The sequence below is a fragment of the Leifsonia sp. TF02-11 genome, from assembly GCF_017565305.1.
In the GTDB taxonomy this organism is placed as follows: Bacteria; Actinomycetota; Actinomycetes; order Actinomycetales; family Microbacteriaceae; genus Leifsonia.
Genome location: NZ_JAGEKP010000024.1, coordinates 170,617 through 226,532, shown reverse-complemented (window position 1 = coordinate 226,532; position 55,916 = coordinate 170,617). Strand labels below are relative to the sequence as shown.

Annotated in this window: 53 protein-coding genes and 1 riboswitch (2 of these 54 only partly in view); of the genes, 28 read left to right on the top strand and 25 right to left on the bottom strand. The window is 70.9% G+C overall.

The genetic code is table 11. From position 1 onward, the window contains the following. Together JNB50_RS22020 and JNB50_RS22015 are read left to right on the top strand one after the other, a co-directional pair. Positions 1-298, top strand: partial view of a putative N-acetylmannosamine-6-phosphate 2-epimerase gene (locus tag JNB50_RS22020; RefSeq protein WP_307794838.1) — the end only. The gene continues 440 nt to the left of window position 1, outside the view; the window shows 298 of its 738 coding nt (coding positions 441-738); its start codon lies beyond the left edge, outside the window; the stop codon is at positions 296-298. Next, positions 295-1,245 (top strand): ROK family protein, encoded by a 951-nt coding sequence (locus JNB50_RS22015; protein WP_208042271.1) that lies wholly within the window; start codon positions 295-297, stop codon positions 1,243-1,245. The genes JNB50_RS22020 and JNB50_RS22015 overlap by 4 nt, the downstream gene beginning before the upstream one ends. A 21-nt stretch (positions 1,246-1,266) precedes the next feature. On the opposite strand, the gene JNB50_RS22010 is transcribed toward JNB50_RS22015, so the two are convergent. From JNB50_RS22010 to JNB50_RS21960, 11 genes are all read right to left on the bottom strand, one after another. After that, complete coding sequence (locus JNB50_RS22010) at positions 1,267-2,760, bottom strand: FGGY-family carbohydrate kinase (protein WP_208042270.1); 1,494 nt, start codon at positions 2,758-2,760, stop codon at positions 1,267-1,269. Beyond that, the gene (locus tag JNB50_RS22005) at positions 2,757-4,397 is read right to left on the bottom strand and encodes a fucose isomerase (protein WP_208042269.1); all 1,641 of its coding nucleotides are present in this window, start codon (positions 4,395-4,397) and stop codon (positions 2,757-2,759) included. Before JNB50_RS22005 ends, JNB50_RS22010 begins: the two co-directional genes overlap by 4 nt. A gap of 61 nt (positions 4,398-4,458) precedes the next feature. Further along, positions 4,459-5,481, bottom strand: coding sequence for a LacI family DNA-binding transcriptional regulator (locus JNB50_RS22000; protein ID WP_208042268.1), 1,023 nt, complete (start codon positions 5,479-5,481; stop codon positions 4,459-4,461). A 14-nt stretch (positions 5,482-5,495) separates the two neighbouring features. After that, positions 5,496-7,694 (bottom strand): alpha-L-fucosidase, encoded by a 2,199-nt coding sequence (locus tag JNB50_RS21995; protein ID WP_208042267.1) that lies wholly within the window; start codon positions 7,692-7,694, stop codon positions 5,496-5,498. Beyond that, a complete protein-coding gene (locus JNB50_RS21990) occupies positions 7,691-8,632 on the bottom strand; it encodes an alpha/beta hydrolase fold domain-containing protein (protein ID WP_208042266.1) in 942 nt (313 codons plus the stop codon). Before JNB50_RS21990 ends, JNB50_RS21995 begins: the two co-directional genes overlap by 4 nt. Further along, entirely contained in the window at positions 8,629-9,270 is a 642-nt protein-coding gene (locus JNB50_RS21985; RefSeq protein WP_208042265.1) for a hypothetical protein, read from the bottom strand. The genes JNB50_RS21990 and JNB50_RS21985 overlap by 4 nt, the downstream gene beginning before the upstream one ends. Next, complete coding sequence (locus JNB50_RS21980) at positions 9,270-10,121, bottom strand: carbohydrate ABC transporter permease (RefSeq protein ID WP_208042264.1); 852 nt, start codon at positions 10,119-10,121, stop codon at positions 9,270-9,272. Before JNB50_RS21980 ends, JNB50_RS21985 begins: the two co-directional genes overlap by 1 nt. Further along, positions 10,118-11,077, bottom strand: coding sequence for a carbohydrate ABC transporter permease (locus JNB50_RS21975; protein ID WP_208042263.1), 960 nt, complete (start codon positions 11,075-11,077; stop codon positions 10,118-10,120). Before JNB50_RS21975 ends, JNB50_RS21980 begins: the two co-directional genes overlap by 4 nt. 1 nt (position 11,078) lies before the next feature. After that, the gene (locus JNB50_RS21970; protein ID WP_208042262.1) at positions 11,079-12,401 is read right to left on the bottom strand and encodes a sugar ABC transporter substrate-binding protein; all 1,323 of its coding nucleotides are present in this window, start codon (positions 12,399-12,401) and stop codon (positions 11,079-11,081) included. 129 nt (positions 12,402-12,530) lie between these two features. Then, positions 12,531-13,520 (bottom strand): LacI family DNA-binding transcriptional regulator, encoded by a 990-nt coding sequence (locus JNB50_RS21965; RefSeq protein WP_208042261.1) that lies wholly within the window; start codon positions 13,518-13,520, stop codon positions 12,531-12,533. A 57-nt stretch (positions 13,521-13,577) separates the two neighbouring features. Beyond that, complete coding sequence (locus tag JNB50_RS21960) at positions 13,578-16,391, bottom strand: FAD-binding and (Fe-S)-binding domain-containing protein (RefSeq protein WP_208042260.1); 2,814 nt, start codon at positions 16,389-16,391, stop codon at positions 13,578-13,580. 98 nt (positions 16,392-16,489) lie between these two features. Between JNB50_RS21960 and JNB50_RS21955 the strand changes: the two genes are divergently transcribed. Genes JNB50_RS21955 through JNB50_RS21935 form a run of 5 tightly spaced genes read left to right on the top strand, consistent with a single transcriptional unit; the run spans position 16,490 to position 20,316 of the window. After that, on the top strand, positions 16,490-16,825 hold the full coding sequence (locus JNB50_RS21955) for a helix-turn-helix domain-containing protein (protein WP_208042259.1): 336 nt from the start codon (positions 16,490-16,492) through the stop codon (positions 16,823-16,825). Then, positions 16,822-17,763, top strand: a complete 942-nt coding sequence (locus tag JNB50_RS21950; protein ID WP_208042258.1) for an SMP-30/gluconolactonase/LRE family protein — start codon at positions 16,822-16,824, stop codon at positions 17,761-17,763. The genes JNB50_RS21955 and JNB50_RS21950 overlap by 4 nt, the downstream gene beginning before the upstream one ends. Continuing rightward, positions 17,760-18,620: a fumarylacetoacetate hydrolase family protein gene (locus JNB50_RS21945; RefSeq protein ID WP_208042257.1), complete on the top strand. Its 861-nt coding sequence runs from the start codon at positions 17,760-17,762 to the stop codon at positions 18,618-18,620. The genes JNB50_RS21950 and JNB50_RS21945 overlap by 4 nt, the downstream gene beginning before the upstream one ends. After that, positions 18,617-19,645, top strand: coding sequence for a zinc-binding dehydrogenase (locus JNB50_RS21940; RefSeq protein ID WP_208042256.1), 1,029 nt, complete (start codon positions 18,617-18,619; stop codon positions 19,643-19,645). The genes JNB50_RS21945 and JNB50_RS21940 overlap by 4 nt, the downstream gene beginning before the upstream one ends. Then, the gene (locus JNB50_RS21935) at positions 19,642-20,316 is read left to right on the top strand and encodes an SDR family NAD(P)-dependent oxidoreductase (protein WP_208042255.1); all 675 of its coding nucleotides are present in this window, start codon (positions 19,642-19,644) and stop codon (positions 20,314-20,316) included. Before JNB50_RS21940 ends, JNB50_RS21935 begins: the two co-directional genes overlap by 4 nt. On the opposite strand, the gene JNB50_RS21930 is transcribed toward JNB50_RS21935, so the two are convergent. The 4 genes from JNB50_RS21930 to JNB50_RS21915 all read right to left on the bottom strand — a co-directional run bounded on the left by JNB50_RS21930 (position 20,310) and on the right by JNB50_RS21915 (position 25,424). Continuing rightward, positions 20,310-21,107 (bottom strand): IclR family transcriptional regulator, encoded by a 798-nt coding sequence (locus tag JNB50_RS21930; RefSeq protein WP_208042254.1) that lies wholly within the window; start codon positions 21,105-21,107, stop codon positions 20,310-20,312. The two genes, JNB50_RS21935 and JNB50_RS21930, sit on opposite strands and share 7 nt — an antisense overlap. 89 nt (positions 21,108-21,196) lie before the next feature. Continuing rightward, positions 21,197-23,275, bottom strand: coding sequence for a glycoside hydrolase family 36 protein (locus JNB50_RS21925; RefSeq protein ID WP_208042253.1), 2,079 nt, complete (start codon positions 23,273-23,275; stop codon positions 21,197-21,199). Further along, entirely contained in the window at positions 23,272-24,357 is a 1,086-nt protein-coding gene (locus JNB50_RS21920; protein WP_208042252.1) for a Gfo/Idh/MocA family protein, read from the bottom strand. The genes JNB50_RS21925 and JNB50_RS21920 overlap by 4 nt, the downstream gene beginning before the upstream one ends. Further along, positions 24,357-25,424, bottom strand: a complete 1,068-nt coding sequence (locus JNB50_RS21915; protein ID WP_208042251.1) for a Gfo/Idh/MocA family protein — start codon at positions 25,422-25,424, stop codon at positions 24,357-24,359. Before JNB50_RS21915 ends, JNB50_RS21920 begins: the two co-directional genes overlap by 1 nt. Before the next feature lie 151 nt (positions 25,425-25,575). On the opposite strand from JNB50_RS21915, the gene JNB50_RS21910 reads away from it, so the two are divergent. From JNB50_RS21910 to JNB50_RS21880, 7 genes are all read left to right on the top strand, one after another. Continuing rightward, positions 25,576-26,298, top strand: a complete 723-nt coding sequence (locus JNB50_RS21910) for a FadR/GntR family transcriptional regulator (protein WP_208042250.1) — start codon at positions 25,576-25,578, stop codon at positions 26,296-26,298. 141 nt (positions 26,299-26,439) lie between these two features. Further along, the gene (locus tag JNB50_RS21905) at positions 26,440-27,621 is read left to right on the top strand and encodes a mandelate racemase/muconate lactonizing enzyme family protein (protein WP_208042249.1); all 1,182 of its coding nucleotides are present in this window, start codon (positions 26,440-26,442) and stop codon (positions 27,619-27,621) included. Positions 27,622-27,680: 59 nt separating this feature from the next. After that, on the top strand, positions 27,681-28,988 hold the full coding sequence (locus tag JNB50_RS21900) for an ABC transporter substrate-binding protein (RefSeq protein ID WP_208042248.1): 1,308 nt from the start codon (positions 27,681-27,683) through the stop codon (positions 28,986-28,988). Between the two features lie 15 nt (positions 28,989-29,003). Further along, positions 29,004-29,963, top strand: coding sequence for a carbohydrate ABC transporter permease (locus JNB50_RS21895; RefSeq protein ID WP_208042247.1), 960 nt, complete (start codon positions 29,004-29,006; stop codon positions 29,961-29,963). Beyond that, complete coding sequence (locus JNB50_RS25875; protein WP_208042246.1) at positions 29,960-30,865, top strand: carbohydrate ABC transporter permease; 906 nt, start codon at positions 29,960-29,962, stop codon at positions 30,863-30,865. The genes JNB50_RS21895 and JNB50_RS25875 overlap by 4 nt, the downstream gene beginning before the upstream one ends. Beyond that, positions 30,862-31,788 carry an alpha/beta hydrolase gene (locus JNB50_RS21885; RefSeq protein ID WP_208042245.1) on the top strand — a complete coding sequence of 309 codons (927 nt, stop codon included), beginning with the start codon at positions 30,862-30,864 and terminating at the stop codon, positions 31,786-31,788. The genes JNB50_RS25875 and JNB50_RS21885 overlap by 4 nt, the downstream gene beginning before the upstream one ends. Positions 31,789-31,874: 86 nt before the next feature. Next, entirely contained in the window at positions 31,875-33,272 is a 1,398-nt protein-coding gene (locus JNB50_RS21880) for a glycosyl hydrolase family 28-related protein (RefSeq protein WP_208042244.1), read from the top strand. A 21-nt stretch (positions 33,273-33,293) separates the two neighbouring features. Here the strand turns inward: JNB50_RS21880 and JNB50_RS21875 are convergent, their stop codons facing one another. Next, positions 33,294-33,962 carry a FadR/GntR family transcriptional regulator gene (locus JNB50_RS21875; RefSeq protein ID WP_208042243.1) on the bottom strand — a complete coding sequence of 223 codons (669 nt, stop codon included), beginning with the start codon at positions 33,960-33,962 and terminating at the stop codon, positions 33,294-33,296. Between the two features lie 270 nt (positions 33,963-34,232). Here JNB50_RS21875 and JNB50_RS21870 point away from each other — a divergent pair, with 270 nt between their 5' ends. Next, on the top strand, positions 34,233-35,927 hold the full coding sequence (locus JNB50_RS21870; RefSeq protein ID WP_208042373.1) for a 2-isopropylmalate synthase: 1,695 nt from the start codon (positions 34,233-34,235) through the stop codon (positions 35,925-35,927). Positions 35,928-35,947: 20 nt separating this feature from the next. Here the strand turns inward: JNB50_RS21870 and JNB50_RS21865 are convergent, their stop codons facing one another. The 4 genes from JNB50_RS21865 to JNB50_RS21850 all read right to left on the bottom strand — a co-directional run bounded on the left by JNB50_RS21865 (position 35,948) and on the right by JNB50_RS21850 (position 39,600). Beyond that, positions 35,948-37,456, bottom strand: a complete 1,509-nt coding sequence (locus JNB50_RS21865) for a bifunctional hydroxymethylpyrimidine kinase/phosphomethylpyrimidine kinase (protein ID WP_307794837.1) — start codon at positions 37,454-37,456, stop codon at positions 35,948-35,950. Beyond that, positions 37,453-38,097, bottom strand: coding sequence for a thiamine phosphate synthase (gene thiE, locus JNB50_RS21860; protein WP_208042242.1), 645 nt, complete (start codon positions 38,095-38,097; stop codon positions 37,453-37,455). The genes JNB50_RS21865 and thiE overlap by 4 nt, the downstream gene beginning before the upstream one ends. Continuing rightward, positions 38,094-38,903 carry a hydroxyethylthiazole kinase gene (gene thiM / locus JNB50_RS21855; protein ID WP_208042241.1) on the bottom strand — a complete coding sequence of 270 codons (810 nt, stop codon included), beginning with the start codon at positions 38,901-38,903 and terminating at the stop codon, positions 38,094-38,096. The genes thiE and thiM overlap by 4 nt, the downstream gene beginning before the upstream one ends. Further along, positions 38,895-38,986, bottom strand: a riboswitch (TPP riboswitch). (Overlaps the previous gene by 9 nt.) An 11-nt stretch (positions 38,987-38,997) precedes the next feature. After that, a complete protein-coding gene (locus JNB50_RS21850; RefSeq protein WP_208042240.1) occupies positions 38,998-39,600 on the bottom strand; it encodes a TetR/AcrR family transcriptional regulator in 603 nt (200 codons plus the stop codon). A 104-nt stretch (positions 39,601-39,704) separates the two neighbouring features. On the opposite strand from JNB50_RS21850, the gene pdhA reads away from it, so the two are divergent. From pdhA to JNB50_RS21810, 8 genes are all read left to right on the top strand, one after another. Next, a complete protein-coding gene (gene pdhA / locus JNB50_RS21845; protein ID WP_208042239.1) occupies positions 39,705-40,853 on the top strand; it encodes a pyruvate dehydrogenase (acetyl-transferring) E1 component subunit alpha in 1,149 nt (382 codons plus the stop codon). Beyond that, positions 40,850-41,842 (top strand): alpha-ketoacid dehydrogenase subunit beta, encoded by a 993-nt coding sequence (locus JNB50_RS21840; RefSeq protein ID WP_208042238.1) that lies wholly within the window; start codon positions 40,850-40,852, stop codon positions 41,840-41,842. The genes pdhA and JNB50_RS21840 overlap by 4 nt, the downstream gene beginning before the upstream one ends. A gap of 15 nt (positions 41,843-41,857) precedes the next feature. Then, positions 41,858-43,096 (top strand): dihydrolipoamide acetyltransferase family protein, encoded by a 1,239-nt coding sequence (locus JNB50_RS21835; RefSeq protein ID WP_208042237.1) that lies wholly within the window; start codon positions 41,858-41,860, stop codon positions 43,094-43,096. A 43-nt stretch (positions 43,097-43,139) separates the two neighbouring features. After that, positions 43,140-43,475: a helix-turn-helix transcriptional regulator gene (locus JNB50_RS21830; RefSeq protein ID WP_208042236.1), complete on the top strand. Its 336-nt coding sequence runs from the start codon at positions 43,140-43,142 to the stop codon at positions 43,473-43,475. After that, positions 43,472-43,975, top strand: coding sequence for an SRPBCC domain-containing protein (locus tag JNB50_RS21825; protein WP_208042235.1), 504 nt, complete (start codon positions 43,472-43,474; stop codon positions 43,973-43,975). Before JNB50_RS21830 ends, JNB50_RS21825 begins: the two co-directional genes overlap by 4 nt. Positions 43,976-43,986: 11 nt before the next feature. Next, the gene (locus JNB50_RS21820; protein WP_208042234.1) at positions 43,987-44,379 is read left to right on the top strand and encodes a VOC family protein; all 393 of its coding nucleotides are present in this window, start codon (positions 43,987-43,989) and stop codon (positions 44,377-44,379) included. A 246-nt stretch (positions 44,380-44,625) separates the two neighbouring features. Beyond that, positions 44,626-45,570: a helix-turn-helix domain-containing protein gene (locus JNB50_RS21815; protein ID WP_208042233.1), complete on the top strand. Its 945-nt coding sequence runs from the start codon at positions 44,626-44,628 to the stop codon at positions 45,568-45,570. A 3-nt stretch (positions 45,571-45,573) separates the two neighbouring features. Next, positions 45,574-46,431: a hypothetical protein gene (locus tag JNB50_RS21810; protein ID WP_208042232.1), complete on the top strand. Its 858-nt coding sequence runs from the start codon at positions 45,574-45,576 to the stop codon at positions 46,429-46,431. Positions 46,432-46,580: 149 nt separating this feature from the next. Here JNB50_RS21810 and JNB50_RS21805 read toward each other — a convergent pair whose 3' ends face one another. After that, positions 46,581-47,525, bottom strand: a complete 945-nt coding sequence (locus JNB50_RS21805; RefSeq protein WP_208042231.1) for a LysR family transcriptional regulator — start codon at positions 47,523-47,525, stop codon at positions 46,581-46,583. 123 nt (positions 47,526-47,648) lie between these two features. On the opposite strand from JNB50_RS21805, the gene JNB50_RS21800 reads away from it, so the two are divergent. From JNB50_RS21800 to lysA, 4 genes are read left to right on the top strand one after another with little or no spacing between them, the layout of a single operon-like run. Next, the gene (locus tag JNB50_RS21800; RefSeq protein ID WP_208042230.1) at positions 47,649-49,205 is read left to right on the top strand and encodes an aminotransferase class I/II-fold pyridoxal phosphate-dependent enzyme; all 1,557 of its coding nucleotides are present in this window, start codon (positions 47,649-47,651) and stop codon (positions 49,203-49,205) included. Between the two features lie 59 nt (positions 49,206-49,264). Next, positions 49,265-50,761, top strand: a complete 1,497-nt coding sequence (locus JNB50_RS21795; RefSeq protein WP_208042229.1) for an amino acid permease — start codon at positions 49,265-49,267, stop codon at positions 50,759-50,761. Beyond that, positions 50,758-51,654: a universal stress protein gene (locus tag JNB50_RS21790; RefSeq protein WP_243768799.1), complete on the top strand. Its 897-nt coding sequence runs from the start codon at positions 50,758-50,760 to the stop codon at positions 51,652-51,654. The genes JNB50_RS21795 and JNB50_RS21790 overlap by 4 nt, the downstream gene beginning before the upstream one ends. Before the next feature lie 55 nt (positions 51,655-51,709). After that, positions 51,710-52,969 carry a diaminopimelate decarboxylase gene (gene lysA / locus JNB50_RS21785; protein WP_208042228.1) on the top strand — a complete coding sequence of 420 codons (1,260 nt, stop codon included), beginning with the start codon at positions 51,710-51,712 and terminating at the stop codon, positions 52,967-52,969. On the opposite strand, the gene JNB50_RS21780 is transcribed toward lysA, so the two are convergent. Then, positions 52,923-53,168: a helix-turn-helix transcriptional regulator gene (locus JNB50_RS21780; protein WP_307794836.1), complete on the bottom strand. Its 246-nt coding sequence runs from the start codon at positions 53,166-53,168 to the stop codon at positions 52,923-52,925. The genes lysA and JNB50_RS21780 overlap by 47 nt on opposite strands. 39 nt (positions 53,169-53,207) lie before the next feature. Next, complete coding sequence (locus JNB50_RS21775; RefSeq protein WP_208042226.1) at positions 53,208-54,185, bottom strand: YafY family protein; 978 nt, start codon at positions 54,183-54,185, stop codon at positions 53,208-53,210. 100 nt (positions 54,186-54,285) lie between these two features. Here JNB50_RS21775 and JNB50_RS21770 point away from each other — a divergent pair, with 100 nt between their 5' ends. Next, entirely contained in the window at positions 54,286-54,759 is a 474-nt protein-coding gene (locus tag JNB50_RS21770) for a VOC family protein (protein WP_208042225.1), read from the top strand. Positions 54,760-54,795: 36 nt separating this feature from the next. Here JNB50_RS21770 and JNB50_RS21765 read toward each other — a convergent pair whose 3' ends face one another. Together JNB50_RS21765 and JNB50_RS21760 are read right to left on the bottom strand one after the other, a co-directional pair. Continuing rightward, positions 54,796-55,119, bottom strand: coding sequence for a hypothetical protein (locus JNB50_RS21765; protein WP_208042224.1), 324 nt, complete (start codon positions 55,117-55,119; stop codon positions 54,796-54,798). A gap of 193 nt (positions 55,120-55,312) precedes the next feature. Next, a protein-coding gene (locus tag JNB50_RS21760) for a sigma-70 family RNA polymerase sigma factor (RefSeq protein WP_208042223.1) crosses the window boundary here: on the bottom strand, positions 55,313-55,916 show its 3' end. 1,190 nt of this gene lie beyond the right edge of the window; the window shows 604 of its 1,794 coding nt (coding positions 1,191-1,794); its start codon lies beyond the right edge, outside the window; the stop codon is at positions 55,313-55,315.

Genomic DNA, 55,916 nt, shown 5'->3' with positions numbered 1-55,916 from the left:
GGACGTCTCGACGCTCGACGAGGGCCTTCGGTCGTGGGAGGCGGGAGCGGCGATCGTGGGGACGACCCTCTCCGGCTACACGCCGTACTCGCGGATCGACCCGTCGCCGGACCTGGAGCTGGTCGGGCAGCTGGCCTCCCGCGGGGTGCGCGTGCTCGCAGAGGGGCGCTTCCAGACCCCGGCGGACGTGGCGCGCGCCTTCGACGCCGGAGCGTTCGCGGTCGTCGTCGGCGGCGCGATCACCGATCCTGTCGCGATCACGCGGCGGTTCGCGGCGGCGGCGCCGCGCTCCCGATGACGGCCGGCACGTCCGCCGGCGCCGGCGGCACCGTCGTCGGGGTCGACATCGGCGGAACGAAGACCGCCGCCGCCGTCGTGGGACAGGCCGGAACGCTCGCGCACCGCGTCGAGGCGCCGACACCCGCTCGGGCCGGCGCCGAAGCCGTCCTCGACACGGCGGCCCGTCTCGTCGCCGAGGCCGCGGCGCAAGCGGGAGCAGAGGCCGGTCCGGTAGCCGTCGGGGTCGGCAGCGCCGGCGCCTTCGACGACCACGGCGTCGTCGTGCACGCCACCGACCACCTCGCCGGCTGGCTCGGAACGGACGTGGCGCGCGGCCTGCGCGTCCGGCTGGGCGTCCCGGTCGCCGTCGAGAACGACGTACACGCCGCAGCGCTCGGCGAGCACTGGGCGGGCGGGGCTCCGGAGCGCTTCCTCTTCGTCGCCATCGGCACGGGTCTGGGCGGCGCGGTCGTCTCGGACGGGCGTGTGCTCCGGGGCGCCTCGGGCATGGCCGGGTCGGTCGGCCACGTGCGCATCCCCACGCTGCAGCATCGCGTCTGCTCCTGCGGGGGCGCCGACCACCTCGAGGCGTTCGCCAGCGGGCCGGGGATCGAGCGCAGCTACGCCGAGGCCGCCGGCGGACGTCTCGGGCTCCGCGAGATCGCGCGCCTGGCCACGGCCGGCGACGCCGTCGCGGCGCGCGTGATCCGCGAGGCGGCCGAGCTCGTCGGCGAGTCGCTGGCCGCCGCGGTCGTGACGACCGACCCCGGGCTCGTGCTGATCGGCGGGGGAGTCTCCGGGCTCGGCACAGCTCTCACCGCTCCGGTCTCCGAGCGGCTGCACGCCGACCTCCGCCCGCCGTTCGCCGGCGTCCGCGTCGAGCTGGCCCGCACGGGAGCGGATGCGGCCCTGCTGGGAGCGGGCCGGCTGGGACACGAGCTGCTGGAGTCGAGGCCGCGGGACTGAACGGGACCGGGCTCGCCCGGCTCATGCGCCCGTCGCTGCCTCCCGCTGCATCGCCGCCAGCCGGTGGCTGACCTCCGCCGTCGCGGGGTACAGCTCGCGGTACAGGGCGTACAGCCGATCGTAGGCGTCAGCTGTTCCCTGGTCGGGGACGACGACGGACGCGATCGGGTTCCAGTCCTCGATCTCGACGGCGACCTGCGACCGTGCCGCCAGGTACGCCGCGCCGTAGCTCGCCCCGATCGTCACCGACGGCACCTCCTGCGCGAGCCCCGTGACATCCGACACCACCTGTGCCCACAGCGCGCCCTTCGTCCCGCCGCCCACCGCGACGACCCGTTCGATCGGAACGCCCGCGTCGCGGAACGCCGCGACGTTGTGGCGTACCCCCATCGCCGTCGCCTCCAGTGCGGCGCGGTACAGGTCGCCGCGCGTGTGCTCGATCGTGAGACCGGCGATCAGCCCGCGTGCGTCCGGGTCGGCGAACGGCGTCCGCTCACCCGCGAAATAGGGCAGCATCAGCAGCCCGTGCGCGCCGACGCCCGAGCGGGACGCTTCGTCCAGGAGGTCCTCGTAGCCCGGGGACCCGAACAGCTCGCGCAACCACGACGTGATGGCGCCGGAGGTCGCCATCCCGCCCGCCAGGTTGTGCACGCCGGAGAACGCGCCGGCTGTGCCCCACAGGCCCGGCGCCGTGAGCGGCGTCGTGGTCGTGCCGATCAGGAACATGGTCGTCCCGTACATGAGCATCAGGTCGCCCGGGTTCTGCGCGTTCACGCTGACGGCCTCCGTCCAGGCGTCGATGGTCCCCGCGATCACCGGGACTCCGGCCGGCAGGCCGGTGGCCGCGCTCGCCGCGTCCGTCACCCGGCCGACCACGTCGCCGGGCCAGACCAGGGGCGGCGGGACGATGCCGGGGGCGATGTCCTGCCACCAGGGCTCGTACCAGGCCTGCGCCGTGCGGTCGTAGAGCGGGACGCTCTGGCTCGCGGAGTGATGGTCGAGGGCGTAGTTCCCCGTCAGGTTCCAGCCGAGCCAGGAGGCCGGCATGAACAGCAGCCGGGCCGCGGCCGCCCGGTCGTGCTCGTGCTCGGCGAGCCAGGCGAGCTTGGGGCCGACGGCCTGCGTGGACAGTTCCGACCCGCACCGCGCGCCGACGGCGTCGCGTCCATAGCGGGCGTCGAACGCGGCGATCTGCTCCTGCGCGCGGGTGTCGATGCCGTAGAGGATGGCGGGCCGCAGCGGCGAACCGTCGGCGTCGGCGATCAGGACGCACGGCCCCATCCCGCTGACCCCGACCGCCTCGATCGTCAGCCCGTCGACGGCCGCCACCAGCTCGGCGGACAGCGACACGAACTCGTCCCACCAGACCGCCGCGTCCATCTCGGCCCAGCCCGGCCGCGGGCGCGAGACGTCGTGGCTGCGCACGGCCGTCGCGAGGATGCGGCCGTCGAGGTCGACGACCACGCCCTTGCTGCTGGAGGTCCCGATGTCGACTCCCAGCACCGCGCCGGTCACGGCAGGGCCACCGTTCCGCAGAGGTGGACGGCCACGCCCAGTGCGTCGAACGCGGCGGCCTTGGCGATCAGGGCGTCGTCTGCCGCCTCCGCGGACGGCGCGTAGGCCACGTTCACGTGGTTGGCCTTGTGCCTCGCCATGAACTGGTCGCGGTCCACACCGTGCAGGACGGCGTGCATGATCGGCCACTCCGGGTTGGTGGCCTGCCACCGGCGTTCGGTCTCCTCTGCGGGGAGCTCGACCGCGGTCGCGCGCCCGATGTCCAGGTGGAGGCGCCCTCCGTCGATGTAGACGCGCGACCAGACGAGTTCCCCGGGCTTCGAGACGCCCTTGATCGTCGATCCGCCGAGCGGGAAGTAGACCGGGTTCTGCCGCCAGCCGACCGCGCCGGCGTACCCGCCGCTGAGGTGGGAAGGCGGAACCGAACCCGAGATCTCGAACACCCAGACGAACCGGCCGTCGTGGTCCTCGCCCCAGCGCACGTCGTGCAGCGTCGTGGCCGGGTCGAATCCCATCGCGGTCCACACCCGGTTGGTCACGATCGCGTCGATCGCGACGCCCTCGTCGGCTTCGTTCGCCAGCGGGAGGGCGAGGCCGTCCCACAGCACCCGCGACCCGTCGCGGCTCCGCACCGGCGGTCGGTGCGCGTTGTTGATCAGTCCCTCTGCGAGGTCGCTGGCGGGCGAGAGGTCCTTGAGGCCTTGCTGGTACTGGATGCCGAGCGCGTCGACACCGAAGTCGTCCGCGATGCGCAGGAGCGCGATGTACATCTTGTACTGCCACCGCAGCTGGGCCGCCGTGAGCTCCGTCGCCTCGTCGGTGCCGAGCGCGAAGGTCATGCCCTCGGCCAGGAGCCAGTCGCCGACCTCCTGCGCCTCGGCGTCGGTCACGGTCTGCATCTCGGCCCACAGGGCGCTCTGCGACAGCCGCTCCTTGTAGATGCCGAGCGGGTTCATCAACTCGTCGTCGATGATCGCGTTGTACATGCCCATCGTCCCCTCGTCGAAGACGCCGAGGATGGCCTTCTCGGTAGCGAGCTGCTGTGCCAGGGCCAGCCCGAGCGCCCGCTCGTCGCCGTCCGGCAGAGCGGGGAGGTCGCGCACGTGCGAAGCGTCGTGGGTGATGCGACCGGTCTCCACCCACTCCCGGATCCCGCCGCGGAACCAGTCGTCGGTGAAGTCGACGCTCCAGATCGTGGAGTAGGGGGTGCCCATCTTGGTCAGGCCCGCATTGAGTCCGAGGAGGCCGACGAGCCCCGGCCACTCGCCCGCGAAGTTCGCGACGGTCAGGATCGGGCCGCGGTGGGTCCGGAGGCCGGCCAGCACGTGATGGCTGTACTGCCACACGGCCTCGGCGACGATCAGGGGCGCGTCGGCCGGGATCGACCGGAACGCCTCCAGCCCGGCTCGCTGGCTGTCCAGGAAGCCGTGCTCCTTGGCCTCGTCGTACGGGTGGCCGCGGACGATCCGCCAGCCGAGCTCGCCGAAGGCGGCCTGGAGCGCCTCTTCGACCGCGGCCTGCGCCGGCCAACCGGCGCGGTTGGCGCTGAGCCTCAGATCGCCGCTGGCGATCAGGTACGCCGTCTTCGGCGCGGCGGACGGCAGCTCGTGCACGGGAGGGAGCGTGTAGCGGGTCATCGGTTCTCCTTGGGTGTCGGTCTCGGTCGTGTGCGGTCGATCGGTCGGTGGGGCGCTCCGGTCACGGGCCGGTGCGCAGGATGACGGTGCGTGCCGGCTGCCGGTCGCCCGCGATGCGTTCCAGCAGCAGGGTCGCGGCGGCCTCCCCGAGCCGGCGGGCGGGGATCGGGATCATCGTGATCCCCACGGGGCCGACGGGCGACAGCGGCAGGTCGCCGAAGACGGCCAGCCCGAACTCCGGGGGAGGTGTCCCGGCCGCTCGCAGCTCCTGCCACGCTCCGACGCCCATCAGGTTGTTGGCCGCGAAGACGGCGTCGGGCGGGTCGGGGAGCGCCAGGAGTTCCGACATCGCCCTCCGTCCGCCGTCGACCCGGTAATCGGCGTGGACCAGCAGCGCCTCATCCACCGGTCCGGCGCGACGCGCACGGTCCCGCCAGCCCTCGCTGCGCTGTTGCGCCGTCTCGATGTCGGCCGGACCCGTGATGCAGGCGACCCGCCGGAAGCCCTGGTCGAAGAGCGCGGAGGTGGCCGCGCGGCCACCGCCGCGGTTGTCGACCATGACGGCGTCGATCTCGAAGCCGTGCGGCCCGCGGTCCACCGACACCACCGGCCGGTCGCGGGCGATCAGCGGCCCGAGGTCGCTGTGGTCGGAGGCCGAGGCGAGGATCACCCCGGCCATGTGCTCCGACACCGCGATGTCGATGTAGCGCGCCTCCTTGGCCACGTCCTCGTCGCTGTTGCACAGCACCACCGAGTAGCCGGCCTCCTGCGCGCGGTCCTCGACCCCGCGGGCCAGCGCGGTGAAGAACGGGTTCTCGATGTCGGGGATGATCAGGGCGATCACCTCCGAGTGGCGTTTGCGCAGCGTGCGTGCCGTGCGGCTCGGCGTGTAGTCGAGGTCGGCCGCTGCGGCCTGCACGCGCCGGGCGAGGTCCGCCGACACCCGAGTGCCGTTGATCACGCGCGAGACGGTCGCGGCGGAGACGCCTGCCCGTGCCGCGACCTCGTGGATCGTCGCCGTCCGCTTCCCCCGCTCACCCCGGTCCGCCGTCCCGCTCTCCGTCTTGCCCGATTGAGAAGTCATGCCCGGTTGAGAACTCATGCGCCGTGGAGGAGGACGGTCTCCCAGTCGTCGGCGCCCGTCAGCGTGACGACTCCGTCGACGATGGCGAGCGGTCGCTCCCCGCCGTCCACGATCCGCGCCGCGCTCGTCGTCGTCGCAGGCACGCGCAGCCGCAGCTCCGCGATGCTCGCGACGTCTTCGATCGCGGCCGGCTGCCGTGCGCCGAACAGGTCGAGCGAGACGACGGGGGCGCCGGTGACCAGGTGTGCGACGAGGGTCGAGCCGAGCCGGGCGAGCACCAGCTCCGTTCCGCGGTGCCCGTCGAGCAGTTCGACCTCCGGCGCCTCTGCGGCCGCGCGGCGCACCAGGAGGCCGAGCAGATCGCGGTGGGCGCCGTAGCCGAGGCGGGAGCGGTTGTTGCCCAGCCGTGCCGCCGAGACGATCACCCGGCCGCGGCCGTACGGTCGCTCGACGATCACCGGGTCGTCGGTGTCGAACGCCGGAGCCGGCTGGTTGTTGTGCCAGTACGCGTCGTCGTCCGTCTCGAGCACCGGGTCGGTGCGGCGGGCGAGCACCGTGACGTCGTCGGCGGTCACCTCCAGCGCGCGCAGCCTCCCGTAGTGCGGGAGCGGCCAGCCGCCGGTCTCGGATGCGAGTTGCGCGCCGAGCCGAAGGTACGGGAACGTGAACGCGCCCAGCGGCCCGAACCGCACGCCGAGCAGCTGCGCCAGAGGGGACTCCGCGAGGACGCGGCCGTCCGTCCCGCGCACCGCGACCGGGCCGGTGACGACCAGGCCGCCGCCGTCGTGCACGAAGCGGGTGATCGCGTCCACCTCGGTCTCCGACAGGGCGAGCACGTCGGCGAGCACGAGGACACGGTGGCCGGCGAGTGTCTGCAGGCTCTGCGGCCGCTCGTCGATCATCGCGACGGGGAGGTGGGACTCGACGAGCGCGCGGTACGTCCCGGTCAGCGCCGCGACGAGGTCGCTCGCCGACGAGCGCGGCTCGCTCTGCGGGAACTGGGCGGACTGCTCCCCGACGGCCGGGTTCTCGTCGGCCTGCAGGAGGCTCTCGAGCTCGCGCGCGTTCTGGCTCGCGTAGAGCGCGGCATAGCGCACCGGCTCGGCGCCGCTCAGCCAGGGGGCGCGTTCGTCGATCCGGCCGAAGACCGGGGTCAGCCGGCGGTACACCTCCGGTTCGATCGCGCCGGTCGCGTACGGCTGGTCGTCGACCGACACCGTGGACCCCCGGGCGGCGACGCTGAACGCCTCGAACCGCAGCTGCGCGACCGAGCGCACCGTGAAGTCCCAGGTGTGCACGAAGCGGCTGACGAGCACCTCGGTCGGTCGGCCGTTCACCGCGGCCTGGATGTAGCTGGACGCGTAGCTGGGGAAGCCGAGGCCGTGCCAGTCGGTGTACCCCTCGCTCGACCCGATGTCGGCGTCATCGAGGTGCTCGGCGCTGAGCCCGATCACGGCGTCGACGAACGTCGTCGCGTAGAAGTTGGGGATGAGGGCCGCCTCCGGGCGCTCCTCCCGAAGAACAGCGCGCTGTTCGTCCAGATAGTCCTTGAGCACCTTCTGCGAGAAGTGCACCAGGTCGAGCCAGCCCTCGTCGTCGCGGTCGGCGGGGAGCGGCCGGCCGTAGATCCGGGTGAACTCGGCCTCGCAGCGTGGGCAGACGCACGGACCCGCTGTCAGGATGTCGCTCCACAGTCCGTCGATCGGGTACATGCGGGCGAGCTCGCGCACCTGGTCCAGGGCGAACCGCCGGTAGCCGCTGAGCAGGCAGAGCGCGGGCCAGCGGCCGGTGCTCCCGCGCGAGGCGAGGGGGACCATCCGCCACTCGGGGTGCGCACCCGCGGCCGCGGTGTCCCACATGTTCGAGAAGTACGCGATCACACGGATGCCGCGCGCGTGCGCGGCCGTGAGCTGCTCTCCGAACAGGTCGCGCCCGCCGAGGGCGGCGTGCCGGCGGCCCACCTCCGTCGGATAGTACGAGTTGCCGTACTGGCACTTGGCGAAGAGGACGACGGAGTCCACGCCGGCGTCCGCCATCAGCTGGAGGTCGCTCTCCGGTTGCACCGCGCTGAGCACGGGGAATAGCGGCTCCGGGACCTCGCCCCGCTGGTGCGGGTCGGTCCAGTCGGGTGTGTGGGAGTCGTAGAAGATGCGGTTCCTGGACGTCGACCACCACGCGGTGTCCGGTCCGGTGACAGGGGTCCGCGCGGTCACCGGGCGGCTCCACCGTCGAGGAGTCCGGCGAGGGCGGCGTGCTTGCGCTCGAGCGTCGCCCGGCTCCTGTCCGCGTCGGGCAGGATGAACTCGAAGCAGTGCGGAGCACCGGTCTCGACCGTCAGTGTCACGTCGACCCCCGCCGCCTCGAGGGCCGCGGCGAACGCGACGTCCTCGTGCACGAACAGGTCGAGGTCGCCCGCGTCGATCACCGTGGGCGGCAGCCCGGAGAGGTCGGCGGCGCGGCCGGGAGCCGCGTACTGGTCGGCGGGTGAGCCGCCGAGGTACGCCTCCCAGGCGAGTGCGTCGAGTCGTGCGTTCCACACGACGGTGTCGGCCAGTTCGGACGTGATCATGGGTGACTCCCGGTCGTCGAGCATGGGATAGGAGAGGTGCAGGCCGGCGATGGCGGGCCCCGAACGGTCGCGGGCGAGCAGGGCGAGCCCGGCGGCGAGGCCTCCGCCCGCACTGCCGCCGGCGACGACGACCCGCGGGTAGCGGTGGGCGAGCCAGACGAGCGCCGTGTAGCAGTCCTCCAGCGGGGCGGGATGGGGGTGCTCCGGCGCGAGCCGGTAGTCCACCGCGACGACGGTCGTGCCGAGGGCGGAGGAGAGGGAACGGCACAGGGCGTCGTCCTGGCGTGCGCTGCCGAGGAACATGCCGCCGCCGTGGATCCAGAGGATCGCGGCATCCGCCCGCTCCGTCTCGTGGAGGCGGAGCTCGAGAGCGCTGCCGTCGGTCCGTCCGATCCGGACGACGCGCGCCGTCTCGACCGGTTCCGACACCAACGAGGCGTCCACCCGCCGCACCAGCTCGACCGTCAGCGGCCCGGCGGGAAGCGCTGCGGGCAGAGTGAGCGGCACCACCCCGGTCAAGGCGGGGTCGAGCCGTTCGAGCACGGCCGCGTGCGTTGCGGCATTCGCTGCGGCGGCGCTCACCGGCTCATCCCGTCGATCGTCGCCAGCAGGTCGCCGACCACCGCGCAGGCGAAGACGGACAGGATGCAGGGCAGGACGACGGCCAGCGTTCCGGCGCTCGCCACCACCGCGAATCCGCCGATGCAGCAGAGCGCCAGGACGGTCAGGGCCGCGCCGGGCCGGAAAGCGACGAGGATCGCCGCTCCGCGCCACGCGATCAGTCCTCGGCGGCCGCGCACGGCGGCGTAGGCCAGCGCGTACGGCGCCAGGACGAGGGCGACGGCGGCGAGCACGGTCGCGGCGATCGCGACGGCGCCGCCGAGCGCGATCCCCTCCGTGAGCAGGGTCGCGATGGCGGACAGCGAGAGGCCGAGCACCGGGTCGAGCCGGAGCCCCACGCGAAGGGTCGGCTTCTCGCCGCGCGCGATGGCGGCCGCGTACGCGGAGAGCCCGGTCGCGAGCAACGCGACGGGCACCGACGCGACGCCCGAGATCCACGGCGGCGCCGCGGACAGGAGCGAGACCGCCAGCGGGACGGCCGCGGCCAGCGACAGGAGGCCGAGGGCGGCGACGCGGGGCAGCTCGTGCCAGGTGGCGACGGCCGCCGACTTGAGGAGCAGCGGCATCCCGGGAGTGGGGAGGGAGTGTGTGGTCGTCATCAGAGTTTCAGTCCGCTCGAGGCGATGGATTGGACGATGTAGCGCTGGGCCACCAGGAACACCAGCAGCACCGGGATGATCGCCATCGTGATGCCGGCGGCGATCGTGCCCAGCGACCCGGTCGAGAACCGGCCGGCGAGGAGGACCAGCCCCACTGGGAGGGTCTGGGTCTCGGTGTCGTTGATCATCACGAGCGGCAGCAGCAGGTCGTTCCACCAGTACGTGAAGGTCAGGATGCCGAGGGTGGCCAGGGCCGGGCCGGAGAGCGGCAGCATCACCTGGAAGAAGGTGCGGGCGGAGCCGGCGCCGTCGAGCTTCGCCGCTTCCTCCAGCTCGGCGGGGAGGCTGAGGAAGTGCTGCCGGAGCAGGAAGACGCCGAAGGCGCTGAACACACCGGGGAGGATGAGCGCCCACAGCGTGTTGGTCAGCCCGAGCTTCGACATCACCAGGAAGAGCGGCACGATCGTCACCTGCAGCGGGATCATCAGCGAGCCGATGACGAGCGCGAACGCGATGTTCTTGCCGGGGAAGCGCAGCCGGGCGAACGCGTAGCCGGCGGTCGAGCAGGTGATGAGCTGCGCGACCGTGATCGTTCCCGCGACGATGAGCGAGTTCAGGATGAAGTGGAAGTACGGCACCTGGGTCGTGACCTTGCCGAAGTTGGCGAGGGTCGCGCTCGACGGGAACAGGGTCGGCGGCAGCCGGTAGAGCTCGGCGTCGCTCGGCGAGATGGCGCCGCGGAAGATCCAGAGGAAGGGTGCGGCGATCGCCAGCGCGGCGATCCCGAGGACCGTGAAGGTGATGACCCGCTGGGCCACGTGGCCCGCGCCTCGTGTGTGTGTCGTCGTCATCCGTAGAACGTCCATCTGCGAGAGAGCCGGAACTGGATCGCGGTGAGCACGATCAGCACCAGCAGGAGGGTGATCCCGACCGCCGACGCATAGCCGAGGTCGAAGCTGCCGAACGCCGTGTCGTAGATGTACTGGACGATGGTGCGGCTGGCGTCGCCCGGGCCGCCCTGCGTGAGCACACGCGGCTCCGCGAAGATCTGGAAGGCGCTGATCGTGTTGATCACGAGCAGGAAGAAGACGGTGGGGGAGAGGAGCGGGAGGGTGATCCGCCAGAACCGCTGCCAGGCGTTCGCGCCGTCGACGATCGCCGCCTCCCGGATCTCGGCCGGGATGGACTGCAGTCCGGCGATGTAGATCAGGATGGAGAACCCGACCGTCTTCCACGACGCCACGAGGATGACCGAGATCGGGGCGAACGCGCTGGAGCCGAGCCAGTCGATCCTGTCGATGTGAAGCCAGCCGAGCCAGTAGTTCACCAGCCCGAGGTCCTTGTTCAGGAGGAAGCGCCAGATGAGGGCGACCGCCGACGAGGACACCACGAACGGGAACAGGAAGGACAGCCGGAAGAAGCCCCGGATCCAGCGCGGCATCCTCGTCTCGAGCAGGACGGCGAGCAGGAGGCCGACGATCACGTTGACGGCCAGGATCACGACGGCCATGTACGCCGTCGAGCCGTACACCTGGGCGAGGCGCGCGTCGGAGAACAGCCGCGTGAAGTTGCCGAGGCCGATGAAAGTTCCGTCGCTGAGCAGGTTCCAGTCGTAGAAGCTGAGCGCGATGACGCCGAGGGCCGGGGCCAGGACGAAGAGCGCAAAGCCGATCAGCGACGGGGTCAGGAAGCCGAGGGCGGCGAACGCCTCGCCCTTGCGGGCGGGGTCGGTGCGCCTCCTCCGGGCGCCAGGAACGGCAGCCTCCCGGCTGCCGTTCCCGACACCGCGTGCGGTGCTGGTGGTCATCTCAGTTGCAGCTCACGATCGGCTCGAGCGCCTTCTGCATGGCGGCGAGTCCGTCCTTGACGGAGTCCTCCCCGCCGAAGATGAGCTGGGTGTAGCGGAGGACGGTCGACTCGTACTCGCTGTACTTGGCCGGAGCCGGGTACGGGACGAGCTGCGGGTGCTTGTCGATGCTGTCGTAGAAGAGCTGCGAGTTCTTCGGCAGCGTGCCGACGGTCGTCATGGTGGCGGCGACCGAGCGGAGCGACGGGATCGAGTCGCCGGGAGCGTCCGGCGTTCCGACGACCTGCTTCTGCACGTCCTCGCTCACGGTGAACTTCTGGAACTTCCAGGCCAGATCGGGGTTCTTCGACGACTTCAGGATGGGGTAGCCGGCCCCGCCGAAGACGGTCTGGTAGGTGTCGCCCTTCGGGTAGAGCTGGATGTCGAAGGACTTGAAGCCGGCGGGGAGGAAGGTCCCGATCGGCCAGCGGCCCGCGCCGAACATCGCGATGGAGCCGTTCTGGAAGCGGGTGAAGACGTCGCTCATGGGCATCGGCGCCGGCGCGATCTTCTTCTGGATCATGTCCTCCAGGAACGTGACCGCCTTGGTCACCTGCGGGGTGTCGGCCGTCGCCTTGCAGACCGACTTGTCGGTGAGGTTGCCTCCGGCGTTCGCCACCCACGGCATGATGCCGGGGAAGATCTCGTTGCTGGCCCAGGTGAACCCGTAGCGATCGGGCGTGCCGTCGCCGTTGGTGTCCTTGGTGAGCTTGGCGGCGGTGGCCTCGAACTCGTCCCAGGTCCAGTCGGCGCTCGGGGCGGGGAGACCGGCCTCCTTGAAGACGTCGGTGTTGTAGTAGATGACCATGTCGTTCCAGCCGTTGGCCAGCGTGACGACCTTCTTGTCGACGGTGAAGCCGTTGATCAGACCGGGGGCGATGTCGGCCTGGATGGCCTTGGCCTCCGGGTCGTTCTTGAGGTAGTCGTTGATCGGGACGATCAGGTTGTTCTTGGTCACGAACTGCGCGCCCTCGCCCGAGATGAGCATGAGGTCGGGGTGCTTGCCGGCCGCCATCGTCGTCGCGACGTTGGCGTAGTAGGTGCCCCAGTTCTCGCCCGCGACCGGCGTGAGCGTGACGGTGGTCCCCGGGTACTTCTTCTCGAATCCGGACGCGAGCGCCTTGTTGTTGGCCTCCGCGCCCGGCCCGTAGTCCCAGTAGGCGACGTTGAGGGTCTTGCCGGCGGTCGAGTCGTTAGCCGTGCTGCTGCTGCAACTGCTGAGTGCTGTGGCCGCAAGCGCCGCGGTGATCGTCACGGCGGCGATGGATCTCATGGTGCGTTTCATCAGGGGATGGATCCTCTCCGTTGAGAAATGGCTGTCCCCTAGTAGAGCTTAAGTAATCGGTTTCGTCAATAGCCCCAGAAAAGTGTTCTCAAACTGGCTACCGGCCAGTGATTGACTGAAAGAAACCGATTACAGAGATTCGGCCTCCCCGTCGGAGGCGATGCGCGCGCGGAGGACGACGATCCTGGCCGGCTGCGTGTCCCCGGCGATCCGGTCCATCAGCATCGACGCGGCGGTCACCCCCAGGTGGCGGGCGGGCAGGTGCACCTGGGTGACGACGTCCGTCGAGAAGGTGGTGAACGGGAGGTCGCCGACGACCGCGACGCCGAACGCGGGCGGGGCGATGCCCGCCTCCGCGAGCACCTGCAGGGCGCCGACGCCCATCAGGTTGTTCGTCGTGACGACCGCGTCCGGCGGAGTCTCCAGCGCGAGCAGTGTGGCCATCGCGGCGCGACCGCCGTCGACGCGGTAGTTCGCGTGCTGCAGGAACTCGGGGGAGTCGGTCCCGTCCGAGCGCTTGGCGACCACCTGGCGCCAGCCGAGATACCGCTCCTCGGTCGACTCGATGCCCAGCGGTCCTGCGATGCAGGCCACCCGGCGGAACCCCGCGTCGAACAGCGCGGTCGTCGCCGCCGCGCCCGCGGCCCGGTTGTCGACCATCACGGCATCGATGTCGAACCCGGTGGAGCGGTCGACGGCGACCACCGGGCGGCCCTGCGCGACGATCTGCGCCAGGTCGCCGTCCGACGCCGCCGGTGCCAGGATGACCCCGGCCATCCCCTCGCTCATGGCGATCTCGAGATACCGGGTCTCCTTGGCGGGGTCGTCGTCGGTGTTGCAGAGCACCACCGAGTAGCCGGCCTCCTGCGCCCTGTCCTCCACGCCGCGCGCGAGAGCCGTGAAGAACGGGTTCTCGATGTCGGGGATGAGCAGCGCGATGAGCTCTGAGCTCTGGTTGCGCAGCCGCCGCGCGGTGCGATTCGGCGCGAACTTCAGCGTCGCTGCCGCCTCCTGCACGAGCCGCACCTTCTCGGGCGAGACGGTGTGGCCGTTGAAGACGCGGGAGACGGTCGCGGGCGAGACCCCGGCCAGGGCCGCGACCTCGTAGATGGTAGCCATGGGCTCCAACATAGAGCAGCGTGAATCGGTTTCATGGAGCGTGGGGCGAGGCGCGAGCTACGCCAGCGCCGCGTCGAGGATCTCCAGGATGTGCTCGTAGCTTGCGCCCGTCGCCCGGGTCATCCCGATCTCGCAGGTGCGGTTGAGCGAGGCGTGACGGGTCGATGCTGCCGCGCGGACCTCGGCGGCCTCGCGCGCGGTGGCGGCGGCGGTGAGCTCGGGATGAAGCATCCCGCGGTCGCCGGCGAAGGCGCAGCAGCCCCAGTCGTCAGGAACGACCACGACCTCGGCCGCCGCCTCGGCGACGGAGCGGAGCGCGGCATCGAGCCCGAGATGGCTGGACGAGCAGGTCGGGTGGAGCGTGACGGACGGCACTCGAGCGGCGGGCGGCAGCGCCGGGAGCACGCGGTCGGCGACGAAGGCCACGGCGTCGATCACCCGTACGCCGGCCTCCCCTGCCGCGTCGAGGAGCAGCTGGAGACCTTCCGTGCACGATGACGCGTCGCAGACCACCGGAAGCCGGCCGTCGTCGGTCGCGCGCCGCAGCGCCGTCGCGACCTTCGCGGTCATCGTGGCGTAGCCCTCGCTCAGACCTTTCGACTTCCACGGTGTGCCGCAGCAGAGCGAAGGCAGGTCGTCCGGCGTGGCGAGCCGCACGCCGGCGCGATCGCACAGCCGCAGGAAGGACTCGCTCACCCCCGCGCCGTCGGCCGCGCCGAACATCGTCGTCGTGCACGACGAGAAGAAGACGGCGTCCGCGTCCTCCACCGTGAGCACGCGGCGGGGCTCGCCGCCCGAGGGGAGGTCGCCCGAGTACAGCGGAACGCGGTCCGCGCCGAGCACGGCGCGTGCGGCGCGGGTGGCGAACGCGGGCAGCGGGGTCGGGATCGTGGCGGCGACATCGAGCGCGACGGCGCCGACACGGGTGACGGGACCCCAGTGGGAGGCCGCCGCCTTGCCCAGCGCTTTCGCCGGTGCCGGAGCCGATTCCGCCCGGAGACGGCGCACCAGGTCGCCCGTGTTGATCAGCACGGGACAGGCGGTCTGGCACATCCCGTCGACCGCGCACGTCTCGACGCCGTCGTACTCGTACTGCTGCTCCAGCTCGCGTGCGAGGGCGTCGTCGCCGCGGTCGCGGGCGGCCTGGAGCTCGCGGCGCAGCACGATCCGTTCGCGCGGCGTGAGGGTCAGGTCGCGGGACGGGCACACCGGTTCGCAGTAGCCGCACTCCACGCACCGATCCACCTCGCTCTCGACGGTGGGCGCGACCTTGAGATCGCGCACGTGGGCGTTCGGGTCCTCGGTGAGGAGCACCCCCGGATTGAGCTGCAGCTGCGGATCGATGAGGCGCTTGACCGCCCACATGATCCCGTACAGCTCGTCGCCGTACTGGCGGCGGACGTACGGCGCCATGATCCGGCCGGTGCCGTGCTCGGCCTTCAGGGTTCCGCCCGCCGACAGGACGGCGTCGACCATGTCCTCGGTGAAGGCCTCGTACCGTGCCAGGCTCCGCGGGTCGTCGAACCGTTCGTTGATCAGGAAGTGGATATTGCCGTCCTTGGCGTGGCCGAAGATGACGCTGTCGGTGTAGCCGTGGCGCTCGAACAGCGCGATGAGCCGGGAGCAGGTCTCGCCCAGCAGCTCGACGGGAACGGCGACATCCTCGAGCAGCGCCGTGGTGCCAGACGGACGGGCGCCGGCGACGGCCGTGTACAGCCCCTTGCGGATGTGCCACAGGCGGGAGCGGGTGGAGGCGTCGGTCGTCAGTGCGCCCGGCGCGGCGAGCGGCAGCGCGGCGAACACGGCTGGCGCCTCGGCCAGCCGGTCCGCGAGCTCGTCGGCGGTCGCGCACTGGAACTCCACGAGCAGGGCGGCGTGCTCGACGATGTCGAGCGCCCGGAGCTCGTCGGGCGCCTGCGGGTCGCGCTGGGCCACCCGCAGGCTCGCCGCGTCCAGGAGCTCCACGGTGGCGAAGCCTGCGTCGACGAGCGCCCGCAACGACGCCGTCGCGTCCGCGAGATCCGCGAAGATCAGCAGCCCTGTCGCGCTCTCCGGCAGCACAGGCAGGGTGTGGAAGGCGGCCTCGGCGACGAACGCGAGGGTGCCCTCCGAGCCGACCACGAGGTGCTCCAGGATGTGGAGGGGATCGTCGTGGTCGAGGAAGGCGTTCAGGCCGTAGCCCATCGTGTTCTTGATCGCGTGCAGGCGAGTGAGGGTCGCGACCGAGTCGGGGTCCGCCCGCACCCGGTCGCGCAGCCGGAGCAGCCCGTCGTGGATCTCGGGCTCCGCGGCGCGCAGCAGCTCGGCTGCATCCGGGGCACCCGTGTCGAGCACGGTTCCCGACGGCAGCACCAGCACCGCCGACGCCAAGGTGCGGTAGGTGTTGGCGTGGGTGCCGCACGACATGCCCGACGAGTTGTTGGCCACGACGCCGCCGATCGTGCACGCGATCTCGGAAGCGGGGTCGGGACCGAGCTTGCGCCCGAAACGCGCAAGCCGCGCGTTGACCGACCTGACCGTCGCTCCCGGCTGCGCACGCACGATCCGCCCCTCGTCGCCGACCGTCACCCGCCGGAACGCGCGCCGCGTGTCGACCAGGACCCCGGTCGTCCCGGCCTGACCCGACAGGCTCGTGCCGCCGGACCGGAACGTCACCGGGACCCGGTGCTCCCGGGCCGTGGCGAGGATATGCGAGACCTCCGTGACGTCGGCGGCGATCGCGACCGCGCGCGGGGTCAGGACGTAATGGGAGGCATCGTGTGCGCGGGACAGGCGGTCGACCGCGCGTGTCCTCACGTCCGCACAGGCCGCTCCGAGCGCGGCCTGGAACGGGGACGGCGCGACCGCGGGCGCCCTGCGGGAGCGGGTCATGTGGTGCCTTCCGATAAATGGAATTTGCATCTGACAATTGGAACACGGCTATGATAGCCATGATCACGGCGCCTGAACCACTCGAAGAGGAATCGGTCATGGAAGACTCCGCCGCGACGGTCGCCGTCGCGTTCGGCCTGCCGGCCGTCCGGCTGGAACTGCTCCGCGCACTGGCGGCGTCGGGCCCGGCGACTGTGTCGCAGCTCAGTCGGGCCGTGGGCTGGACACGCAACGGAATCAGCACGCATCTCGCGGCGCTCGAGGCCGTCGGCGCGGTCCGGCACGAGACGGCGCGCGTCGACGGGAGCTTCCGACCCGCACGGCTGTACCACCTGGAGCGGTCGCGCGTGGAGGAGCTGGCCTGGCTGATGTTCGATGCCATCGCTGACGACGTCGTGCCCTCCCAAGCCTTGAAGACGGTGGTCCTCCGATGAGGGCGCTCCGCGGCGTCCCTCTCATCGCCGAAGCCCGCGTCGCCACCGACGAGTCGTACTTGCTCGCCGAGGGGCCCGTCTGGGACGGCGCCCGTTCCCGGCTCCTGTGGGTCGACATCCTGGAGGGCGCGGTGCTCTCCGGGCGCCTCGCCGCCGACGGGCGCATCGAGATCCTCGAGCGGATCCAGGTGCCGGACGTCGCGGCAGCGGTCGCGATCGCGGACGACGGGCGCCTGCTGGTCGCCGGAACCGACCGGCTCCATCTCCGCGCGACCGACGGGCGCGTCACGCCGGGCCCGCGCGTGGTCGTGGGCGACGGCAGGCGCTTCAACGACGGCAAGCCCGACCCGCGCGGCCGATTCGTCGCAGGCACGAAGGGGCCGGCCGGGCGCGAGCTCCTCCTCCGCTTCGAGGAGGACGGCTCGGTCACCACGCTCGACGACGACCTGACTCTGTCGAACGGGCTGGGCTGGTCGCCGGACGGCCGGCTGCTCTACAGCGTGGACACCCTGGCCGGGCGCGTGAACGTCCGCACCTACGATCCCGGGTCAGGGGCGACCGGACCGCGGTCGGTCTTCCTCACCGTGGACGACGGCCTGCCGGACGGCCTCGCCGTGGACGCTCAGGGCTCCGTCTGGATCGCCGTCTGGGGCGCTGGCCATGTGCTCAGGTGCTCGCCCGACGGCCGGGTCGTCGGCCGGGTCGACGTCCCCGCTCCGAACGTCTCCTCCGTCGCCTTCGCAGGCACCGACCTCACAACCCTCGTGATCACGACCGCGCGGGAAGGCCTGGGGGAGGAGCAGCTGCGGGCGCACCCGCTCTCCGGCCGGCTGTTCACGGTCCACACCGGTGTCCGCGGCCTGCCCGTCGCCGCCTGGTCCGGGCACATCGACCGACCGACTCCGCCCCCGACGCACCCTCGAAAGGAAACCGCATGAAACTCCTCCGCATCGGCCCCGCTGGCGCTGAGCGTCCCGCCGTACTGGTCGGCGATGACGGCTACGTCGATCTCTCGGACGTCGTCGCCGATTTCGACGAGGCCTTCTTCGCCGGGGGCGGACCCGAGAGCGTGCGCGGTGTCGTGGCGGAACGCACCGAGCGCGGACAGGTCCACCTGCTCGGCGGCCAGCGCATCGGCGCCCCGATCGCTCGCCCGCACCAGATCATCTGCGTCGGCCTGAACTACTCCGATCACGCCGCCGAGACCGGCCAGGCCGTGCCCAGCGAGCCGATCCTGTTCACGAAGTCGCCCAACACCCTGGTCGGCCCGAACGACGACGTTCGCATCCCGCGCGGGTCGACCAAGCCCGACTGGGAGGTCGAGCTCGGCATCGTGATCGGCACGCGCAGCAGCTACCTGGATTCCGTGGAGCAGGCGCGCGACCACATCGCGGGCTGGACGCTGGTCAACGACGTCTCCGAGCGGGCCTTCCAGCTGGAGCGCGGCGGACAGTGGCTGAAAGGCAAGTCGGCCGAGACCTTCAACCCGGCTGGTCCCTGGCTCGTCACACCGGACGAGATCCCCGACGTGAACGACCTCGGGATGACACTGGACGTCAACGGGGTGCGCCGCCAGACGGGATCCACCGCGACGATGATCTTCGACCCGTACGTCATCGTCCACTACATCAGCCAGTTCCTCGTCCTCGAGCCCGGCGACCTGATCAACACCGGAACCCCGCCCGGGGTCGGCATGGGCTTCCGCCCCGAGATCTGGTTGCAGGCCGGCGACGTCATGGAACTCGCCATCGACGGCCTCGGCCGTCAGCGCCAGACCGTGATCCCGCCGCGATGAGAGCCCTCGTCCTCACCGGGCCGGGCAGCGCGGAGGTGCAGGAGGTCCCGGAGCCTGTGGCCGTCCCCGGCGATGTCGTGGTCGAGGTGCACCGCGCCGGTGTCTGCGGAACCGACGTGGAGCTCTTCACCGGGCAGATGCAGTACCTGCATGACGGCGTGACCAGCTATCCCGTCCGCATCGGCCACGAGTGGATGGGCGAGGTCGTCGAACTCGGCGATGGCGTCGATCCGGCCTGGCTCGGCCGCCGCGTCACCGGCGACACCATGCTCGGCTGCGGTCGCTGTCGGCGATGCCTGTCGGGTTACCAGCATGTCTGCGCCTTCCGCGGAGAGCTCGGCGTACGAGACGGACGGCCAGGCGCGCTGGCCGAGCGGGTCGCCGTCCCTGCCTCTTCGCTGCGCGCGCTTCCAGACACCGTCGATGACACCGCCGGTGCCCTCGTCGAACCCGGCGGCAACGCCTATCGGTCCGCCGAGGCCGCCGGTGTCGGCGCGGGCGAGCGCGTGCTCGTCTTCGGTGCGGGCACGATCGGCCTGCTCGCCGCGATGTTCGCCCGCGCGCGCGGCGCCGAGGTGCACCTGCTCGGCCGCAGCGAGCGCTCGCTGGCGTTCGCCCGATCCCTCGGCTTCTCGAGCGCGTGGTCGGACGAGACGCTGCCCGACCTGCCGTGGGATGCCGTGATCGACGCTTCCAACGCCGCGCAGCTCCCCGCGCGCGCCGTGGAGCTCGTCGAACCGGGCCGGCGGGTGGTCTTCGTCGGCCTCGCGGGCAGCCCGAGCCTCGTCGACACCCGCGCGCTCGCCCTGGCGGACGTGACGGGCGTGGGCATCCTGAGTGCGTCTCCCGGGCTGGACGGCACGATCGAGGCGTATGCGTCGGGCGCGGTCGATCCCCGGCCGCTGGTCGCCGCCACGGTTCCGCTCGAGGGCGTGCCGGCCATCCTTGCGGGCGAGCGTCCGCCGGGCGCAGGACCCGGCCCGAAGTTCCACATCGACATCCGACACCCTGGAGGTACCCCATGACCCGCGCCATCGTCACCGGCGGAGCGAGCGGCCTCGGCGCCGCGACGGCCGCGCGCCTGAGCGCAGACGGGATCGACGTCGTGCGCGTCGACCTCGGAGGCGACTGCGACGTGGTTCTCGACATCACCGACGACGGGGCCGTGGCGGAGGCCGTCGATCGCATCGGCGGCGTGGACATCCTGGTCAACTCCGCGGGCATCGTCGGGCCGAACACCCCGCTCGTCTCGACGTCGTCCGACCAGTGGCGGGCCGTGCTCGGCGTGAACGTCGTCGGAACGGTCGCCATGATGCGCGCGTTCGTGCCGGGGATGGTCGAGCGCGGCTGGGGACGGGTGGTCAACATCGCCAGCATGGCGGGCAAAGACGGTAATCCCAACCTCTCCATCTACTCCGCGTCGAAGGCGGCCGTGATCGGCCTCACCAAGTCGGCAGGCAAGGAGCTGGCGACGACCGGCGTGCTGGTGAATGCGATCGCTCCCGCGGTGATCGCCACCCCGATGAACGACGACACCGCGCCGGACGTGCTCGCCCACATCACGAGCCTCATTCCGATGAAACGGGTGGGGCGGGCGGAGGAGGTCGCCGAACTGATCGCGTGGCTCGCCTCCGACCGGGTCAGCTTCTCGACCGGCGCCGTCTACGACATCAGCGGAGGTCGGGCGACCTACTGAGGGCCGGTCGGCCGGGCGTCGACGATCGCACGGATCTCGTCGACGCTCTCGACGAGCGCCGACAGCGGCGTGCGGAAGGCGAGGGCGCTGACGCTGACCGCGCCGGACATCGCACCGCCGGGACCGAAGTGACCGGGGACGGCGAGGCAGTTGACTCCGAGCTCGTTCTCCTGGTCATCGGTGGCCCAGCCGCGCGCGCGGGTCAGCTCGAGCTCGTTCCAGAGCGCGTCGAGCGTTCCGATCGTGTTGGCGGTGCGGCGCTCGAACGGCCCGATTCCGATCACGGTCGCCAGCTCGTCCGTACTGGAGCAGGTGACGCTGAGGAGGAGCTTCCCGACGGCCGTGCGGTAGGCGGGGTTCCGCCCGCCGACCACCGAGGTGAGTCGCACCGAGCCGGATGCGGGGTCGACTTTGGCGCGGTAGACCACCTCGTCGCCATCGAGCACCGCGTAGTGGGCTGTCTCGCCGAAGCGTTCGCTCAGTCGGCTCAGCACAGGCTCGACCGCGCGGCCTTCCGGCCGGGCGGACTGGTTCTCGAGGGCCAACCGCAGGAACTCGTCCCCGACGACGTAGATGCCGCGGCCGAGCTGCGCGGCGAAGTTCGCGCGCCGCAGCGACGCGAGCGCCCTGTGGACGGTCGACTTGGGGCTGTCCACCGCCTGGGCGAGCTCGTCGAGTGTCGCCCCCTCCGGTCGCTTCGCGAGTGCGGAGAGCACGGCGAGGACGCGGTCGGAGCCGACCAGCCGGTCGACCGCGGGTGCGCGACCGCCGCCGAGGTCGGATGACGTCATGCGTGCATTCTATCGGATCGCAATTCCGATTATCGGGATACGGCAGTCGGCACAGAGCGTGGGCGCCGAGCGACCACGCTCTGTGCCGTTCAGCGGATGCGGATGAGCCGGGCGCTCAGCTCGGTGGGCAGGGTCACGAGCAGTGTGCCGTCCTGCCATTCGAGCCCGGTCTCGACATCGGTCGGGAACAGCACCTCGGCTCGGCGCGCGAGGCCGTCGGCCAACGGCAGCCGGACAGTCTCATCGCCGCCGCGCCGCCAGACCGCCAACAGGATGCCGTCGTCGTCGACAAGTCCCTGGGCCACCCACCGGTCGTCCCAGCCGGGCAGCCCGATGGGCCAGATCGGTGTCATGCCGGGGATCCGCTCCCGGTAGGAGCGGTACACTGCCATCGCCTCGGCCACGGTTGCCAGCTGCGCGTCATCCAGGCGCCACATCCCGCCGCTGAGCTGGGGCCGCGCCAGCAGGCCGTTCACGATCGCGAAGCGCAGCTCCTCCCGTCCGAACTCGGGTTGCGGATAGACCCACACCGCCGCCTGCTCCGGCGTGACACCGCTCGGGGCGCCGGCCGCGATGGTCGCGTAGCGGACGTGGTCGGTCTGGTCGCTGGTCGAGAGGATGGAGAATTCGGCCATCGACGCGTAGTCGATCCTGGCTCCTCCGCTGGAGCAGTTCTCGATGACCAGCCCGGGATGCCGCTCGAACAGGCCGGCGATCCAGCGCAGGAAGGCGCGGTGATGCTCCAGCAGCGCGTCGCCCGCGCTCGTGGAGCCGACGTCTGTACCGATGCCGCCATTGATGTTGTAGTCGAACTTCAGGTAGCCGAGGCCGTAGTCGGCGATGAGCCGATCGACCACGGCGTCCATCCGCCCGATGACGGCGGGGGACCGGAAGTCCAGCTGATGACGCCCCTGGCTGTCCACGCGGGCGCCGTGCCTGCTGAAGAACGCCGATGACGGCAACCGGTCGGCGACCGGGCTCTCGACGCCGACGACGTCGGGCTCGAGCCAGAGGCCGGGCACCATTCCCGCGGCGCGGATCGCGTCGAACACCCGAACGAACCCGCCGGGGAACCGGGCGCTGGACTCCGTCCAGTCGCCGACGGTGTTCCACCAGCCCTGCTCGTCGGAGTACCAGCCCGCGTCGACGCAGAAGTACTCGCTGCCGGCGGCTGCTGCAGCGGCGATGACCGGCAGCAGCTTCTCCTCCGTCGGATCGGCCATCAGCGCGTTCATGAAGTCGTTGAACACGATCGGCAGGCGCTCGTCGTCCTCGTTGGGGCGGCGGATGAGCCGGCGGTACTCGGTCAGCGGCCGGAGGGCGTCCTCCAGGCGGCCGGGGGTGCACGCGATCGCGAGCGGCACGGCCGAGAACGACTCGCCGGGCGCGAGCCGGCGGTGCCAGTGGTGCTCCTGGTCGTTCGGGCCGCCTGCCGAGAGGTAGACCGCGGCCAGGTGGTCTCCGACCTCCCACTGCCACGACCCGTTGGCCTCGATCTGCCACGCCCAGGTGCGATCGCGCCCGAGGTCCTCGAGCGCGCCCATGGGCAGGTACTCGGTGGTCGACTGCGTTCCGATGCTCGACACCGAGACCCGCGACTTGGACGAGTGCACTCCTTCTTCGGTGAAACCGACGTCCACGATGCCCAGGGACGGCAGGGAGTGCTCCGTCCAGTTGAACTCCGCCAGCAGCGTGTTGTGCGGGATCCGCAGCCGCACCCGCTCACGCCAGTCCTCGTCGCGGAAACGGGCGAACCCGTTGAGGGTCAGGCTGGACAGGTGCTCCAGGGCGACGGCCGTGCCCGACTCGTTGACGACCTCCTGCTCCACCCGCAGCACGGGCAGTTCGCCGTATAGGGAGAAGGTGGACCGGAGGACGACGCCAGCCGGCGTGCGCTGCAGCAGCTCCAGCTGGGAACGGCCGTCGACCTCCCGGGTCGTGTGCCGCTCGTAGCGCAGTTCGGCCGAGGTGCCGAGGCCCACGTGACGCTGGCCCTGGGGGAGCCGTCCACCGGCGACGAGCACCTCGGCAGGCGGAGTGGCGATGCGGGAGGGGATGTCGTCGGCGGGGCGGCCGGCGACATCCAGCCCGGTCACGACCGCGCGGCCCTCCTCGAGGGCGATCCTGAGCCGGACGGCCGAGTTGCCCCAATCGATCAGCTCACTCATGCGGCGAGCACACTCGCCCGGTCGGCCCAGGGGGCGTCGGCGACGACGACCGGGCTGCCGCTCGCCACTGTCTCGTCGACCGCCAGGCTGAGCAACTGGTCGTGGCAGCCATCGGCGACCGGGTAGACCGGGGCGCCGCCCGCCGCGTATTCCGCCATCCGGTGCATCAGCTCGGCGACCGCAAGCTCGTCGTCGTTGAGCCGTGCACCGCGGAAGCGGTTGCGCCACAGCACATCGTCGTTCCAGGCGATGGAGTCGACGAACCAGCCTTCGAGATCGCCGTCGGCACCGGTGGCGTCGCGCTGCAGTCGTCCGCGCGTCACCTGGCGCGGCGCGACGACGTACGAGACGTCGTCGTCGGAGAGCTGACCCCTGTCGCCGTATACCTCGATGTGTCGCGGCCGGATCGGCGAGAAGTACTGCTCGAAATCGAACTCGTACACCGCGTTCGCCTCCCCGAAGGCGAGGCGCGCGATCGTACGGTCGGGAGCGTACTCGGCCGGCTCGTCCTGCCAGTCGTCGCGGCCGCGCACGGACAGCACCGGCATCCTGGCCGCCCAGCCTGACACCTCTACCGGCTCGAAGCCGGCTCCGAGGAAGGCGCGGATCAGGCTCACGCCGTGGTAGCCGTGGGCCACCGACATCCGGGTGAACGAAATCGCGCCGAGCAGCCCGGAGCGGGCGACGGCGAGCCTCGCGGCGAGGTGCGCCTGGAACCGGTACTGCTCCGCCACCTGGACGCGCAGGTCCTTGACGTCGTCGTAGAACGAGAACAGCGCATCGCGGTTCGGCGCGGGAGGCGTCTCGGTCAGGACGGCGTGACCGTCGCGCGCGAGCGCTGTCGTCAGCTCCGGCGCGGTCGCCGGCGGCGCGGCGACCACCACGAAGTCGTATTCGCCCGCGCGGAACTCGTCGAACGACGTGGTCGTCTCGACGCCCCAGGCCGCGGAGGCCCGCTCGGCGGATTCGGCACTGCGGGTGACGACGCGCGTCACCTCGAAGTGGTGGGGGAGGGCGGCCGCCGCGCGGAGGAAGTACTCCCCACGCCAGCTAGCGCCGACGATGCCGATCCTGGCCGCCATCAGAGCTCCCGTCCGTTGCGTCCGCCGCCGGTGCCCGAGTAGGGGGCGCCCGGGTTCCAGTCGTCGGGGCGCGCCGGCTGGGTGCCGTCGACCGGGAGGAGGACGGTCCCGTGCTCGCGAGCGGAGCGGTAGGCGGCCTCCACGACCTCCAGCGCCTGGAGCGAGGAGTCGGGGATGCTGTAGTCGCGGGTCCCCGACGCGATCTGCTCGGCCAGGAACTCCAGGTGTCGCTGGTGGCCGCTCACCTCGAAGGGCGTGACGTCGAAGCGCACGCGGGGGTTGTCCGCCGTCACGAGGATGTAGTGGCCCTCGTAGGCGCCGAACTCGATGAAGCCGTCGTCGCCGACGATGCGGAACAGCGCGACCGTGTCGTTGCGCGACATCGGCACGAAGTCGCCGGTGTGCATGACGACACGCACGCCGGAGGCGGTGCGGGCCAGGGTGACGGCGTCGGTCTCGACCTGCATCCCGTCGCGGAAGGTGCGCGTGGAACTGTCCGCCGCGGCCAGTACGAACTCCACCGGCTCGCCGCCGGTGAGCGAGACGAAGAACTGCAGCCAGTGGATGCCCGCGTTGATGATGTCCCAGCTGGTGCACTCGATCTCGACCAGGCGGAGTGCGCCGATGTCTCCGCGGCGCACCCGCTCGACGATCTCGAGGGCGGCCGCCTGGGCCATCAGGCCGTGCGGCACGACGACCGGAAGGCCGGCCGCCTTGATCAGGCCGAGGATCTCGCGGCCGGCGGCCGTGGTGTCGCCGAGGGGCTTCTCGACGAGCAGCCCCGAGAGTCCGGGGATATCCAGGGCCGCCCGGGTCAGCGGCAGGTGGGTCGGGGCGTAGGTCGACACGCAGACGACATCCGTGGGGCGCGCGGCGAACATCTCCTCGGCGCTGGTGAACGTCTGGATGCCCGGGTCCTTCGCGCGCACCCGCTCGAGCGCTGCTTCGCTCATGTCCGCGACGGCGACCAGCTGGAAGTCGTCGGATGCGATGAGTGCGTCGATGCTCAGGGTGCCCCCGGCTCCGGCCCCGATCACGGCTGCGGTCAGGGGTCGTCGGTCGCTCATTTCTCCTCCTCGAGAACGGATTCGAGGCGCGCTGTGCGACCTCGGCAAGCAAACTCTATCTGATAGGTTGGAAGCGTCAAGGGGCAATATTCCGTCGCGTCGGGTAGCGAGGCGTTCTACCCTGGTGAGAATCTCGAACAGGGGATCCGATATGAGTGAGACCACGGCGAAGGGCGAGCGGCCCGAGTCTTCCAGCGGCGCGATGCGGCGCGTCGTCGAGCGCGTCGAGCAGCTGGTGTTCGAGGAGCTGGAGCCCGGCCACGAGCTGCCGTCGGAGGGATCGCTCGCCGCGGACCTCGGCGTGAGCAGGCTCACCGTCAGGGAGGGCATGCGGCAGCTGAGCGCCCGCGGTCTCATCGAGGTGCACAACGGCAGGAAGCCCGTGGTCGCGGCCCCCAACGGCAAGGGGGTCGGAGACTTCTTCCGCACCGCCATCCGCCGCGACCCGCGTGCGCTGCTGGACTTGCTGGAGGTGCGCCAGGCCATCGAGGTGCAGGTCGCCGTGCTGGCGGCGCGCAACGCCAGCAGGGCGAGCATCGTCGCGATGCAGGCCGCTATCGACGACATGCGGCGCACGGTGGACGAGCCGGCCGAGTTCAGCGAGGCCGACATCCAGTTCCATGAGCTGCTCGCCGCGGCGAGCGGCAATCAGATGCTCACGATCCTGATCGAGGAGCTGTCGGACTCCCAGCGCTCCTCGCGCGTGCAGAGCGTGCTCGGCCACGAGCGGCTCGGCCGGCGGCTCGACGAGGTCTGCGACCAGCACGCCGCGATCCTCGAGTGCGTCGAACGGCGTGACGAAGCGGGCGCCGGCGCGGCGATGCGGGCCCATCTCCGCAGCACGGAGCGCGACCTGACGGCCGCCCTCCGCTGACCTCCTCACGTGCGGCCTGATCGCTTCTGCGCGCCCGCCGATGGGTTCGTGGGAAATTCGATGTTGACTTTCGCGCTCAACCTATCTGATACTTTCGGCTAGAGGGCGCTGATGCCCTCCGAGAGACACGAGGGTGAATCGATGAAGATTACGCAGATCGTCACGACCGTCGTCGGCACGCCATGGCGTGAACTGACGTTCGTCGAACTCGAGACGGACGATGGCCGGGTCGGGGTCGGTGAGGTACGGATGGTGAACAAGACCGAGACGCTTCTCGCGGCCATCAGCGAACTTGGCGACCGGTACGTGATCGGATCCGACCCCTTCGACGTGGAGAGGATCGCCGGCGGCGTGCTCTGGAAGGAGTACGGCAGGGCAGGCGAGGTCGCGCAGTCCGCCCTCGCGGCGATCGACATCGCGTGCTGGGACCTCATCGGGCAGGCCTGCGGCCAGCCGGTGTGGAGGCTGCTCGGCGGCCGGTTCCGCGACACGGTGCCCGCGTACGCGAACGGCTGGTACCAGGGCGATCGCGAGCCGGAGACCATCGCCGAGCTCGCCCGGACCGTGGTGGCGCGCGGCTACCGCGGCCTCAAGCTCGACCCGTTCGGTGCGGCGACGGCGGAGCTGAGCGAGGCAGAGCTGCGGCGCTCCGTGACCATCGTGTCCGCGGTGCGCGAGGCCGTCGGCGACGACGTGCAGATCATGGTGGAGATGCACGGCCGGTTCCGCTCTGCGACGGCCATCCGCGCCGCTGCAGCGCTCGAGCACCTCGCGCCGACCTGGATCGAGGAGCCGGTGCCCCCGGGGAATGTGCACGGCCTCCGCAACGTGCGCCGCTCCACCCGCCTTCCCATCGCGACGGGCGAGCGGATCCACGAACTGGAGGAGCTCGCACCGCTGCTGGAGGAAGGCCTCGTCGACACCGTCCAGGTGGACATGACGCACTTCGGCGGCTTCACTGGTCTGCGTCGGGTCGCAGCCTGGGCGTCCGCCTACAACGTCCCGGTGGCCCCGCACAACGTCTGCGGTCCGGTCGGTACGGCCGCCAACGTCCACCTCGGCGTCGCGACGCCCAACTTCCAGATCCTGGAGCACTTCAACGACTTCGCGGATTCCTGGGTGCTCGACCTCGTCGACGCCCCGTTGACCGTCGACGCCGTGAGCGGCGGCTTCTCCGTACCGGAGCGGCCGGGACTGGGAGTCCGGCTCGATCGGGAGCGCGCCGCCGAGCATCCGAGCAACGGCGCCACCTTCAATCTTTTCGCCGTCGGGTGGGAACGCCGCGACGGTACCCCGCTGACGGCGGGCATCTCCTCGCACTGACTTCTCGCACACCCCCGCGAGTCGAACCCCACAGAAATGGAGTCGGAATGCAACGCACGATGAGGCGATCATTGTCGATCGCCGCCGCGGCCGCCGTCGTCTTCGGTCTCGCCGCCTGCGCCCAGTCCGGGTCGTCCGCGAACGGCGACGACGGAGCCTCGACGGGCACGATCAAGGTCTGGGACCTGCTGGTCGGAAGCGACAAGAACTGGAAGGCGGTGATGGACAAAGTCGACGCGGAGTTCGCCAAGGCGCACCCCGGAGTGAAGGTCGACCGCATCGCCCAGCCCGCCGATCCCTCCGCCATCCACCAGCTCATGCAGGCGGCGGCGCAGTCCAAGAAGGGCCCCGACCTCATCATGATCTGGGCGTGGGGCGACGTGCTCACGCTCAAGCCCTCGCTGGCGCCGATCGACAAGTACATCTCCGCCGCCGAGCGCAAGAGCCTCACCGGCTGGGAGGGCACCACCTTCGACGACAAGACCTACGGCGTGCCGATCGGTCTCCAGGGTCTCGGCATCTCGTACAACAGCAAGCTGTTCGAGCAGGCCGGTCTCAACCCCGACGATCCGCCCACGTCGACCGATCAGCTGCTCAAGGCCTGCACTGCGCTGAACGCCGCGGGGATCACCCCGATCGGCGGCGGCAACAAGGAGGGCTACCTCAGCGGCTGGACCACCTCGACCTTGTACGCAGGGTCGGCCAGCATCGCCCAGGCGCAGAAGAACTCGACCTACACGGCGCCCTTCAACAAGCCGGCCTTCTCCGACGCGGCCGAGGGCGTCATGAAGCTGGTCGACGGCAAATGCTTCGACCCGAACATGCCGGCGACTCCGTGGTACCCGGACGGCTTCCAGAAGTTCCAGGACGGCAAGGCGGCGATGCAGTTCACCATCTACAGCCAGTTCGCCTACATGCAGGACCCGAAGATCGGCCAGTACATCAAGTTCATCCCGTCGGTCGAGAACACCCGCACCCCGGAGTTCCTGCCCGCGGGCGCGATGAACGTCTGGGCGGTGACCTCGTTCTCGCAGCACAAGAAGCTCGCCGCCGAGCTCGCACTGTTCCAGGAGGGCGCCAAGTTCCAGCAGGAGCGGCTCGACAAGGCCGGCTACTTCCCTAACAACACCGGCGTCAGCTTCGACGCGTTCCTCAAGGACCACCCTGGTGCGACCGGACTGGTCGACATGCTGAAGAAGGGCGAGAAGACGTTCCTCCCCGTCCACAACATGCAGGACTCCAAGACGAACGACATCTATCAGAATCAACTCGAGCTGGTCATGCTCGGCCAGACGACGTTGAAGGATGCCCTGCAGGCGACCGAGGATTCGCGCGCGCAGCAGTTCCCGGTCCTGATGGCGAAGTAGAGGGAGGACAGGACGATGGTGAGCACGACCACGAGAACAGCCGGGCGGGCCGGACCGGTGACCGGCCGGCGCCGGGTGCGCAAGTACTCGTCCTTCTGGACGCTCGCGCTGTTCCTCGGACCCTCGTTGCTCATCATCGCCCTGCTCCGGGTCTGGCCGGTCTTCCAGGGTTCGTTCATCGCCTTCACGCAGTGGGACGGAATTCGGCAGCCCGTCTTCAACGGGTTCGACAACTTCGTCCGGATGTTCAACGACCCCGTGCTGCTGACCGCGCTCGGCAACACGGGCAAGATCCTTCTGCTCGCCCCGATCTGGATCCTCGGCCCGCTGCTGCTGGCCGCGGTCATCCACGACCGCATCCCCGGGGCGTCGTTCTTCAAGATCTCGTACGTGCTGCCCGTGCTGGTCTCGCCGGCCGTGATCGGCGTGCTCTTCGTGATCATCCTCGGACCGGACGGGCCGCTGAACATCGTGCTGCGGTCCCTCGGTCTCGGCGCGCTGGCCGTCAACTGGACGGTGGACACCGGCCTGGTCATGTGGATCGTCGCCGGAATGCTCATCTGGTCGACGTTCGGACTCGGCGTGCTGCTGTTCAGCGCCGGGCTGTCGTCGGTCGACGAGAGCCTCTACGAGGCGGCCAGGATCGACGGCGCCAACTGGATGCAGCGCTTCTGGTACGTCACCGTCCCGTCCGTTCGCGGTGTCGTGGAGTACTGGACGGTCATGGTCGTGATCATGGCATTCTCCTCGGCCATCGTGCTCGGCTACGCGTTCTCGCAGGGCGGTCCCGGCTACTCGTCGACGACGGTCGACCTCTTCATCTACAACCAGGCGTTCCGCTACGGGGCGCCCGGATACGCGACCGCCATCGGCATCACGCTCTTCCTGCTGATCGGCGTCCTCCTCGTGATCTTCCTGCGGCTGTCGCGCCGGCGCGGAGAGAACATGTTCGACGATTCAGGGACTCCGCTGTGACCGCACTCCACCCTCCGCGCGAGGTCGTCGAAGACGTCGTGCCCGCGCCTGCGCCCGCCCGGCGTCGCCGCCGCCGGCTCTCGCCCGCCCGCTTCACGGTCGTCGTGGTCTGCGCCGCCATCGCGGCTTCGACGATCTACCCGTTCGTGTTCATGGCGTTCACGTCGTTGAAGACGCCCCAGGACTACGTCGACAACAAGCTCGGCCTGCCGATCCCGCCGACGATCCAGAACTTCGTCACGGCGCTCTCGGGCGATCTGGGCATCTCCTTCGTCAACAGCGTGATCACCGTGGGGGCCGGCACCGTCATCACCGTGATCCTGGGCTGCATGTCGGGCTTCGCGTTCGCCTTCCTGCGCTTTCCGTTCCGGGCGTTCCTGCTGCGGCTGATCATGATCATCATGGTGCTGCCGGTGACGGTGCTCATCCCGCCGATCTTCAAGGTCATCCTCGACCTCGGCCTGGTGGACAGCTACCCGGGGCTCATCCTGCTCTACGTCGGGCTGAGCATCCCGGCGGGCGTCTACATGATGGCCACGTTCTTCCTGGCCATCCCGCGCGAGCTCGTCGAGTCCGCCCGCATCGACGGGGCGTCGCCGTTCCGGGTCTTCCGGAGCATCGCCGTGCCGCTGGCCCGCCCGGCGTTTATCACGCTCGGCACGTTCACCTTCCTCGGGCTGTGGAACGAGCTGCTGTTCTCGCTGCTGATCATGTCGAGCCCGGAGCACCGCACGCTCCCCGTCGCTATCACCCTCCTGCGGCAGAGCGTCCAGAACCCCACACTGGTGCAGGACGCGATCATCGCGGCCGGCCTCCTGCTGTCGGCCGCCCTGCCGTTCCTGCTCTTCGTGCTCTTCAACCGCCAGATCACCCAGGGCATGGTCGCGGGAGCGCTCAAGTGAGCCCCCGGCCGCCGATCGCCGCCGAGCTCGCGGCGCACCTCCCCGCCGAGGAGGCGACCCGGCCGTTCCTGGACGGGCTCGAGGGCATCGCCCGACTGCGCGAGGCGATGGCGGAGTACGAGGAGTCGCCGGCCGAGGTCGCCGAGGCGACAGGGGCACGCATCGACGAGCGCGAGCTCGCCGGCGTGCGCGTCCTGGTCGTCCGGCCGCCCGACGGCGTGCCGGTCAGAGGCACCGTCGTGAACGTCCACGGCGGCGGCCTGATCGCCGGAAGCCATCGATCGGTGCTCGGCGTCAACGCCGGCTTCGCCTCGGCACTCGCGTGCACCATGGTCATCCCCGACTACCGCCTCGCCCCCGAGCACCCCTACCCGGCCGCGCTGGACGACATCCACGCCGTCTGGGAGAGCACGGTCGCCGGCGCCGTCGGCGACCCGGGGCGCGTCGTGCTGATGGGCGGAAGCGCAGGAGGTGCCCTCTCGGCCGGCCTCACGCTGCGCCTCATCGAGCGCGGCGGACGTCTCCCTGATGCTCTTGTACTGGTGCAGCCGCAACTCGACGACCGCAACGAGCAGCCCTCCACATTCGAGCTCGACGCGGCCCACTTCTGGGACCGGCCGTCGAACCTGCTGAGCTGGGAGCTCTATCTCGCGGGCACCGATCCGGTGCCACCGGAGGCGGCGGCCGCGCGGGCGACCGAGCTGAGCGGGTTCCCGCCGACGTTCGTCGAGATCGGGCAGGTCGACCTGTTCCGCGACGAGGAGCTGGACTTCGTGGCCCGGCTCAGTCGGGCGGGCGTCCCCGTGGAGGCGCATGTCTGGGCCGGCGCGTTCCACGGCTTCGACGGGCTCGCGGCGACGACAACCGCCCAGCGCGCGATCGCCGATCGGCTCGCCTATCTCCGGGCGGCGCTCGCGAGCTGAGCGCGCCGCACGGCAGCACCGCACCACCACCGCTCCATCGCTCCACTGCACCACCGACCAACGGAACCAGCACTCGAGGAGGAGTAATGAAACGATCGACGACGCCCCCAGCCGAGACGTCCGTAGGCCCCGGCCGCCGGACCTTCCTCGGCCACGCCGCGGTGGGAGGCCTCGCGGCCGCCGCCGCCCTCGTCCCCGTCGTCGCGGCGGACCCTGCGGTCGCCGCGCCCCCGCCCAAGCCCAAGCCGCGCGCCGCCGGCGGCGGCTCCACCGTCGTCTTCAACGTCCAGGACTACGGTGCCGCCGGGAACGGGACTCACGACGACACCGCCGCCATCCAGAGCGCGATCACAGCGGCTCAAGCGGCGGGCGGCGGGACGGTGTACCTGCCGTCGGGCACCTACAAGACGACATCCACGCTGCTGATCTCCGGCGCGAGCATGACCGTCGCGGGCGAAGGGGCATCGAGCGTGATCGCGTGCGCCTTCGCCGCAGGCGACATCCTCCGGGTCGCCCGCCCGTCCAGTTCGGCACCGCTCGTGGCGAACGGGTTGTTCGAGGACTTCGCCATCGTCTCCACGGTCACGAAGACCAGCGGCGCGGCGCTCGCCATGGACGGTGTGCAGGACATGCGCATCTGCAATGTGCACGCCGTCTCGCGGGTGTACTCGTCCCCGAACAACCTGTGGGACTCGTTCAGCTTCCACGACTTCACGATCGTCGTGATGGAGAACTGCAAGATCCTCGCCCAGAACAAGGGGATCACCTGCTGGGGCAACCAGGTCGGCGCCGACATCTGGATCACCGGCGGCACGCTCTGCTCGTTCACGCCGATCGGGGTCCATGTCGGCGGCGGTGTCGGCGGAGTCTACTTCGACGAGTTCCTCTGCTACCTCAACGGCACCAACGTGCTCATCGACGACACCCTCGGCGGCTCGGCGAACCGCGAGATCATCTTCAACCAAGCCGTGCTCGACGGGTCGTACCGCCACAATGTCGAGATCAAGCAGAACGGGGTCTATGTCATCACCTTCCAGGACACCTGGTTCAGCAACTCCGGATTCGACGGCCAGGCCGGCCATCCCGACGGCTGCCTGCTCCGCGTGCACCCGGGGGCCATCCTCCATCCGTCGAACGTCACCGTGTCCGGTTGCAAGATGTTCAACGGCTTCGGCTCGGGGATCTTCGCCGAATCCGGTGCGTGGACGATCGTGGGCAGCGACATCAGCCTCAACGGCCAGGGGGCAGCGGGAGGCTACGGCGTCCTCCTGGACTCGAACGCGTCGGGGACCGTCATCAGCGGCAATTCCATTCGCACGAACGGCAACTATCCCAGCGCGAAGCCGACCGGGGTGGGAGTCAAGATCACCCCGGCCGTCAACGACTACCTGGTGACCTCGAACAACCTGACCGGCAACGGGACCGCCGCGCTCGTCGACGGCGGCGGCACGTCCAAGATCGTCGACCTCAACCTCGGCGTCTGAGCTCCGTCCGCGGCCGCCCGATCAGAGCAGCTCCGCCCTCATCTCGATCAGGTGGCCGCGGGTCAGCGCGGCGGCGGCGTCCGCATCCCGGTCGCCGATCGCGTCGACGATGCGTTCGTGCACGAGCTGGTCCGCGTCGCCGCCGAACGCGCGGCCGATCCGGAGCAGGTCGATCATCGCCTCTCTGCTCCGCGGGGTGAACCCGTCGAAGAGGTCGGCGAGGATCGGGTTGTGCGACGCCGCGACGATGGCACGGTGCACGGCGATGTCCGCGTCGACATGCTGCTCGAGGTCGCTCCGCCGCGCCGCGCGGGACGTGAGCGCTCGCCGCAGCGCCTGGAGATCGGCGGGGGTCCGCCGTTCGGCCGCCAGCGCAGACGCCTCCACCTCGATCGCGATGCGCGCCTCGATCACGGCGACGATGTCCGCGCGCCGGACGATGCGCTCCCAGTCCTCCGGCTGGTCGAGCGCGGTGACGAAGACCCCGGAGCCCTGGCGGGTGGCGAGCACTCCGCGCCCGGCCAGCTGGCGGATGGCCTCCCGGATCGTCGAGCGGCCGACCCCGAGCTGAGGGGCGAGGGTCGTCTCGCCCGGCAGCTTCTGGCCGAGCGCCCACTCGCCGGCCCTGATGCGGTCGAGCAGGGCCTCCGCGGCCTGTTCGGCCAGGGGTTCGCGACGGAGCGGTGTCATGAGTCCATCTTCGCGTATTCCCCAACTCCTCTGCTTGTCTGAGGAGTTGTGGTAGCGTCGGAGCATGCTTCACGGACTCCTCCTTCACCGCCACGGCGGGGCGTAGCCAGACCGGCTCCCCGCCGTGGAGGCGGGTGCTGCGCCGGTCGATCAGGCCCCGATCGAGACAGGAATCCGAACATGACCATCAGCACGTCCCCCTCCCACGCCGCCGCGGATCGACACCAGTCGGCAGCGACCCCGTCCTGGAACCGGCAGCGGCCCTCGGCGATGCCGTGGCAGCGCTACCGCAGCGTCTTCGACCGGGTGGAGGTCCCGCTCGTCGACAGGGAGTGGCCCGACCGCCGCCTCGTCAGCGCTCCGCTGTGGGTGCCCGTCGACCTCCGCGACGGCAACCAGGCGCTCGCAGAACCGATGGATCCCGAGCGCAAGCGCCGCTTCTTCGAGCTCCTGGTCTCGATGGGCTACACCGAGATCGAGGTCGGCTACCCGTCGGCGTCGCAGACCGACTACGACTTCGTGCGCGACATCGCCGAGAAGGACATCGCGCCGGATGACGTCACGATCGTCGTCTTCACGCCCGCCCGCCGCGACCTCATCGAACGGACGGTCGAGTCGATCCGCGGCATCCGCAACCCGGTCGTGATCCACCTGTACACGGCGACGGCGCCCGTCTGGCGGGACGTGGTGCTCGGCAAGAGCAGGGACGAGCTGCGCGAGCTGATCCTGGCAGGGGCGGCCGACGTGCTCGAACTCGCCGGCCACCTGCCGAACGTGCGCTTCGAGTTCTCGCCGGAGGTGTTCAACCTCACGGAGCCGGACTACATCATCGAGATCTGCGACGCGGTGACCGCACTCTGGGACGCCACCCCCGAGCGGCCCGTGATCCTCAACCTGCCGGCCACCGTCGAGGTCGCGACGCCGAACGTCTACGCCGACCAGATCGAGTACATGCACAAGAACCTCGGCCGTCGCGACGCGGTGATCCTGTCGGTCCACCCGCACAACGACCGCGGCACCGGCATCGCCTGCGCCGAGCTCGCCGTGCTCGCGGGCGCGCAGCGGGTGGAGGGCTGCATCTTCGGCAACGGTGAGCGCACGGGCAACGTCGACCTGGCCACGCTCGCCCTGAACCTCCACGCTCAGGGCGTTGACCCGATGATCGACTTCTCGGACATCGACCGCATCCGCCGCACGGTCGAGTACTGCAACCGGATCGAGGTGCACCCCCGCCATCCGTACGTCGGCGACCTGGTGCACACGGCCTTCAGCGGCACGCACCAGGACGCCATCAAGAAGGGGTTCGCCGAGCACCGCTCCCGGGCGGAGGCGGAGGGTCGGCCGGAGCGCGAGCTCGACTGGCGGGTCCCCTACCTGCCGATCGACCCGGCCGACCTCGGCCGGAACTACGACGCGGTCATCCGGGTCAACTCGCAGTCGGGCAAGGGCGGGATCGCCTACCTCCTGGAGGCCGAGTACGGCATCGAGCTCCCTCGCCGGATGCAGATCGACTTCGCCCGGAACGTGCAGCAGCACACGGACAGCACGGGTGCGGAGATCGACGCGCCCCAGCTGCTGGAGCTGTTCGAAGGCAGCTACCTGCACTCGCGGCACGACGACATCGCACTGGTGGAGCTCGAGACGGATCAGCAGGCCGGCAGAAGCCGCACGCGCATCGGGGTCCGCATCGACGGCGTCGAGCACCACGGCGGCTACGACGACGTCGGCCCGGTCGACGCGGTCACGCGCCTGCTGGCGGAGTGCGGCATCCGGGTGGAGATCCTCTCGCTGCACCAGACCTCCCTCAGCGCCGGCGCGGCGAGTGAGGCGCTGACCCTGATCGAGTACCGCGACGCCGCCGGCGTCCACTGGTCCGCCGGCCGGCACCGTTCGGTGCTCACGGCGAGCGTGGAGGCCGTGCTGAGAGCGGCGAGCGTCGGTGGTGGTGCCGCCGGGGCCAGCTGACTCCGGCGGCACCCCGCGCGTCAGCGCACGGCGGCAGCCTCCTCCCGCGCTGCGGCGAAGAACTCCCGTTCGTGCAGGGCCGACCGGCGGAACGCCGCGAGCATCGTCCTCCTGGTCGCTTCGTCCGCCCCAGCCGCCGCACGGGTGACGATGTCGACGGCCTGCCGGGTGGACGCGGAGAACGCCGGATCCGCGTAGGTGTCGAGCCACGACGCGTACGGGTGAGCGGCGTGCGACAGCGGATGCAGCCGCTCGCCGAGGTCGTGATAGAGCCAGAAGCACGGCAGCAGGGCGGCGACGAGAACCCGGTAGTCGCCGCGCGCGACCGCGGCCAGATGATGGTCGAGGTAGGCGGTGGTGGCGCTGCCCGGGCGGACGGCGAGCAGCGCCCGCTCGGACAGCCAGCCTTCGTGCAGGCGCGACTCCTCGGCGATCGCGGCGTGCGCCGACCCGGCCCAGAACGCCTGCTCCTCCGGGGTGGGTGCCAGCCGGGCGGCCTCGGCCAGCGCGCGGGCGTAGTCACGGAGGTAGAGCGCGTCCTGGGCGAGGTACTCGAGGAAGACGTCGCGGTCGAGCGTCCCGTCGGCCAGGCCGCGCACGAACGGCAGGTCGTCGATCTCGGCGCGTACCCCGGCGATCTCCGCCCACCAGTCCGCTTCCACCTCCACAGGGGTGGGTGCGGTGGCGAGGCCGCCGCGCGCCCAGAGCCCGGCGAAATGGCTGACCGGCCCGTTCCCGGAACCGACGTCGAGCCGCGATGCGTGCCGGATGCTCTCGGCGAGCCAGCGCTTCGCGTCGGCCGCGGCCGCAACCCAGTCGCCGCCGGCCGCGACACGGGTCGCCAACGCGGACGACAGCGAGCATCCGGTCCCGTGCGTGTTGCGGGTGTGGATGCGCTCGCCGGGGAACTCGGTCACGATCGGCGGACCGGCGGTGCCGGCGGGCTCGATGAGCGCGTCGCTCACCCGCTCGCCGCTCAGATGGCCACCCTTGGCCAGGACCCGCACGCCGTAGCGGGCGGCGACCCGCGCCGCCTGCGCCAGCGTCTCCGGCCAGTCCGCCGCGACGGTCTCGCCGGCGAGGATGGCGAGCTCGGCGAGGTTCGGCGTCACCACGTCGGCCCGCGGGACCAGCGCGCGCAGCGCCGTTTCGGCGTCCGGGTCGAGCAGCCGGTCGCCGCTGGTGGCGACCATCACCGGGTCGAGCACGACGATCGGGGGTCGCACCCGGTCGAGCCAGCCGCTGACCACCTCGATCACCGGAGCGGTGGCGAGCATGCCGATCTTGACGGCGTCGATCCCGACGTCGTCGGAGACGGCGTCGAGCTGCTCGGCCAGGAACTCGACGGGAGGCACGTGAACCGAGCGCACGCCCCGCGTGTTCTGAGCCACCAGGGCCGTGACGACGGCCATGCCGTAGCCGCCGTTCGCGGCGATGCTCTTGAGGTCGGCCTGGATGCCGGCGCCGCCGCTCGGGTCGGTGCCCGCGATGCTGAGCACCCGCGGCACCGGCCGCTCACGGCCGCTCACGAGGCGTCCCAGGCGGCGCGCAGCTCGCGCACGGCCCGACCGGGATCGGCGGCCGCGCAGACCGCAGAGGCGACGGCCGCACCCGCGGCCCCCGCCCGCCGGAGGGCGGGGAGGTCGGCCGCCGTCACCCCGCCGATAGCCACGGCCGGGAGCGGGCTGAGCGCTACGAGCCGGGCGAACTCCGCGTGGCCGAGGGGCCGCGGGGCATCAGTCTTCGTCGAGGTCGCGTGCAGGGCGCCGATGCCCACGTAGTCGACGGCGCCGGACTCCGCGGCCAGGGCGAGCTCCCTGGGCGTGGACGCGCTGACCCCGAGGATCGCGTCGGGGCCGATCAGCCCGCGCACGGCGTCGGCGGGCAGATCGGACTGCCCGACGTGCACGCCGGAGACGCGCGCTCCGGCGGCCCTGGCCGCGAGGAAGACATCGACGCGGTCGTTGACGATGATCGCCACGTCGCGGGGTACCACGGCCGAGCAGTGCAGAACGGTGTCGAGGAACCGCCGGGCCGTCGCGTCCTTCTCCCGCAGCTGCACCGCGCTGACCCCGGGTACGGCTGCGCGCAGCACGTCGAAGAGGTCGTGGCCGGCGCGCTCGGCGCCGGCCGAGTCGGTCACGAGATACACGGACAGGTCGACGGTCATGCGATCACCGCCCGCCCGCGCAGCGTGTCGGCGTCCAGGTCGGCGAGCGCGTCGAGGAACGCGAAGGCGAAACTGCCCGGCCCCGAGCTGCGCTCGGCCGCGAGCTCGGCGGCCACGTTGTAGACCGTCACCGCTGCGACTGTGGAGGCGAAGCGGTCGACGCTGTCGCCCGCGAAGGCGGCCAGCACCGCCCCGAGCGCGCAGCCGGCGCCCGTCATCGCGGTCAGCAGCGGGTGCCCGTTGCCCAGCCGCATCTCGGTCGTGCCGTCCGTCACGACGTCCACCGGTCCGGAGACGGCGACGACCGCGCCGGTCGTGCGCGCGATGCGGCGCGCGGCCGCCACGGCGTCCTCCACCTCGTCGGAGGTGTCGACGCCTCTGCCACCCGCTCCTGACCCGTCGAGCGCGCGGATCTCCGACGCGTTGCCGCGCACCACGGCCGGCCCGAGGCCGCACAGCTCCGCCGCGAGGAGCGTCCGCACCGGCAGCGCCCCGATCGCGACGGGGTCGAGCACCCACGGGGTGCCGGCACGGCCTGCGGCGATCGCGGCCTCCACCATCGCGACCCGCTGCTCGCCGGTCGGCGTGCCCAGGTTGATCAGCACCCCGGAGGCCACCCCGGCGAACGGGCCGGCCTCGCCCGGGATGTCCACCATCGCGGGCGCGGCTCCGAGCGCGAGCAGCACATTCGCCGTGACGTTCGTGACCACCGAATTGGTCAGGCACTGCACCAGCGGTCGTCGTGCTCTCACCGCCTCCCAGGCCGCGATGCTGTGGTCGATCAGGTCTTCCGGCGTGCGCGTCATGCGCGACATCCCTTCGCTAGTACGAGCTAGATCAGGTTCGACGGGTGTGATCTCAGCCCCGCAGGGCACCCCGTGTCACGTGTGTGGATCCACCCTATGCCGTGGAGTCGTCCGTCAGGCCCAGTGCCAGGAGGGCTCCCTCCGCGTGCGCGGCAGCCTCCTCCGCGTCCGGCGCCGGTCGCAGCCCCAGGAGTCGCTGCCGATGCGGCTCGCCGAGCAGCAGCGCGAACAGGGCCTCGGCGCGCGGGCCGTCGTGTTCGGGCAGACGCTCCCTCAGCGCGGCGATGTAGCGGCGCGGGCCGTCGTCGTAGAAACGGACCGCCAGGTCGGGGAAGCGACGGGCCTCGCCGATCGCGAGGCGGTGCAGTCCCACGGCGTCGTCGGAGTGCAGCGCGAACACGATGCCCCTCGCGAGACCCTGCAGCCCCTCGTCCGGTCGTGCGTCGTGCAGGGCGCGCTCGCGGAGTCGTTCGACGGCGGCCAGGAAGACCTCGGTCCGATCGCCGATGTAGGTGTAGATCGTCCGCTTCGCGACGTGCGCGGCTGCGGCGATCCGGTCGAGGGTGACCGGCTCGAAGCCCTCCGCCACGAAGAGCGTGACGGCGGCGTCGACGATGTCGTCGCGTCGCTGCGAGCGCTCCGCCTCCGGTGGCCGCCCCCTCCTGCGCGCGACCCCCTGGCTGCGTTCCTCCGTCATCGGTCTGCTCCTCGCGTTCGGCGGTCTCTGCATCCCAGCCTATAATGAAACGGTTTTCGTTTCATTCGTTGCCGCAGGCCGCCCTGCGCGACAAGGAGAATCCCATGCCCACACCCAGCACGGCGCGCACGCCGAGCAAAGCACGCCGGACGGCCCCATCCGCCGCTGTCGAGTCGTCAGCCCGCGATGCTGCAGAGGCCGCAGGGCTCTCCGCTGACGAGCTCCGCGCCCTCCACCGACAGATGGTGCTCATCCGTCGCTTCGAAGAGCGCGCGGCACGCGCCTACTCCGAGGCGAAGATCGGCGGCTACTGCCACCTGAACCTCGGCGAGGAGGCGACCGTCGTCGGACTGATGAGCTGCCTCGAGCCGTCGGACTACCTCTACGCCAACTACCGGGAGCACGGCTACGCGCTGGCCCGGGGCATCACTCCCGAGCGCGCGATGGCCGAGCTCTACGGTCGTTCCGACGGCGTCTCGCGGGGATGGGGCGGCTCGATGCACTTCTTCGACCCCGGCGTACGTTTCATGGGAGGCTACGGGATCGTCGGCGGCCAAGTGCCGCTGGCGACCGGCACCGCCCTCGCGATCGACTACCGCGGCGGCACGGAGGCCGTGATGTGCCTGATGGGCGACGGCACGACAAACATCGGCGCCTTCCACGAATCGCTCAATCTCGCGGCTCTGTGGCACCTGCCGATCGTCTACGTGGTGAACAACAACGGGCTGGGCATGGGCACCACCGTCGAGCAGTCGTCGGCCGAGCCCGAGCTGCATCGCCGGGCGGCGTCGTACCGGATGCCGTCCGCGCGGGTCGACGGAAGCGACCCGGTGGCGGTCCGCGCCGCCGCCCGGATCGCGCTCGAGAGCGCGCGAGCCGGCACTCCGTACCTGCTCGAGACGATGACCGGCCGGATGAAGGGGCACTCCGTGGTGGACCCTGCGCGTTACCGCAGCGCGGAGGAGAGCGCCGCAGCGAAGGCCGCCGACCCGGTGGCGGCGTTCGCCGCGCGCCTGCTCCAGCTCGGTGTGCTCACGGACGCCGAGATCGCCCGGATCGACCGCGAGGTCGCCGCCGAGGTCGCCGCGGCGGCCGCGTTCGCCGACGCCAGCCCACACCCCGACGCGTCCACGCTGTTCGACTACACCTACGCCACGCCGGTGCCGAACGACTCGCGCCGGTTGCCGGGCGAGGCGTTGTTCCCAGCTGCTCCCGTTCCGGCGGCCCGCGAGCTGGCGGAGGTCGCCCGATGACCGTCATCAGCTACCGTCAGGCCCTGCACGACGCCCTCCGCGAGGAACTGCTGAGGGACGAGGATGTCTTCCTGATCGGCGAGGAGATCGGCCTGTTCGAAGGGTCGTACAAGATCACGGCCGGGCTGCTCGACGAGTTCGGGCCGAAGCGGGTCCGCGACACCCCGATCGCCGAGGAGGGCTTCACGGGTGCCGCGATCGGGGCCGCGATGGTCGGCCTGCGGCCTGTCGTGGAGATCATGACGATCAACTTCTCGTTGCTCGCGCTCGACCAGATCGTCAACCACGCGGCGAAGATCTTCGGGATGTTCGGGGGCCAGGCGCGTGTCCCGCTCGTCATCCGCACTCCGGGTGGAGGTGGTCAGCAGCTCGGCGCGACGCACTCCCAGAACATCGAGCTCTACTACGCGTTCGTGCCGGGCATGAAGGTGGTCGCCCCGTCCACTCCTGCCGACGCGAAGGCGCTGATGCTCGCCGCCGTCCGCGATGACGACCCTGTGCTGGTCCTCGAGAACCTCGCGCTCTACAACACCACGGGTGAGGTGCCGGAGGACCTCGCGCCCGCGGAGATCGGGCGCGCCGCCGTCACCAGGGAGGGCCGTGACATCACGGTCGTCGCCTATTCGCGGATGGCGGCCGTCGCGCTGGAAGCGGCCGAGGAGCTCGCTCAGGACGGCATCGAGGTCGAGGTCGTCGACCTGAGGAGCCTGCGCCCGCTCGATCGCGACACGATCATCGCGTCGGTGAAGAAGACCAACTGCGCCGTGACCCTGGAGGACGACTGGCTCACCTACGGCATCGGCGCCGAGATCGCGGCGACGATCAGCGACGGCGCGTTCGACTGGCTGGACGCCCCCGTCCGCCGCGTCGCGATGGCCGAGGTGCCGATGCCCTACGCGAAGACGCTCGAAGAGGCAGCCCTGCCCTCCGTGCGCGATGCGGTCGCCGCCATCCGCGAAACCCTCGACGCCATGGCCCGGCGCCGCTGATCCCGAAGGAGCATCATGATCGACATCCTCATGCCGCGTCTCTCCGACACGATGACCGAAGGCGCGATCGCTGCGTGGCGCAAGAAGCCGGGCGACCCCGTCGAGCCCGGCGACATCCTGGTCGAGATCGAGACCGACAAGGCGCTGATGGAGCAGGAGGCCTACGACGCGGGGACCCTCAGCGAGATCCTCGTCCAGGAGGGCGAGAACGTCGCGATCGGCACCCCGATCGCGCGTCTCGACGACGGGACGGATGACGGGGCACCCGCGCGGCGACCCGAGCGCCCTCCCGTCGCGGAACCGGTCGTCGCCTCCGCCGCGCCCGTCGCGCCTGCACCTCGTCCGACCGAAGAGCCGCGGCTGCGGGCGACGCCCGTCGTTCGACGGATCGCCAAGGAACGCGGGATCGACTTGACCGGGATCGCCGGTTCCGGCCCTGGCGGCCGGATCGTCCGGGCAGACCTCGACCTGCCCTCCGGCCCGGCGGCGGGCACACAGCCGCCCGCGCCCGACGAGGCCGCGCGCGCCGACGGAGATGCCTCCGTGCCGGATGCCGACGTCACGCGCGTCCCATTCGACGCGACCCGCCGCGCGATCGCCACCCGGCTGACGCAGAGCGCGACGACCGTCCCCGCCTTCCACGCCACCGCGTCGGCGGACGTCACGGACCTCGTCGCCCTGCGCGCCGCGGCGAACGAGGCCGCCACGGCCTCCGGGACGAAGGTCTCGGTCAACGACCTCGTGATCAAAGCCGTGGCGCTGGCCCTCCGCGAGCATCCGGGCCTCAACGCGTCCTACTCGTCGGACGCGGGCGGCCAGACGATCCTCCACGCGCGGGTCCACATCGGGATGGCTGTGGCGGCGCCGGCGGGGCTGGTCGTCCCCGTCGTGCGCGACGCCGACGACGCGAGCATCTCGGCGATCGCCCGCCGGACGCGGACCCTTGCCGCGCGCGCGGCCGATCGCACGCTCGCCGCGTCGGAGCTGAGCGGAGGGACGTTCACGGTGAGCAACCTCGGCATGTTCGGAGTCGAGCACTTCACGGCCATCATCAACCCGCCCCAAGGAGCGATCCTCGCCGTCGGCGCGGCACACGAGACGCTGAGCATCGAAGACGGGGAGGTGACCGCCCGTCGGCGCCTCACGTACACGCTGACGTGCGATCACCGCATCATCGACGGCGCGGCGGCCGGTCGCTTCCTGGCCACCCTCACTGACCTGTTGGAGAACCCGCTGCGGTTGCTGATGGGATAGTTCATCGTTGTCTTAATTAAGCAGCCGCTGTAATATTGCTCTCGTGACCGCAGCCCCCACGACCGCCTTCGCCGCGCTGGCCGACCCCACCCGTTCGGGGATCGTCGACCTCCTGGCGCGGCGCGGCGAGCTCGCCGCCGGCGACATCTCCGCCGGATTCACGAGCAGCGCATCCGCGATCTCGCAACACCTCAAGGTGCTGCGCGAAGCGGGTCTCGTCACCGTGGAGAAGCGGGCGCAGCAGCGCGTCTACCGGCTGGACGCCGGCGCGATCGGGCAGGTCGAGAGCTGGCTCTCCGACCGTGCACGGCTGTGGAACGCGCGCCTCGACCGCATCGACGCCTACCTCGAGAAGGCCAGGACAGGGGAGAAGAAATGACCGACGACACGACGGAGATCGTGGTGAGCCGCATCCTGAACGCACCGGTCGAGACGGTGTGGCGGCTGTGGACCGATCCCGAGCTGGTCACCGAGTGGTGGGGTCCGCAGGACTACACCTCCCCCTCCGCGTCGATCGACCTGCGGGAGGGCGGATCGTACGTCTTCAGCATGCAGGCGCCTGACGAGCAGGGCGGTGCGGAGAGCTTCACCGGCGGCGTCTACACGAGGATCGTCCCGCTCGAGCGCCTCGAGTTCACGCAGAGCATCACCGATGCGGACGGCGAGCCGCTTCCGCCCGATCAGCTCCCGGAGGGGTTCACGCAGGGCATCCGGACGTCCGTCGAGTTCGCCGCCATCGGTGGCCTGACCGAGCTGACGATCACCGAGCGCGGCTGGAGCCGCAGCCTGATGTCGGTGTTTGCCTACGCCGGCATGCACCAGTCGCTCGACAAACTCACGACCGACGTCCTCCGCGGGATCACCGCGCTCGAGGGCTGAGGGGGACCCACATGGACCTGAGACTGGAACTCGTGCCGATCCCCGTCTCCGACGTGGACCGCGCCAAGGCCTTCTACGCCGACACGATCGGCTTCGCACTCGACCACGACGTCGAACCGGGCAACGGGATGCGGATCGTGCAGCTCACCCCGCCCGGCTCGGCCTGCTCCATCGCCTTCGGCACCGGGATGGGAGCCGGGACTCCGGAAGAGGGCACCGTGAAGGGGCTGCACCTGGTGGTCGACGACATCGAGGCCGTGCGCGACGAGCTCCTGTCCCGCGGTGCGCCGATCGGGGAGATCCGCGACCTGGGCGGAGTGAGGTTCGCGTCCTTCAGCGACCCGGACGGGAACACCTGGGAGCTGCAGGACTTGGGGGCGATGCGGGCGCTCCCGTTGTCGTAGGGGTTGACTGCGCGGGTCGGTTCCGGTTGCGGGGACGCCGCCCCGCTCCCGAGATTCAATGTGTGTGCGGCCGGCCATTGATGCTTCAACTTTCCCCGGGCGTGGATGCCGGCGCTGAGGCATATCGGAGTAGTTACTCAAGCTGCATACACCAATACTCGTATCGGAGTAGTCGATCATTCCATCTACTCCGATAGACTCATTGGAGTAGGCGCAATTTCTGCAAACAGCGATAGGAGTATCGGAGTGGACACCAGCGACGCGATGCTCGCTCTCCGCGGCGCCGGCGTGCGTGCTGTGGCGGAGGACGCCTCCACTCTCCGCACGCCAGACGGCGATCGTATCCGGGTCCAGCACCTGAGACGCACGCCAACCCCGTCGAAGGTCGCCTTCGAGCTGGCGAACCTGCGGCCGGGGGAGCGTGCGCTCCTCATCGTCCCGTCTATCACGTCGTCCCTGCGTGCTGCTGCCGAGGTGGACCATCGCATAATCGTGGCCGCTGGTGACGAGCTCATCATGAACGGCAAGTATGAGCCTCGCGCCGACGCAGCAACCACGCCGAAACCCCGGCGAGGACCGCGACCGTACGGTGAGTTCGCTGTCGCGCGGGCGCTGCTGGCGCCGCAGCCGGAGCGGCCCGTCGTCCAGGCCGAGCTTGCTGCCCGGACTGGCCTCAAGCAACCGGCGGTATCCGACGCGTTGAAGAAGCTCGGCGACCTCGTCGACAGGAGCCGGGTCGGCTTCGAGCCGGCGGATCGGGCGAAGCTTTTCGACTACGCCGCCACCGAGTACCCGGGCGCCGGCGGCATAACCACGTACTGGTGGCACGACTCGCCCATCCGCGCGCAAGGCTCGATGGTCGTGAACGCGACCGAGGATGCCCTCGTCGGCGGTGACCTTGCCGCATCGGCCATCAACGGATGGCGGCAGCCGGAGCACGCACTCCTCTACCTGCACAGCGGTATCGACCCGACACAGTTCGGGTTCGTCGCCGCGACGCGTGAGGACTACACTCTCGAGCTCGTCGTCCCCAACGACAAGACGCTGTGGAAGACGTCGGAGGCGTTCCACGTGCCTGACATCACCGACCCGGTCATCACGTACTTCGACGTGCGCCGCACCGGATTCACGGGGGACCAGGACGAAGCGGCCGAGAAGGTCCGGAACACGGTCGTCGTCGCACACCAGTAGGGCATGGCGGAAGATCAGAATGGCGCCCACCACGACAGACTCGGCCAGTTCACCGGCCACGCATCCCACGACTTCGCCGGAGACTCGCTGACCATGACGTTCACCGCAGGCCTCATCGCCACCAGCGACGAAGACGACGCCGCTTTCCTCGCGCTCGACGACCTCGTCGGGATCCTCACCAAGTACGACGGGACCGCTGTCATCGGCGGGCACATGGTGTCCCTGCTGACCGCGACCTTCCCAGCGCACGGGCTCATCGATCGGCGCACCGGAGATGCGGACGCTGGCATCCCTGTGACGCTTGCCGCGTCGGGCGCGTTACACGCGGACCTTCTCGCGGCGGGTTACGACGCCCAGTCCGGGAACCGGTACGTGAAAGCCGGCCACGAAGACCCGAAGCCGACGATCGACCTGCTCATCCCGTCGCTGAACGGTCAGTTCAGCGACGAGGTCCGCGGGGAACGCGGGTTCAACACGATGCCCGGATTGACGCTCGCGCTCGGGAGAACGCTGAGCATTGCTGCGGAAGCAACCTTGCAGGACGGAACCACGCTCACCATCCCCACGAAGGTGCCGACGGTGGAGGGTGCGGTCATCTTGAAGTCGTACGCGTACGTGGACCGGGCGGTCGAGACGCAGAAAGACCTGATCGACCTCAGCAACCTCTTTCACGTCCTCGACCACCACGGAGCGGAGAAGCTCGGCGGGTGGCGGCTGAACGAGTCGGAGCTGACTGGCTCACGGTTGGACACCGCCAAGAACCTCACAGTCCTCGCGACGAAGTTGGAGTCCGGGCGGATCCGGAACCCGAGACTGAACGGCCGCCGGCTGGCGTTCCTCATCCGCAAGCACGTAGCCTAGCCGTAATGTCGCCGCCTGTGCTCCGCGACCGGCTCCATCGCCTTCGGCACCCGGTTGGGGCCGGAACGCCGGAGGAGGGCATTGTGAAGGGGTACCTCAGCGCGATGCGTCCGGTCCCGCTGTCGTAGCCGTCGTCCGCGCCCGCCGGCTCAGCCCGTCGAAGCACCGCCCCGCTCCCGCACCGCTGCGAACCCGTCCCGCACCGCGGCGACGAGGTGGCGCACGGCGGGGGAGGGTCGGTGGCTCGCGTCCTCCGCGGGTGTCGCGACGAGGACCGAGCGCACGAATGACGGGTCGTGGATCGGCCGGAGGACGATGCCGGGGTGCGCGGCGGTCGTCGCGAGGCTCGGGATGATGCCGACCACCATCCGTGCGGCGGTCATGCCGAGGAGGACCTGGAAGTCGTCGGTCCGGATGGCGACGTCGAGGACGTGCCCTTCCGCCGCGAACGCGTCGACGACGAGGCGGTCCATCGCGTCGTCCTCCGAGGTCGCGAACACCCAGCGCTCGTCGCGGAGCGAGAGCACAGCGGCGAGGTCGATCGCCGCGCGCGAGGCGAGTGGATGGCCGACGGGCAGCGCCAGCATCAGCGGGTCGCGGTACACCTCCATCGTCTCCACGTTCGGGCGGAACGGCAGCTCGTAGCCGGGCGCCGAGTAGACGAGCGCTGCGTCGAGCGCGCCGCGGTTGATCCAGTCGACGAGCGCGGGGACCTCCCCGAACGTCGCGTCGATCTCGATGCCGAGGTCGCCGACGCGGTCCGCGACGAACGGCAGGATGCTCGCCGCCGCCGTCGCGAACGTCCCGAACCTCAGCCGCACCCGCCCCAGCCGGCTGAACTCGCGCGCGTCCCCGATGGCCCGCTCGCTCAGGGTGAGGATCTCCTGCGCCCGCTCCAGGAGCAGCATGCCGACCGGCGTGAGTCTGCTGCCGCGCGGTGAGCGCACGAGCAGCGGTGCGCCGACCAGGCGTTCCAGGTTCCTGAGGTGGTAGTCGACGGTCGGCTGGCCCCACCCCAGGCGGCGCGCCGCCGCCGTGACCGAGCCTTCGGCGTGGACCGCTCTGAGCGCCTCGAACTGTCGCAGATCCGCCATCGGATCCCCTGTCTGGATGCGGGTATGCCCACCCCTGCCGGGTGACCAGTGACATACAGTCTATGTGGGCTGGGCGAACTTCGGGGGATTCTGGCGACGGGGCACCAGCCTCACGATGGAGGAATGGCCCTCACCCACTCCTCTGCGATCGACGGCTCGCGTCCGCTCCCGTCCCCCGACCTCCGCCAGTGGGAGACGCCGTACGCGGACGCGCTGGAGCGCCACGCGGCACGCGGACCCGTTGCGTTGATGGTCCCCGGGCACGGCGGGGACGACCTGGGTCTCAGCGCCCGGCTCGCATCCTTCCTCGGGCCGCGCCCGCTGGAGCTCGACGTCCCGATGCTGCTGGACGACATCGACCTCGGCGAGGACTCGCCGCTCAGCCGCTCCCTCGACCTCGCGGCGGACGCGTGGGGGGCGCGGCGCACCTGGTTCCTGACCGGCGGCGCTTCGCAGGCCAACCGGATCGCCGCGCTGGCCGTTCGGGGGCTCGGCGAGAACATCCTTTCCCAGCGCAGCGCGCACTCCAGCTTCAGCGACGGCGTGCTCTCGGCGGGCCTGGTCCCGTCGTTCGTGTTCCCCTCGCTCGACATCGCGAACGGCGTCGCGCACGGCGTCTCGCCCGCCTCCCTCGACGAGGCCCTGACCTCCGCGGCCGGTGCCGGACGCCCCGCGGCCTCCGTCTACCTGGTCTCGCCGAGCTACTTCGGCTCCGTCGCGGACGTCGCGGGGCTGGCTCGGGTCGCGCACGCGCACGGCGCCCCGCTCATCGTCGACGGCGCCTGGGGACCGCACTTCGGGTTCCACCCCGACCTGCCGGAGTCGCCCGCCCGGCTCGGCGCCGACCTGGTGGTCTCGAGCACCCACAAGCTGGGCGGCTCCCTGACCCAGTCCGCCATGCTGCACCTCGGCCACGGCCCATTCGCCGACGCCCTCGAACCGCTCGTGGAGCGGGCGGTTTCGATCACCGCCTCCACCTCCACGTCGGCGCTGCTGCAGGCTTCGCTCGACATCGCGCGCCACTCCCTCGCCACCGGGGAGGAGCTGATCGGCCGGTCGATCGCTGCTGCCGACGCGTTCCGCGAGGCGCTGCGGGCCGATCCGCGCTTCGGCGTGCTCAGCGACGGGTTCGGCGCGTACGACGACATCGTCGCCGTCGACCCGCTGCGCGTCGCGATCGACGTGTCCGCGACCGGCGTGAGCGGTCACTGGCTGCGTCAGCGGCTCATCGACGCCGACGGGATCTTCTTCGAGATGTCGACGGCGACCACCCTCGTCGCCCTCATCGGCGCGGGCAAGACGCCCGATCTGGAGAGGGCGCACCGGGCGCTCGTGGCCGCGGCCGATTCGGCCCAGGCCGACGCCGAGCGGGCGGGAGGCGGAGCCGACGAGTTCCCCGCTCTGCCCGACGCCGGCCCGTTGCGGCTGCTGCCCAGGGACGCGTTCTTCGCCGACACCGAGCTCGTGCCGGCGGCCGAAGCGATCGGGCGCGTGTCGGCAGACACGCTCGCCGCCTACCCGCCCGGGATCCCGAACCTCATCCCCGGCGAGGAGATCACGGAGCAGACCGTGGCCTTCCTGCAGGCGGTCGCCGCCTCCCCGTCCGGCTATGTGCGCGGAGCCGTCGACGCCGGTGTCGAGCGGTTCCGGGTGACCAGCCGGGTGACCGGGCTCACCTGAGTCCGCACCGGAACCGCGCGGACTTCGCAACACCCCAACCATTCAAAGGAGACTGGTACATGCCCACAATCGCCCAGCAGCTGCTGCGCAGAAAGCCGACGACCCCTCCCGGGGCGGGCGAAGCGCACCTGAAACGCAGCATCGGCCTCTTCTCGCTCACCATGATCGGTGTCGGAGGGACGCTCGGCACGGGAATCTTCTTCATCCTGTCCCAGGCAGTCCCCGTCGCCGGCCCCGCGGTGATCTGGTCGTTCGTCATCGGCGGCGTCGTGGCCGGGCTCACCGCGCTCTGCTACGCCGAGATGGCCGGCGCGGTCCCCGCGTCCGGCTCGACCTACTCGTACGCGTACGCGACGCTCGGCGAGGGCACGGCCATGGCGGTCGGAGCCTGTCTGCTGCTCGAGTACGGCGTCTCAACGGCCGCCGTCGCCGTCGGCTGGTCGCAATACGTGAACCAGCTGCTGCAGAACCTCTTCGGCTGGCAGCTGCCGGTGCAGCTCTCCCAGGCACCGGAGCAGGGCGGCATCATCAACATCCCCGCTGTCATCGTCATCGTGCTGTGCTCGCTGCTGCTCCTGCGCGGGGCGCGCGAGTCCACGACGGTCAACAGCATCATGGTGATCGTCAAGATCGCCGTCGTGCTGTTCTTCTGCGCCATCGCCTTCACCGGGTGGAACAGCGACCACTTCCACAACTTCGCTCCGGCCGGATTCGCGGGCATCGTCGGCGGCGCCGGGATCATCTTCTTCTCGTTCGTCGGTCTCGACGCGGTGTCGACGGCCGGTGAGGAGGCCAAGAACCCGAAGCGGAACCTGCCGCTCGCGATCATCTTCGCGCTGGGCATCATCATCCTGCTGTACGTCGCCACCAGCCTCGCCGCCCTGGGCGCGCAGGCCCCGGAGAAGTTCGCGAACCAGGACGCCGGGCTCGCCGCGATCCTGCAGAACATCGTCGGCTCCAGCTGGCCGGGGACCGTCGTCGCGATCGGCGCGATCATCTCGATCTTCTCCGTGACGCTTGTCTGCCTCTACGGGCAGACGCGCATCCTGTTCGCCATGTCGCGCGACGGGATGATCCCGAAGGTGTTCGCGAAGGTCAACGCGCGGTCGATGACGCCGGTGCGCAACACGGTGATCGTGATGATCGCCACGAGCGTCCTCGCCGCTGTCGTCCCGATCGACTTCCTCGCCGAGATGACCAGCATCGGCACCCTGGTGGCGTTCCTCGTGGTGTCGCTCGGCGTCATCATCCTGCGCGTGCGGGAGCCGGAGCTGGAGCGCGGCTTCCGCCTGCCGCTCGGCTGGACCATCCCGATCCTGTCGATCGCCGGCTGCATCGCGATCATCACGCAGCTGCGCCTGATCACCATCATCGTGTTCCTGATCTGGACCGCCGTGTTCCTGGTCTTCTACTGGTTCTACGGCAGGAAGCACTCCACCCTGCAGACCGGGACTCCGGCGGTCGCCCCCGAGGCGCCGTACACGAGCAACTTCGCGCAGCCGAGCAAGAGCGAGATCCGCGAGGCCGCAGAGCGCAGGAAGGCGAACCGCAGATGAGCATCGTCGTCGGGGTGGATCCCGCGCACCGTTCCGCATCCGCGCTGCACCTGGCCGCGATGCTCGCACGCTCGACCGGGACCGATCTGGTCGTGGCAGCCGTCGTCCCGCCCGCGTGGCCGTCCACGGCCGGGGGCGCGGACGCCGAGTGGCGCGGCTACACGCGGGACAACGCCGACGGCGCCCTCGACCACGCCGCGGCGGTGCTCGGCGGGTCGATCGCGGCGGAGTACCTGCTCCACGAGGCGCCGTCCGCTCGTCGTGGGCTGGTGGAGCTCGCCGAACAGCGCGAGGCGTCGATGATCGTCGTCGGCTCTGCGGTGGCCGGGCAGCCGGGGCGGATCGCGCTCGGGTCCGCGAGCGACACGCTGCTGCACGCGTCGCCGGTCCCCGTGGCCATCGCGCCTCGCGGCTACCGCACCGAGGCGGGCTCACGCGTCAGCCGGGTGACCGCCGCCTACCGCGGAACCGGAGCGTCCACGCCGCTCGTGCTCGGCGCGGCCGGAGTGGCCGCGGCTGCGGGCGCCGACCTGCGGGTCGCCTCCTTCGCCGTCGTGCCCCGCGACTCCGGGACGTCGGGTGCCGGGCTCGACGCCGACCAGGCCATCGCGGACACCTGGGCGGCCGACGTCGAGAAACACGCGGCGTCGCTGGTCCGCCAGGTGACCGAGCTGCCCGACGCCCCCGAGGTCACCGGCGTCGCCGTAGGACGCGGTGAGTCGTGGGAGGCAGCGCTCGCGGACATCGGCTGGGAGCGCGACGAGGTGCTGGTCGTCGGGTCGAGCACGCTCGGCCCGATCGCGCGGGTGTTCCTCGGCTCGCACGCTGCCAAGATCCTCCGCAACTCGCCCGTGCCGGTCGTCGTCGTCCCGCACGGCCTCGCCGAACGCTGACGCGGCCTCCGCTCCAGCAGTTCCGCCCGATCCACCCCGACCGAGAGACCCAGCCATGCCGCATCCCCTCCTCGACCTCTTCCCCGACAGCGCGACCGTCGACCCCGACGGCACCCTCGTGGTCGCCGGCTGCCGGGTCGACGACCTCGCCCGGGAGTTCGGCACGCCCGCGATCGTCGTCGACGAGGGCGCCCTCCGCGCCAGAGCCCGGGAGTACCGCACGGCCCTCACGTCGCGTCGTCCGAACGCGCGCGTGGTCTTCGCGTCGAAGGCGTTCCCGGCCACAGCCGTCCAGCGGGTCATGGTGGAGGAGGGGCTCGGCCTGGACGTCGCGGGCGGCGGCGAGATCCTCGGCGCCCTGCGTGCCGGCGTGGACCCGGCGCTCGTCGTCATGCACGGCAACGCCAAGACCACCGAGGAGCTGCGGATCGCGGTGGAGGCCGGCATCGGGCTCGTCGTCGTGGACAACGAAGACGACGTCGACCGCCTCGAACAGCTGGTCGCCTCGGGGAGTGTGCAGCCCGTCCTCGTCCGCGTCGTCCCCGAGGTCGCGTCGTCCACCCACCCCAGCGTGCAGACCGGCCAGGTCGGCTCCAAGTTCGGGCTCACGGCCGGCGCAGCGCGCCGCCTCATCGCCCGGATCGAGGCGAGCCCGCTGCTCGAGCTGCGCGGGGTGCACGCCCACGTCGGTTCGCAGATCATGGACCCGGCGGAGCTCGCAGCGGCGGTCGAGCCGCTGGCCGCCCTCGGCACGTTCCCGGTGTACGACCTCGGCGGCGGCCTCGGCGCCCGCTACACCACCGCCGACCGGCCCGCGAGCGTCGACGAGTACGTCGAAGCCCTGCTCGCCGCGGGCGACGAGCACCTGCCCGCCGACGCGGAGCTGATCATCGAGCCGGGCCGCAGCCTGGTGAACGGTTCGGCCTTCACCCTCTACACCGTGACCACCGTGAAACGCGACGCCCGCACCTTCGTCGCCGTCGACGGCGGTATGGGCGACAACCTCGAGGTCGCCCTGTTCGGGCAGCGCTACGAGGCCGTCCTCGCCGGGCGCCTGAACGACGAGGACGCGGAGGACGTCGTCGTGGTCGGGAGGCACTGCGAGTCGGGGGACGTGCTGATCGACCCGCTGCGCCTGCCCGCCGCCCGTGTGGGCGACCTCCTCGCCGTGCCCGCCACCGGCGCGTACACGCACACGATGGCGAACAACTACAACGGCTACCGCCGCCCGCCCGTCGTGTTCGCGCGCGACGGCGAGGCACGGGCGGTCATCCGGCGGGAGACGTGGGAGGACCTGTTCGACCGGGACGTGTGAGAGCGCCCAGCGCTCCCGGGAGCTCCCGCCGAGAGGTGATGCCGAGCTTCCGGACCACCTTCCGCAGGTGGTAGTCGACGGTGTTGGGGCTGATGTAGAGCTCGCCGGCGATGGCGACGTTGGTCGCCCCGCGCGCCGCGCGCTCGGCCATGCGGTACTCCTGCGGCGACAGCAGGCCGTGGATTGTGGCGTGGCACACTGTGGGGGTGCGTTCGGGCGCCCTCGAGAACGGGCGGACCTACCGCCCCACCCTCGCCCCCGCCGCATACCGCTCCGCGAGCGTCCGGAACGCCGCGGCGAGCTCGGGCGGCCCGACGACCTCCATGGGGACGCCGAACCTCCCGAAGGACGCGGCCAGCGCCTCCCATGACCAGGAGCCGGCTTCGAGGCGGCACCGGTGCTCGTCGAGCGGCTCGATCGTTCCGTCGCCGGCGAACGGTGCGACGTCGCGGGCGGGACGGTGGAGGATCACGGTGCCGCGGCACGGCCACTCGTCGACGTCGGATCCGCGGAAGCGCGCCGAGACGAAGGCGTCGACGTCGCCCCCAGGAGCGGTGCGCGGGGTGAAGCGTGGGCCGTGCGGGGTCCGCGGGTGGATCCGGTCGACGCGGAACAGGCGCCAGGCGTCGCGGTCGAGGTCCCACGCGACGAGATACCAGCGCCCCTGAGAGGTGACCAGGTGGTGCGGTTCGGCTCGGCGCGGGGGAGCCGAGACCCGGTCGTCGCCCGTGTCGGCCCCGTAGTCGAAGCGGAGGACCTGCCGGTCGCGGATCGTGCCGGAGAGCGTGACGAGCAGGTCCGACGGGGCGCCGGCAGGCGCGGGGTCGCCGGGGCGGCCGACCGCGGTGACCTCGAGCGCGTCGAGCCGGTGCCGGAGGCGGGAGGGCATCACCTGGCGGATGGTGCCGAGGGCGCGCGCCGCCGCCTCCTCGAGCTGTGCTCCCACCCCGGGTGCGGTTCGCAGGGCGACGGCGATGGCGACGGTCTGGTCGTCGTCGAAAAGCAGTGGCGGCAGCTCGCTGCCGGCGGCCAGCCGGTAGCCGCCGTCCGGACCCATCGTGGCCTCGATGGTGTAGCCCAGTTCGCGCAGACGCTCGATGTCGCGTCGGACCGTTCGGTCGCTGACCTCCAACCGCGAGGCCAACAGGGGACCCGGCCATTCGCGCCGCGTCTGCAGCAGCGACAGGAGGCCGAGCAGCCGGGCGGTCGTCGTCATGCGCCCCAGGCTAACCGAGGTCTAGGACAGAAACCGACCTACACGGCTGACAGCGTTGAGCTGTCGGCCGATCGGGCCGGCGTTCGACAGAGGAGCTCAGATGACCATCCAGACCACACCCCACCTCAACTTCCGCGGAGACGCCCGCGCTGCGCTGGAGTTCTACCGCGACGTGTTCGGCGGCCATCTCGTCGCCACGGCCTACTCCGACGTGGGCATGCCCGCCGATGTCCCCGGCGCCGACCGGATCGTGTTCGGACTCGTCGCGGCCGAGAACGGATTCCGGGTGATGGCCTACGACATCCCCGGCGAGAGCGGGGGCACGATCGCCGGCGGCGGGTCGACGCGTCGCGAGAACAACGTCACGATCACCGATCAGGCCCTCTTCGTCTCGATCGGCGCGGACACCCTCGACGAGCTCCAGGGCTACTGGGACGGGCTGGCCGCGGGGGCGGTGATCGTCGAGCCGTTGGCGGCCTCCGCGTGGAGTGCCGGGTTCGGAATGCTCACCGATCGCTTCGGCGTCACCTGGAGCGCCACGGTCACCGCCGACGCCGGGGACGCGGCCGACTGACCGCGCCCGGCGGCTCTATACCACTGCGAAGTCGGGTCACGGCAGCTGCCCGAACCACCACCCGGTGTGCGCGACGACCGCGTCGGGCATCGGGCGGGCGCCGCCGATCATCGGCGCGACAAGCAGGCGGTAGCCGTGCTCCGTGACCTCCAGGTCGAGGAGGTCGGACAGGGCGGCGCGGTTCGCAGGCATCGACGCCAGCACGTCCGTGCCGACGAGCGCGACCAGGAACCGCGCGGTCAGCGCGACGGGAGATGCCGTGGTTTCGGCGTGCCGGCGGTGGAGGCGGGGGAGGGAGGACGGGTGAGCGTGGGCTTTCGGCGCGTTCGGGAGCGCGGTCGAGGGGACAGAGGTCGACATCGGTTCTCTTCGGGTAAGCGGACGTGGTCGGGTGGCGTCGACGTGCCCCGCGCGGAGGTTCGGGTCATCAGCGCGAGGCACGTCGTTGAAGAGACGCGTGGACCCCCGAACGATGACGCGGGTTTCATAAACTCACTCTGCGTTTCACCCCGGGTTTCACCCCGAGGTGGGAAATCGACGGCTCCCGGGGTCCTCACTGCACGATGATCGGGACGTCGGTCACCAGTCCGTGCCTCTGTCCGTCCTCGTACGCGGCGCCGATCCGCCGCGGTCCGACGATGATCGAGACGTAGCTGCCCGAGCCGTCGCCGCTCCCGTCGAGCACGAAGGTGTAGCCGGACGCGTGGCCGTCGGCGTAGACGCGGACCGTCGCGCCGACGAGCCCGTGGACCTGCACGGAGACCGTGCCGACGCCACCGGAAGCCGTGACCTCCGGCACCATCACCGTCCCCGTGGTCGCCGGGGAGGCGGGGGAGGTGACACCTGCCGTGGTGCCGGTCGCGCCGGTCTGCGTCGCCGTGATCGAGAAGTCCGGTCGGACGGTCGTCAGCTCCGCCGAGGTCCACGCGCCCGCGGCGTCGGCGGTGAGCTCGGCCACCTTCGCACCGTGGTCGAAGAGCGTGACGGTCGCGCCCGGACCGGCCGTGCCCGACACGATCGGGGCGAGGAGGCCGGCGTAGAGGCCGGTTCCGGTGTCGACACCGGAGATCGTGGGTGCGTCGAGGGTCGGCGTGGTCGGCGTGGTCGGTGTCGTCGGCGTCGTCGGCGTGGTCGGTGTCGTGGGTGCGGTGGGTGTC

Coding starts and splice junctions, on each gene's coding strand:
- JNB50_RS22015 (WP_208042271.1), top strand. CDS start 295: ATGACGGCCGGCACGTCCGCCGGCGCCGGCGGCACCGTCGTCGGGGTC.
- JNB50_RS22005 (WP_208042269.1), bottom strand. CDS start 4,397: ATGACCCGCTACACGCTCCCTCCCGTGCACGAGCTGCCGTCCGCCGCG.
- JNB50_RS22000 (WP_208042268.1), bottom strand. CDS start 5,481: ATGACTTCTCAATCGGGCAAGACGGAGAGCGGGACGGCGGACCGGGGT.
- JNB50_RS21985 (WP_208042265.1), bottom strand. CDS start 9,270: ATGACGACCACACACTCCCTCCCCACTCCCGGGATGCCGCTGCTCCTC.
- JNB50_RS21980 (WP_208042264.1), bottom strand. CDS start 10,121: ATGACGACGACACACACACGAGGCGCGGGCCACGTGGCCCAGCGGGTC.
- JNB50_RS21975 (WP_208042263.1), bottom strand. CDS start 11,077: ATGACCACCAGCACCGCACGCGGTGTCGGGAACGGCAGCCGGGAGGCT.
- JNB50_RS21970 (WP_208042262.1), bottom strand. CDS start 12,401: ATGAAACGCACCATGAGATCCATCGCCGCCGTGACGATCACCGCGGCG.
- JNB50_RS21965 (WP_208042261.1), bottom strand. CDS start 13,520: ATGGCTACCATCTACGAGGTCGCGGCCCTGGCCGGGGTCTCGCCCGCG.
- JNB50_RS21960 (WP_208042260.1), bottom strand. CDS start 16,391: ATGACCCGCTCCCGCAGGGCGCCCGCGGTCGCGCCGTCCCCGTTCCAG.
- JNB50_RS21955 (WP_208042259.1), top strand. CDS start 16,490: ATGGAAGACTCCGCCGCGACGGTCGCCGTCGCGTTCGGCCTGCCGGCC.
- JNB50_RS21950 (WP_208042258.1), top strand. CDS start 16,822: ATGAGGGCGCTCCGCGGCGTCCCTCTCATCGCCGAAGCCCGCGTCGCC.
- JNB50_RS21945 (WP_208042257.1), top strand. CDS start 17,760: ATGAAACTCCTCCGCATCGGCCCCGCTGGCGCTGAGCGTCCCGCCGTA.
- JNB50_RS21940 (WP_208042256.1), top strand. CDS start 18,617: ATGAGAGCCCTCGTCCTCACCGGGCCGGGCAGCGCGGAGGTGCAGGAG.
- JNB50_RS21935 (WP_208042255.1), top strand. CDS start 19,642: ATGACCCGCGCCATCGTCACCGGCGGAGCGAGCGGCCTCGGCGCCGCG.
- JNB50_RS21930 (WP_208042254.1), bottom strand. CDS start 21,107: ATGACGTCATCCGACCTCGGCGGCGGTCGCGCACCCGCGGTCGACCGG.
- JNB50_RS21925 (WP_208042253.1), bottom strand. CDS start 23,275: ATGAGTGAGCTGATCGATTGGGGCAACTCGGCCGTCCGGCTCAGGATC.
- JNB50_RS21920 (WP_208042252.1), bottom strand. CDS start 24,357: ATGGCGGCCAGGATCGGCATCGTCGGCGCTAGCTGGCGTGGGGAGTAC.
- JNB50_RS21915 (WP_208042251.1), bottom strand. CDS start 25,424: ATGAGCGACCGACGACCCCTGACCGCAGCCGTGATCGGGGCCGGAGCC.
- JNB50_RS21910 (WP_208042250.1), top strand. CDS start 25,576: ATGAGTGAGACCACGGCGAAGGGCGAGCGGCCCGAGTCTTCCAGCGGC.
- JNB50_RS21905 (WP_208042249.1), top strand. CDS start 26,440: ATGAAGATTACGCAGATCGTCACGACCGTCGTCGGCACGCCATGGCGT.
- JNB50_RS21900 (WP_208042248.1), top strand. CDS start 27,681: ATGAGGCGATCATTGTCGATCGCCGCCGCGGCCGCCGTCGTCTTCGGT.
- JNB50_RS21895 (WP_208042247.1), top strand. CDS start 29,004: ATGGTGAGCACGACCACGAGAACAGCCGGGCGGGCCGGACCGGTGACC.
- JNB50_RS21880 (WP_208042244.1), top strand. CDS start 31,875: ATGAAACGATCGACGACGCCCCCAGCCGAGACGTCCGTAGGCCCCGGC.
- JNB50_RS21875 (WP_208042243.1), bottom strand. CDS start 33,962: ATGACACCGCTCCGTCGCGAACCCCTGGCCGAACAGGCCGCGGAGGCC.
- JNB50_RS21870 (WP_208042373.1), top strand. CDS start 34,233: ATGCCGTGGCAGCGCTACCGCAGCGTCTTCGACCGGGTGGAGGTCCCG.
- thiE (WP_208042242.1), bottom strand. CDS start 38,097: ATGACCGTCGACCTGTCCGTGTATCTCGTGACCGACTCGGCCGGCGCC.
- thiM (WP_208042241.1), bottom strand. CDS start 38,903: ATGACGCGCACGCCGGAAGACCTGATCGACCACAGCATCGCGGCCTGG.
- JNB50_RS21850 (WP_208042240.1), bottom strand. CDS start 39,600: ATGACGGAGGAACGCAGCCAGGGGGTCGCGCGCAGGAGGGGGCGGCCA.
- pdhA (WP_208042239.1), top strand. CDS start 39,705: ATGCCCACACCCAGCACGGCGCGCACGCCGAGCAAAGCACGCCGGACG.
- JNB50_RS21840 (WP_208042238.1), top strand. CDS start 40,850: ATGACCGTCATCAGCTACCGTCAGGCCCTGCACGACGCCCTCCGCGAG.
- JNB50_RS21835 (WP_208042237.1), top strand. CDS start 41,858: ATGATCGACATCCTCATGCCGCGTCTCTCCGACACGATGACCGAAGGC.
- JNB50_RS21825 (WP_208042235.1), top strand. CDS start 43,472: ATGACCGACGACACGACGGAGATCGTGGTGAGCCGCATCCTGAACGCA.
- JNB50_RS21820 (WP_208042234.1), top strand. CDS start 43,987: ATGGACCTGAGACTGGAACTCGTGCCGATCCCCGTCTCCGACGTGGAC.
- JNB50_RS21810 (WP_208042232.1), top strand. CDS start 45,574: ATGGCGGAAGATCAGAATGGCGCCCACCACGACAGACTCGGCCAGTTC.
- JNB50_RS21805 (WP_208042231.1), bottom strand. CDS start 47,525: ATGGCGGATCTGCGACAGTTCGAGGCGCTCAGAGCGGTCCACGCCGAA.
- JNB50_RS21800 (WP_208042230.1), top strand. CDS start 47,649: ATGGCCCTCACCCACTCCTCTGCGATCGACGGCTCGCGTCCGCTCCCG.
- JNB50_RS21795 (WP_208042229.1), top strand. CDS start 49,265: ATGCCCACAATCGCCCAGCAGCTGCTGCGCAGAAAGCCGACGACCCCT.
- JNB50_RS21790 (WP_243768799.1), top strand. CDS start 50,758: ATGAGCATCGTCGTCGGGGTGGATCCCGCGCACCGTTCCGCATCCGCG.
- lysA (WP_208042228.1), top strand. CDS start 51,710: ATGCCGCATCCCCTCCTCGACCTCTTCCCCGACAGCGCGACCGTCGAC.
- JNB50_RS21775 (WP_208042226.1), bottom strand. CDS start 54,185: ATGACGACGACCGCCCGGCTGCTCGGCCTCCTGTCGCTGCTGCAGACG.
- JNB50_RS21770 (WP_208042225.1), top strand. CDS start 54,286: ATGACCATCCAGACCACACCCCACCTCAACTTCCGCGGAGACGCCCGC.
- JNB50_RS21765 (WP_208042224.1), bottom strand. CDS start 55,119: ATGTCGACCTCTGTCCCCTCGACCGCGCTCCCGAACGCGCCGAAAGCC.